Source organism: Streptomyces sp. NPDC029152 (genome assembly GCF_055564355.1).
This window is the reverse complement of the sequence record NZ_JBVHWR010000023.1, coordinates 1-57671: the sequence shown is the minus strand read 5'-3', so window position 1 is coordinate 57671 and position 57671 is coordinate 1. Positions and strand designations below refer to the sequence as shown.

33 protein-coding genes (1 of these 33 running past the window's edge) are annotated in these 57671 nt (G+C 69.9%); 21 read left to right on the top strand and 12 right to left on the bottom strand.

Features of this window, described 5'->3' with window-relative positions:
• A protein-coding gene (locus ACZ4V6_RS31965; protein ID WP_467834133.1) for an IS630 family transposase crosses the window boundary here: on the top strand, positions 1-606 show its 3' portion. 528 nt of this gene lie to the left of the window's left edge; 606 of the gene's 1134 nt are visible here — the last part of the coding sequence; the start codon falls outside the window, past its left edge; its stop codon occupies positions 604-606.
• 19 nt (positions 607-625) lie between these two features.
• Here the strand turns inward: ACZ4V6_RS31965 and ACZ4V6_RS31960 are convergent, their stop codons facing one another.
• Complete coding sequence (locus ACZ4V6_RS31960) at positions 626-1009, bottom strand: hypothetical protein (RefSeq protein WP_467834131.1); 384 nt, start codon at positions 1007-1009, stop codon at positions 626-628.
• A 394-nt stretch (positions 1010-1403) separates the two neighbouring features.
• Here ACZ4V6_RS31960 and ACZ4V6_RS31955 point away from each other — a divergent pair, with 394 nt between their 5' ends.
• On the top strand, positions 1404-1565 hold the full coding sequence (locus ACZ4V6_RS31955; protein ID WP_467834129.1) for a hypothetical protein: 162 nt from the start codon (positions 1404-1406) through the stop codon (positions 1563-1565).
• Between the two features lie 66 nt (positions 1566-1631).
• A protein-coding gene (locus ACZ4V6_RS31950; RefSeq protein WP_467834127.1) for an IS3 family transposase occupies positions 1632-2812 on the top strand; the annotation gives its coding sequence in 2 pieces (ribosomal slippage) (positions 1632-1916 and positions 1919-2812; 1179 coding nt in all).
• Positions 2813-2847: 35 nt separating this feature from the next.
• On the opposite strand, the gene ACZ4V6_RS31945 is transcribed toward ACZ4V6_RS31950, so the two are convergent.
• From ACZ4V6_RS31945 to ACZ4V6_RS31895, 11 genes are all read right to left on the bottom strand, one after another.
• Positions 2848-3516: a 4'-phosphopantetheinyl transferase family protein gene (locus ACZ4V6_RS31945; protein WP_467834126.1), complete on the bottom strand. Its 669-nt coding sequence runs from the start codon at positions 3514-3516 to the stop codon at positions 2848-2850.
• Between the two features lie 83 nt (positions 3517-3599).
• On the bottom strand, positions 3600-4145 hold the full coding sequence (locus ACZ4V6_RS31940) for a cysteine dioxygenase family protein (protein WP_467834125.1): 546 nt from the start codon (positions 4143-4145) through the stop codon (positions 3600-3602).
• A 390-nt stretch (positions 4146-4535) separates the two neighbouring features.
• The gene (locus ACZ4V6_RS31935) at positions 4536-5576 is read right to left on the bottom strand and encodes a thioesterase domain-containing protein (protein WP_467834123.1); all 1041 of its coding nucleotides are present in this window, start codon (positions 5574-5576) and stop codon (positions 4536-4538) included.
• 5 nt (positions 5577-5581) lie between these two features.
• Positions 5582-6337 (bottom strand): hypothetical protein, encoded by a 756-nt coding sequence (locus ACZ4V6_RS31930; RefSeq protein WP_467834121.1) that lies wholly within the window; start codon positions 6335-6337, stop codon positions 5582-5584.
• Positions 6338-6342: 5 nt separating this feature from the next.
• Complete coding sequence (locus ACZ4V6_RS31925) at positions 6343-8079, bottom strand: non-ribosomal peptide synthetase (protein ID WP_467834119.1); 1737 nt, start codon at positions 8077-8079, stop codon at positions 6343-6345.
• 31 nt (positions 8080-8110) lie between these two features.
• Positions 8111-11239: an amino acid adenylation domain-containing protein gene (locus tag ACZ4V6_RS31920; RefSeq protein WP_467834117.1), complete on the bottom strand. Its 3129-nt coding sequence runs from the start codon at positions 11237-11239 to the stop codon at positions 8111-8113.
• Positions 11236-12339: a cytochrome P450 gene (locus ACZ4V6_RS31915; RefSeq protein WP_467834115.1), complete on the bottom strand. Its 1104-nt coding sequence runs from the start codon at positions 12337-12339 to the stop codon at positions 11236-11238. Before ACZ4V6_RS31915 ends, ACZ4V6_RS31920 begins: the two co-directional genes overlap by 4 nt.
• 112 nt (positions 12340-12451) lie before the next feature.
• On the bottom strand, positions 12452-13789 hold the full coding sequence (locus ACZ4V6_RS31910; protein WP_467834113.1) for a condensation domain-containing protein: 1338 nt from the start codon (positions 13787-13789) through the stop codon (positions 12452-12454).
• A 31-nt stretch (positions 13790-13820) separates the two neighbouring features.
• Positions 13821-15254, bottom strand: coding sequence for an amino acid adenylation domain-containing protein (locus tag ACZ4V6_RS31905; RefSeq protein ID WP_467834111.1), 1434 nt, complete (start codon positions 15252-15254; stop codon positions 13821-13823).
• Positions 15255-15399: 145 nt separating this feature from the next.
• A complete protein-coding gene (locus ACZ4V6_RS31900) occupies positions 15400-16386 on the bottom strand; it encodes an alpha/beta fold hydrolase (protein WP_467834109.1) in 987 nt (328 codons plus the stop codon).
• A 54-nt stretch (positions 16387-16440) separates the two neighbouring features.
• Positions 16441-17166, bottom strand: coding sequence for a thioesterase II family protein (locus ACZ4V6_RS31895; protein ID WP_467834194.1), 726 nt, complete (start codon positions 17164-17166; stop codon positions 16441-16443).
• Between the two features lie 467 nt (positions 17167-17633).
• On the opposite strand from ACZ4V6_RS31895, the gene ACZ4V6_RS31890 reads away from it, so the two are divergent.
• From ACZ4V6_RS31890 to ACZ4V6_RS31805, 18 genes are all read left to right on the top strand, one after another.
• Positions 17634-20789 carry a non-ribosomal peptide synthetase gene (locus tag ACZ4V6_RS31890; protein ID WP_467834107.1) on the top strand — a complete coding sequence of 1052 codons (3156 nt, stop codon included), beginning with the start codon at positions 17634-17636 and terminating at the stop codon, positions 20787-20789.
• Positions 20782-25368: a type I polyketide synthase gene (locus ACZ4V6_RS31885; protein ID WP_467834105.1), complete on the top strand. Its 4587-nt coding sequence runs from the start codon at positions 20782-20784 to the stop codon at positions 25366-25368. Before ACZ4V6_RS31890 ends, ACZ4V6_RS31885 begins: the two co-directional genes overlap by 8 nt.
• 35 nt (positions 25369-25403) lie before the next feature.
• Entirely contained in the window at positions 25404-30836 is a 5433-nt protein-coding gene (locus ACZ4V6_RS31880) for an SDR family NAD(P)-dependent oxidoreductase (RefSeq protein ID WP_467834104.1), read from the top strand.
• A gap of 57 nt (positions 30837-30893) precedes the next feature.
• A complete protein-coding gene (locus tag ACZ4V6_RS31875; protein WP_467834102.1) occupies positions 30894-31745 on the top strand; it encodes a 3-hydroxyacyl-CoA dehydrogenase family protein in 852 nt (283 codons plus the stop codon).
• 34 nt (positions 31746-31779) lie between these two features.
• Positions 31780-32031 carry an acyl carrier protein gene (locus tag ACZ4V6_RS31870; RefSeq protein ID WP_467834100.1) on the top strand — a complete coding sequence of 84 codons (252 nt, stop codon included), beginning with the start codon at positions 31780-31782 and terminating at the stop codon, positions 32029-32031.
• Positions 32032-32107: 76 nt separating this feature from the next.
• The gene (locus tag ACZ4V6_RS31865; RefSeq protein ID WP_467834099.1) at positions 32108-34012 is read left to right on the top strand and encodes a CocE/NonD family hydrolase; all 1905 of its coding nucleotides are present in this window, start codon (positions 32108-32110) and stop codon (positions 34010-34012) included.
• 5 nt (positions 34013-34017) lie between these two features.
• Entirely contained in the window at positions 34018-35268 is a 1251-nt protein-coding gene (locus ACZ4V6_RS31860; protein ID WP_467834097.1) for a class-II aminoacyl-tRNA synthetase family protein, read from the top strand.
• 1 nt (position 35269) lies between these two features.
• Positions 35270-38410, top strand: a complete 3141-nt coding sequence (locus tag ACZ4V6_RS31855) for a condensation domain-containing protein (protein ID WP_467834095.1) — start codon at positions 35270-35272, stop codon at positions 38408-38410.
• Positions 38411-38415: 5 nt separating this feature from the next.
• Positions 38416-42942, top strand: coding sequence for an amino acid adenylation domain-containing protein (locus tag ACZ4V6_RS31850; RefSeq protein ID WP_467834093.1), 4527 nt, complete (start codon positions 38416-38418; stop codon positions 42940-42942).
• A 64-nt stretch (positions 42943-43006) separates the two neighbouring features.
• On the top strand, positions 43007-43720 hold the full coding sequence (locus ACZ4V6_RS31845) for a thioesterase II family protein (protein WP_467834091.1): 714 nt from the start codon (positions 43007-43009) through the stop codon (positions 43718-43720).
• Positions 43717-46188, top strand: coding sequence for an amino acid adenylation domain-containing protein (locus ACZ4V6_RS31840; protein WP_467834089.1), 2472 nt, complete (start codon positions 43717-43719; stop codon positions 46186-46188). Before ACZ4V6_RS31845 ends, ACZ4V6_RS31840 begins: the two co-directional genes overlap by 4 nt.
• Positions 46185-47339: an acyl-CoA dehydrogenase family protein gene (locus ACZ4V6_RS31835; protein ID WP_467834088.1), complete on the top strand. Its 1155-nt coding sequence runs from the start codon at positions 46185-46187 to the stop codon at positions 47337-47339. Before ACZ4V6_RS31840 ends, ACZ4V6_RS31835 begins: the two co-directional genes overlap by 4 nt.
• A gap of 228 nt (positions 47340-47567) precedes the next feature.
• Positions 47568-49181, top strand: coding sequence for an ABC transporter transmembrane domain-containing protein (locus ACZ4V6_RS31830; protein ID WP_467834192.1), 1614 nt, complete (start codon positions 47568-47570; stop codon positions 49179-49181).
• Positions 49178-50965 (top strand): ABC transporter ATP-binding protein, encoded by a 1788-nt coding sequence (locus ACZ4V6_RS31825; RefSeq protein ID WP_467834086.1) that lies wholly within the window; start codon positions 49178-49180, stop codon positions 50963-50965. Before ACZ4V6_RS31830 ends, ACZ4V6_RS31825 begins: the two co-directional genes overlap by 4 nt.
• Positions 50966-51208: 243 nt before the next feature.
• Positions 51209-52213 (top strand): threonine synthase, encoded by a 1005-nt coding sequence (locus ACZ4V6_RS31820; RefSeq protein WP_467834084.1) that lies wholly within the window; start codon positions 51209-51211, stop codon positions 52211-52213.
• Complete coding sequence (locus ACZ4V6_RS31815; protein WP_467834083.1) at positions 52213-56853, top strand: type I polyketide synthase; 4641 nt, start codon at positions 52213-52215, stop codon at positions 56851-56853. Before ACZ4V6_RS31820 ends, ACZ4V6_RS31815 begins: the two co-directional genes overlap by 1 nt.
• Positions 56854-56903: 50 nt before the next feature.
• On the top strand, positions 56904-57320 hold the full coding sequence (panD, locus tag ACZ4V6_RS31810; protein ID WP_467834081.1) for an aspartate 1-decarboxylase: 417 nt from the start codon (positions 56904-56906) through the stop codon (positions 57318-57320).
• Positions 57321-57416: 96 nt separating this feature from the next.
• Positions 57417-57566, top strand: coding sequence for a hypothetical protein (locus tag ACZ4V6_RS31805; protein ID WP_467834079.1), 150 nt, complete (start codon positions 57417-57419; stop codon positions 57564-57566).
• Positions 57567-57671: the final 105 nt, after the last annotated feature.

Here is a 57671-nt window from a genome sequence, read left to right as displayed (position 1 = left end):
GACGGCGAGGTCATACCCGAAGACGGCGAGCCCGAAATCATCTTCTGCATGGACGAGTTCGGCCCCCTCAACCTCCAGCCCCACCCCGGACGGCAGTGGGCCGAACGCAGCGGCCGACACAAGGACCCCGACCGAGATCCCAGGCCGCGCCGCCGTGCGACCTACACCCGCCCGCACGGCGTCCGACACCTGTTCGCCGCCTACGACCTGGCCAAGGACCAGCTCTACGGGCACATCAAGAAGACGAAGAACCGATCGAAGTTCCTGGAGTTCTGCCGCTACCTGCGCTCGCTGCACCCGACGGACTTACGCATCGCGATCATCTGCGACAACTATTCACCCCACCTGACCACCAAGCGGTGCCAGCGGGTCGGGACCTGGGCTGCGGCAAACAACGTCGAGATCGCCTACACGCCGACCAACAGCTCCTGGCTCAACCGGATCGAGGCCCAGTTCACCGCCCTGCGCTACTTCGCCCTCGACGGCACCGACCACGCCAGCCACCAGGCCCAGGGCAGCATGATCCGCCGCTACATCATCTGGCGGAACAAGAACGCCACCGACAAGCGACTCAAAGCCCTCGTGAGCAGGGCCAACGCCGCCTGACCCGGTGCGGCAGGCTGCGTCACCACAGGTGCAGGAAGCTCCGGGCATCGTCATAACCGTCGAGGGCCCGCCCATCCACGTCTTTCGGGTCGGCCTCGGCCCGCGCCGCCAGCGACTTCGCCAGTGCGAGGGACTCGTCGCTGAGTCGCCCGAAGCGCCGAGCGGTGTGTCCCAAGCACAGGCCGGCCAGCCCGAGCAGTGGACTACCCGGCACAGCCCGCGTCCCGACCTGCACGCACCAGTGCTCGACGAACTCCGCGTCGTCGTCGTTCAACGCAGTCCCGACCAGGACGCCCGCCGCCTCGCCCTCCGTCGAGCGGTCACGCAGAGCCCGCTCCATCGTCTCGGCCACTACCTCGTGAGGCAGAGCCGGAGGGTTCTCGAAGCTCAGATGAGAATGCATCCCACGAGACTACGCGGACCACATCCGACATCTGCCTGCTGCCATCCCGCCCAGCAGGACGAGGCGAACGTTGCCTGATGCGGCACTAGCTCGGGCAAGGTCTTTCGCTGTAGCCGCGACCGCACGTAGATCCGCTTGCTATGAAATGGGTCCTCATCAGGCTTCTGAGGTTCTAGCCCCAGGTACTCGCAGACGGCCGCGAGCTCGTAAGCCTTCACCACATGGATCACGGAGAGCAGCCGGAGTGACCGCGGGCGTAGATGACATCGCATCATGATGACCCCATATGCCCCGTCGGCACAGAGGGCAACTGCCCCTTTTGCATGCGGTACCAGGTTGATCCGATCAACTCGCTGCACCTGTCCGACGCGGCTGACAGACTACGGAGATGGTCATGGATGCCGACGAAGAGGCCGATCTGGTACTGGCTCAGACAGCCATCCTGTTGGATCGCCAGGGGGACCGTGAGGCCGCGCAGCTGCTCGCGGACGTCACGTACCTCGACTTCGAAAACACGGATGACTCATATCGCACCTCAAACGGCACCCACGTGTAGGGACTGCTGCAGAGCTCGGTGACACCTGACCTGGCTTGCTGAGAGGCGGCCTGGAAGGATGTTGCAGTGCCCAAGCCGTATCCGAAGGAGTTCCGCGAGGACGTCGTGCGGGTCGCGCGCAACCGCGAGCCCGGTGTCACGCTGGAACAGATCGCCGCCGACTTCGGCGTTCACCCGATCACGCTGTCGAAGTGGCTGCGCCGCGCCGACACCGACGAGGGCGCCAGGCCCGCAGCAGCGCCGGGTGAGTCGGCCGAGCTGCGCGAGGCCCGGAAGCGGATCCGGCTGCTGGAGCAGGAGAACGAGGTGCTGCGGAGGGCTGCGGCGTATCTGTCGCAGGCGAACCTGCCAGCAAAATGATGTACCCGCTCGTCCGCGAGCTGGCCGCCGCCGATGCCCCTCACGGGGTGCCGGTGGCGGTGACGTGCCGGGTGCTCGGGCTGGCCCGTCAGCCCTACTACCGGTGGCTGGCCTCTCCGGTCACCGACGCGGAGCTGATCGAGGCCTACCGGGCCAACGCCCTGTTCGACGCGCACCGCGACGACCCGGAGTTCGGTCACCGCTTCCTCCTCGACGAAGCCCGCGCGGCCGGTCAGGCGATGGCCGAGCGGACCGCCTGGCGGATCTGCCGGGACAACCGCTGGTGGTGCGCCTTCGGCAAGCGAAGGGGCCGCGGCAAGAACGCCAAGGCCGGACCGCCGGTCCATGACGACCGGGTGCGCCGCAACTTCGCCGCCGATGCCCCGAACCGGCTGTGGCTCACGGATATCACCGAGCACACGACCGGCGAGGGCAAGCTGTATCTGTGCGCGGTCAAGGACGTGTACTCCGGCCGCATCGTGGGCTATTCCATCGACGCGCGGATGAAGTCCCGCCTCGCGGTGGCCGCGCTGGAGTCCGCCGTCGCCCGCCGCGGCCCCGCTGCGGGGTGCATTGTGCACTCCGACCGAGGATCGCAATTCCGGTCCCGGAAAGTTGCTTCCGTACTGACCCGGCACGGCCTGGTCGGCTCGATGGGCCGGGTCGGGGCCGTCGGCGACAACGCTGCGATGGAGAGCTTCTTCGCGCTGCTGCAGAAGAACGTCCTCGACCGCCGTGCCTGGGCCACCCGCCAGGAGTTGCGGATCGCGATCGTCACCTGGATCGAGCGCACCTACCATCGGCGCCGACGGCAACGGCGCCTGGGCCGATTGACCCCCGTCGAGTACGAGACCATCATGACCCCACCCGCAGCTCCGGCTGCATAACCCCGCTGTCACCCGATCATGCAGCAGTCCCGTGGTCAGATCTGGTACGTCACCGCGGTCAGAACGAGGTCCCGCAGGACCTGCCAGCGTCCGTTAAAGGTCTGGAGTGGCTGGCCTTCCTGGTCATATGCCTTGCGAAGGATATGGACCTGGAATGTTTTCCCGCATGGGTCGATCTCCAGTTCGGCCTCATGAAAGCCGAGCCACTGGCCGGTGATCGGAAACCAGGTCTTGTACACGGATTCCTTGGCGCTGAACAACAGTCGATCCCAGTGCAAATTAGGATCCCGCCGGGCCAGTTCGGCGACTTGCTGCGCCTCGCGCGGCAGCGCTATCAGATCCAGGATTCCGTCCGGCAGCGCGGCGTGCGGCTCGGCGTCTATACCAAGGGAGGTGACGTCGCTCCTGCGAGCTACAGCGGCGGCGCAATAACCGTCGCAGTGGGTCATTGATCCGACGACGCCCTGAGGCCAGATCGGGGCGCCTTGCTGGCCGGGAACCAGCGGCACGTCGGGCTGTCCCAGGGCGGTCAACGCCCGGCGTGCGCAGTGCCGAGTGGTGGCGAACTCCCGGCGCCGCTTGTCCACCGCTTTGGCAATTGCCACCTGTTCCTCAGGGAAAAGGAACGCCTCCGAGGGGTCCCCGAATTCTTCGAAGACCTGAGTGTTCCGCGGCAGCAACGGAGCCAGCAGGGTCGCGCTCACGGAGATTCCCTCCGGAGGTCGATGCGGCGCATACTCAGTCGAAACCAAGCTGGTCTGGGAGGTAAGGATGGCGGTTGTGTCCTTCAGGTCTGAGCCGTTAGCACCTGGCAGGTCGTAGCCCGCACCGGAAGCTCGTAGCGGCGGCGGATGCTGGTTCCGAGCCTTGCAATATCTGCCCCGTAGACGTGCAGGGAGACCGTTACTTCTTCCCCCACGCCGCGGACCTCATGGATGTCCCCGGGCGGGTTAAGATACGCGACCTCACCAGCCCGGTTCACTACGGTGTCGACAGGTTTGAGGTACGCAGGGCCATGGTCGTCAATCAGGCGGTAGCGGATCTCCTCCTCGGCACCTTGGTAGGTGCCCACCACGCACCAGGAGATGTGGTCGTGGATGGGAGTCCTCTGACCCGGCAACCACACCAACGAGACGACTGAGAAGGAGCTGTCGGGCTCAACGTGCAGCACGTGCTGGCGGTAGTCGGACGGATCGGAGGCCAGTTGGTCGGCGGTCAGCAGATCGTCATGGTGAAGGCAGTCGCCCACCAGGTCAGCAACCCGGCGTGTGATCGCTTCAGTGCCAGACGGGGTGCGCAGCGCGCCGCGGATCTCCGTGACGAGGCGGCTCATCCGGGGCCGCAGGGTGGACGTGGGGATGGGGGGCTCCTTTCATCAGGCATGATCGCCACGCAGATCTTTACGTGGCTGGTACTGCTCTCCCGCTCCTCCGCCTCGCACGGAGGCCGAAATACTGTTTTGCGGCGCGAAGTCACGGTCCTGCGCCAATGGGTCAGAGCGCCCGAGCATTAACTGGCCCGACCGGCCGCTGTTCGCCGCCTTGGTCCGGCTCCTCCCATCGGCGCTGCCTGGTGCGCGGAGCGTCTCGCCGCGCCCGTCCTTGCGTGGCATCGACGTCCGAGCAGGATTGACGGACACCGCCGTGCCGGCCGATCGTCCGGCACGGCCGCGGCGCACACACTGTCGAGCCGCTCCGAAGTGGTACGGGCGCCGACGGGCGCGTCAGCGGTCGTCGAGCTCCGTCAGGGCTTCCTCCACGGCCCGCAGTGTCGGCTCGTGGGCGATCATCTCGAAGTGATCGACGGGTACGTGGTGCTGCCGGAAGTCAGGCAGCCCGAGGTCCGGCCAGTCGGTCACCTCGTGCGGGGTCCGCTCCACGTCGGCCGGATCGTCCCGGTCGTCCGTCGAGAAGAGCCGCACCGGAAAAACCACCTGACGGGGCACGTAGCCGGAGATCGCCGCGCCGACCGACCCGAACACCTTCAGACGTGCCTCGAACTGAGCGAAGTCGGACTCCAGCGTGTCGGCATCGCCCGACGTCAGCAGACGGAACACCGAAACGGCGTCTAGCTCCTCACCCTCGGGTACGGTCAGCCCCGCCTCGTCCACGACGGAGCGCAGCTTCTCCCGGGCACCGTCGGCCACCTCCAGCGGAGGGCAGTACAGCGAAGTGTTCAGCAGCACGACCGAGCGCACGTCCCATCCTCGGCGGTCGAGCTCGCAGGCCAGCTCGTAAGCGAGGATCCCTCCCACGCAGTAGCCGGCAAGATGCAGGCTCCGCGGCGCCTCCGCCTTCTCCAGAACCGTCGCGAAGTCGTCCACGATGTCGCCGAGCGTGGCGCAGGGCTCACCGTTGGCCGGATCCAGGCCGCGGGCCTGCAGGCCCAGAACCGGGCGGTCGATGGGGGCGCCGCCGAGACGGTGCAGGCCCACGACTCCGCCGCTTGCAGCCGGCACCAGCAACAGCGGCGTCCCCCGGCCGGATGCGTTGAGGGTGAGGACGCGGGTGTGCGGCGAGGAACCGCCCTCTCTGATCCGGGTGCTGAGTCCGCGGAAGGTGGGAGCCTCGAAGACCGCCTTCAACGGAAGCTGTGTCCCGAGCGAGCCGCGCAGGGCGGAGACCAGCTTCGCGGCCAGGAGGGAGGTTCCGCCGGCGGCGAAGAAGTCGGTGTCGAGAGAGGCAGGTGGGCGGCCCAGCACACGCGACCACTGAGCCGCGACCACGGCCTCCGTGGCATCTCGTTCCACATAATGCTGCTGCACAGTACTTACCTTTCTTGGGCGATCTCGGTGGCGACGGGGGACATCAGCAGCCGTTCGACCAGCGGTGTCACAGCACTGGTGCCGAACAGCTCGGCCGAGGACAGCCCGGTGTGGTGCAGGGAGCCCGCTTCCACCTCCGCACCGGCCGACCCCGCGCTGAGCAGGACGTGTCCGAATCTCGGCGGGCGTGGGCGGGGAGCAGCGGCGGAGAGCGTGAAGGAGAGCCAGGCACGCTGTCCCAACGTGAGCTCCTCGACGATGTCGGCGTCCAGGCCGGGCGCCGTCCGGGCGACGATCGAGTGCAGCAGTGAACCGGCCGCCGCCAAGGCCTCACCCGCGGGTAGGCCGACGATGTCCGGGACCTCGTCCGGGTCGAGAGCGGCGTCCATGCCTGTTGCCAGGTCCAACAGGAGTTCCCCTGGGGTCCCGGGGGCCGGGAGAACGGGGTCGAAGACGAGAACGGAGGTCTGCGGCACCCCGAGCCTCGCCGCCAGGAGCACTGCCAGTTCGGCACCGGAGCAGTAGGCGAGGACCGCGCGTGGCCGGGCAGCGATCGACTCGGCCCAGTGTGCGGCCTGCTCCGCGAGGGTGCGCACCGAGTCGGCCAGCCCCGGGAAGCCGAGCGGGTCGATCACCGTGCGGTGCGCGTGCGACTCCGGGGGCAGAATCCGGTCGAAGGTCCGGGCGGGGATCTCGTTGCCGAACTCCAGGAGGACGACCGGTCGTTCGGTGTCGTCGCCGCTGCGCAGGGGGGCGGGCATCCGGCTCATCCCCCGGTCCGCGACAGCTCGTCGACCCTGGCAGCCAGCTCGGCGAGGACGGGAAAGTCGAACACCGCCTGCAGACCGATCCGGACACCGAGCCGCTTTCGCACCTCACCGATCATCCGGGCGGCCAGCAGCGAGTGACCGCCGAGCTCGAAGAAGTTGTCACCGGCCCGGGGCTTTGTCCCGGCCAGGAGCTCCGCCCAGATCTCAGCGATGACCTGCTCGGCGGAACCTGGTGGGAATTCCTTCCGCGCCGGTTCGGCCGACTCCTCCGGAGCGGAGAGCAGAAGGAGGGCCGCGCGGTCGATCTTGCCGTTGGGGGTGAGGGGCAGAGCGTCCAGAACCCGGATCCGCGACGGGACCATGTAGGGGGGAAGCCGATCCGCCAGCGCCTCGTGCACGGTCCGCTCATCCACCCCGCCCGTGCAGAACGCGACGAGAGTGCCGCCGGTGTCGTCATCCCGCAGGACGACGGCGCACTGCTGCACTTCGGGCACCGCGAGGACGGCATGCTCGATCTCGGCGGGTTCGACGCGGTTCCCACGCACACTCAGCTGCCGGTCCCGGCGCTCGACGAACTCCAGTTCGCCGTTCTCGGTCCAGCGGCAGACGTCACCGGAGACGTACCAGCGGGCAGCGTCGTCCGTACCGAGGAACCTCTTCGAGGTGAGCGCTGGATCGTTCCGGTAGCCGGTGGCCAGCACCATCCCGCCAATGAGCAGCTCACCAGCGACGCCGGGCTCGTTCACTTCGTCGCCTGCGGGGTCAACCAGCCTCACCAGCGCGCCCGGGATCGGCACACCGATGACCGGCGGCCGGTCGGGCAGGTGATCGCCCCGTAGGTCATGACTGGCCGTCGTGACCACTGTGGCCTCGGTCGGACCGTAGTGGTTGTGGACTGTGGCCGGGAACGAGGATGAAGGCCGCACTCGCAACCGGTCGCCACCGGTGAGAAGGACGCGCAGAGTATCGGGCGGCGACTCAAGGCGCAGCAGCTCCTCCGCGAGCGGCGTGCTCAGGAAGCACTGTTCCACCGCACCCGCCCGCAGGAAATCAGCGACAGCCTCGATGTCGGCACCTGGCGACTGCTCCGGCAGGACCAGGGTCGCGCCAGCGGCAAGCGCGGCCCAGGTCTCCCAGACCGAGGCGTCGAAGCCGAGGCCGGCGAGGGCTCCCACTCGCGTGCCGGGACCTGTCGCGTAGGTCTTCCTGTGCCACTGCAGCAGGTTCACCAGGCTCGCGTGCCCGACCTCGACGCCCTTCGGTGTCCCAGTGGAGCCCGAGGTGTAGATGACATAGGCGAGCGCGGCGGACGACGGTGCCGGTTCACGCACCGGATCACCGGCGGCGCTGTCGATCGTGGCGACCGAGGAGGGCAGTCGGTCGAACAGGTCCGCGGACGCCAGGACCGCCGTCGGCGCCGCGTCTGCCAAGACCGATGCGATGCGTCCGTCGGGCAGGTCCGGGTCGAGGGGGAGGTAAGCCGCTCCGGCGCGCCACGCGGCGAGTTGGGCGACCACGCACCGTATGCCGCGCCGATGCAACACGCCGATGAGGCAGTCCGGCTCAAATCCCTCGGCCTGCTGGATCCGCACCGCCAGGTCGCCGGCCTGCTGCCACAGACCACGGTACGTCAGGGCCTGCTCACCACACTCGATCGCCGTGGCATCAGGATGGAGGTCGACGCGCAGCCGAACCAGTCGATCGGCGGTCAGCGTCTCGGGACTTGTTTGCATGGGAAGGTGGAGCCCTTCGACTGATAGTCGGTCAGAAAACCTGTGGGTCGGGCAGCTTGCCGGAGACGAGAAGCTCCTCGTAGACCCCGGCGAGCCGGTGCACGAGACCTTCCGCGACCCGATCCGCCCGGAAGCTGAGATCCACCCGCATCCCGCCGTCGGCCAGCGGCCAGACCTCGCAGACGATCTCGTGCATGGCGGCCGGCGGTGCCATGGACAGCGGTTCGACCGAGCAGCCGGCGAGCGTCGGCTGCCGGACGGGTACGTTTTGACAGGCGAACATGGTCTGGTACAGGGGGCTACGGCCGGTGCGGGGCGGGCTCACCGCAGCCACCACCTGATCGAACGGCACGTCCTGGTGGGCGAAGGCCCCTTCGACGACCGGCAGCGCCGTCTGGGCCAGCTCCCTCAGATCCACCGCGCCGAGGCGATCAGGCAGTCGCAGGCACACCACGTCGACCAGGCAGGAGACGGCCGCCATGGCACGTGGGCCGGGGCGCCGCACCAGCGGGACTCCGACACCGAAGTCCTCCTGTCCGGTGACGGCGGCGAGCGATGCGGCGTAACCGGCCAGCAGGGGAAGGAAGACGGTGGAGGCGAGTTCACCCGCCTCCACCCGCAGCCGGGCGGACACGGCCGCGTCGACGGAGAACCCGACCTGGCCGTGACGTCGGTCCGGCTCCGACGACGGTGCTGGCAGTCGGAGGTCCGGCAGGCCCACGAGTAGGTCTGTCCAGTACCGCAGTTGCGCCCCGGTCTCCTGCGACTCTCCGAGTTGTACGGCCTCGTCGGCAATGTCACGGAGCGTCGGAGGACTGTCGTCGAGCTGCGGCGCCTCGCCCCGGCTGCGGGCCCTGTAGGCCCACTCCATGTCCGCCATGAGCAGGTCCTGGGACCAGCTGTCGACAGCTATGTGATGAATGGTCAGGCCGAGGTACGCCGTCCGGTCGTTCACCGGGGCGTACACGCACCGCCACACCTGCGCGTCCTCGATGTGCAGCGGCCGATTCAGTTCCCGTGCCATCGCGTCGACCGCGCGCTCCGACGTGGCGCTGGGGGCGAGGACTTCGACACGCATGCGTCTGACGGTTTTGGGCGGCTCCGCCACCGGCACGGGGTCGAGAAAGTAACGCGAGCGCAGCGCTTGGTGGCGCTGCTGGACGTCGTTGAGGGCATCCTCCAGCGCCGACAGGTCCAGCGGGCCGGTGACCTTCCACACAAGGTGGCACAAAGCCGTTGAGTCGCTTGGGTCCAGTTCATGCAGCAAGCCGAAGTGCGCTTGCATTCCGCTCAGTTGAATGCGGTATGGGTCGACTCCGTCGTGGCTGTCCGGCTGGCAGGGATCCGGCTCGCGGCCGGAGCCGGAGCGCTCTTCCAGCAATGCGGCAAGGCCCTCGACGGTGGGTCGGCGCAAGAACGCGGAAACCGGAACGGTCACTCCTGTGCGGGCCGTCAGCCGGGCACAGAGCCGAATGGCGTCGATGGACGTACCGCCCATGAGTGCCAGCGGCGCATCGGTCGCCACGCCCGGCCCCAGAAGCCGGCGGAACTCGTCGAGCACCACGGCCCCCCAGCGCCCCCGGGGCACTTCCACGGGTTCCGCCGACGTGTTCTTGGTGGCCACTGTGGACTCGGCGGCGGCCGACGTGAGCAGTCTCGCGGTGTCGGTCTTCCCGTTGGGCGTGAGCGGGACCGTGTCGAGCCTCCGCACCTGGTCGGGCACACAGTAGTCAGGCAGCTCGGCCGCGAGGCGCGCGCGGACCACAGCAGGATCGGGGACTGTGCCGGTCTCGCCGGACTCCGCCACGTAGAACAGGACCATCCCGGTGTACGAGCCCTCCGGTCCGGGGACCGGCACGGCGACTGCCTGCCGCACCCCGGGCAGGTCGTGGCAGACGTTCTCGATCTCCTGCGGCTCGATTCGCCGACCCCGAATCTTGACCTGGCGGTCGCTGCGGCCGACGAAGTGAAGAAGTCCGTCGGCCGACAGATGGCCCAGGTCGCCGGACCGGTAGAGCCGAACAGCCCTGCCGTCGACCTCTGCCGAGAAGAACCGGTCCGCCGTCTCCTCCGGAAGGCCCAGGTACTCGGTGGCAAGGCCGTCGCCGCCGATGCAGATCTCCCCCGTCTCCCCCGGTGCGCAGAGCTGGGCGTCCCGCATCACGTGGACCGTGGTGCGGGGCACCGTCCGGCCGAGCGGGATGCCGTCCGGGCGCTCGGTGTCCTCCTCCCGCACGTCGTGGGTGGTGGCGAAGACACAGGACTCGACCGGGCCATAGCCACTGGTCAGCTGCACCGACGGATGGGCTCGCAGGAACTGCCGCACGTGGTGTGGCGACAGCCGCTCGCCGCCCGTCATGACGTGCCCGAGGCCTCGGAAGCACGCCGGGTCCTCAGCCACGAACGCATTGAACAGGGAGGTGGTGAGGAAGATCGTGTCGACGCCTTGCTTGCGTACGAGCGCGGCGAGGCCGGACGGGAGCAGGTACTCGTCCTCCATCAGAGCCACGGTGCCGCCGCTGACCAGGGGCCCCCACACCTCCATGCTGGCCGCGTCCCAGGGCAGCGCGGCCAACGCCGCCGTTACGTGGCCCGGACCGAAGTCGGCGAAGCTGTCGGGCTGGAAGAGCCGGGTCGTCGCCCGGTGCGGGGTGACTACGCCTTTCGGGACACCGGTGCTGCCTGATGTGAAGAAGATGGTGGCCTCGCTGCCGCCGTCGCACACCGCCTCCGGAGCCGGGCGCCCACTGCGCAGGGCCGCATTGAGCGGAAGTTCGTCCGCCCGCCAGACCGGCACGCCCAGATCACCGAGAGCTCGGTCCAGGACGGCAACCGGCGGCCGGAGGCGGTTTGCGACAGACCGCAGCCGTTCCTCGGGCCAGTGCGGGTCCAGCGCCGCGTACGCCGCCCCGCACTTGAGGACCGCCAGAACGAGGGCCACGTACTGGGGGGTGCGCCCGGTCAAGACCGGCACGCGGTGCCCCTCGGCCACCCCTCGGCTGCGCAGTTCGGCGGCGTAATCGTCGCTCGCCGCATCCAGCTCCCGGTACGTCAGGCACACCCGGCCCTGCACGACCGCCAGCCGTTCGGGAAAATCGCGCGCCTGCCGGGTCACCGCCTCGTGGATGAGTTCTCCGCACGCGTACGGGTCGGGAGTCATATCCGCTCGCCTTCGGTTCTCCGGCTCACCACGAGATGCTCAAGAACCGTGATGCCGTGGTGGGAACGAGTGGTGGGAGCGCCCGACAGCTCCATCGTGCTCCAGCGGGCGGCGAGTCGTTCGAGGGCGACCTCGGCCTCCAGCCGGGCGAGTGCCGCTCCCAGGCAGTAGTGGACGCCGTATCCGAAGGTCAGGTGCCGCCCGATGCGACGGTCCATGTCGAGCAGATCCGGGTCCTCGAAGACGGCCGGGTCACGGTTGGCCACGCCGAGCATGACCAGTACCAGGTCTCCGGGCGCGATGTGCTTACCAGCCACCACGACCGGGCGGGTCGCGAACCGGGCAACCTGCTGGACCGAGGTGTCGAAGCGCAGCAACTCGTCCACCGACACGCGCGGTTCCGCCTCGCGGACGGCGTCCCAGGCCCCGGCGTGGAGGGCGGCTCGCACGGCCTTGCCGATGAAGGTCGACGTCGTCTCGAAGCCGGCATAGATCAGCAGGCTCGCCGTGGCCCACACGTCCTCCGGGGCTATCTCCCCGCCCCGCTGCGCCTCGCGGAGCAGCCACAGGCCCGAGTCTTCGGGCACCTCCCCGGCGAATGCCTGGTCAACGGCCGTGGTGACCTCCCGCAGCGCACTGTGCCCCCGGGTGACTACCTCGGGGAGGTAGTCGGCAACCAGCAGGGCGGCAATGTCGGGCGCCCAGACGGCCAGACGAGGCGCGATCTCCTGCGGCAGACCGATGACGCGGCAGATGACCCGGCTCGACAGCGGCACCGCGAGATCGGCGACGACATCGAGGGCCTCGCGCTGCGGCGCTAGCAACTCGTCGACGGTCTGCTCGACGAACGGGCGCAGCCGCGCCAGGCTCTGGGCCGTGAAGAGGGGCGCGACGGCACGCCTGGCCTCGGCGTGCGCCGGGTTGTCGGTGAACATGAACCACCTGCGCACCAGTTCCGAGGTGCGGTTGGTGTCGGAGGCGTGCAACGGGGTCCTGCCGCGCTCGGGCCAGGCGGACGACAGACCCGGGTGGCGTAGCAGCTCCGTGGCCTCCTGAAACCCGGTGACCAACCACACCCCCAGGTCCTCGTCCCACCGCACCGGCTCATCCGACCGCAAGTGCAGGTAGTCGATACACGGGTCCGGCTGTGTACGGCCGGTCGTCTGGTAAGGGCATCGCCCCGGCGCGATGCCCGGTGCCGTCCGTTCCCGATCACTCATGGCGGAAGGTCCGCAGTCCCGGTTCCGTGGGCAGGCTGACCTGCCGCAGCGGTGCCAGGCTCACGTCGGCCAGCGTGTCAGGTGCGCCGTCCGCGAGGCTGACCAAGGCGGCCTCTGTCGCGGCGAGGAAACGGCCGACCGTCTCCGTGCCCAGGTAAGCGTCGCTGGCGGTCAGCGAGAGGTAGAGCCCCGTGCCCATGGAGACCCTGAGGTTGAAGCTCGGGCCCCCCTGCCAGGCGTCGTCGAACCACTCTACGTCGTCCAGCGCTGGCGAGCCTGCAGCCGGCGGCTCGGCGATATCGCCGAGGAAGTTGAAGTAGCAATCGAACTGCAGCGGATCGGGGTTGACGTGATCAGACTCGGTGAGGCGACGGCGGAGCTCGTCGATGCTGTAGGCGCCGTACAGCAGACGCTCCAGGCTGCGCAGATAAAGGGTGCGCAGGAACGCGTCCGGGCTCGACTCGCGGGGTGCCTCCACCGTTATAGGGGCGAGCTGGTTCATGCTGCTCAGCAGGGACTGCCAGCGCTTCTCGGCGCGGTTGCCCGCGAGCAGTCCGAAGGTGGCCCGCTCGCGGCCCTTCAGGTGGCACAGCACCAGTGCTGACGCACCGAAGATCACGGACTGCACGGACACCGAGAGACGCTCGGCCACACGGCGCGCGGCCGTCAGGGCACGTTCCGAGTAGAGCGCCGCCCGGACCCGCCGACTGGTGTCGCCGCCCTGCCGGTCGTCGTCGACGAAGCCCTGCCATTCCTCGAGCCAGTACTCGAGCGTCTGCTCGCGCTGGTCTGCGTCGCCGTGCTGTTCCAGGGCGAGCTCCAACGGCTGCGGCGGGTCGGGCTGCAGCGTGCCCCCGGCCACAAGCGTGGTGAACTCCCGCTCCAGCAACGCGCAGGCGGCGCTGTCGGCGGCCAGGTGGTGCACCACGCACACCAGATACGTGGCGGCGCCTTCGTGCATGCCGACCGCAGCTCGCCAGGAGGGTTCGCGGTCGATGTGGATCTCCTGCTTGGCCCAGTCGGCGGCCGCGCTCAGCGCGGCGTCCTCAGTGGCGTCGGCCAGCTCCACGGTACCGAGCTCGAAGGGCTCGAAGGGCCGCACGGTTTGAGTCGGCTGCGCCGCTCTGCGGTCGTAGACGGTACGCAAGGCCTCATGTCGTTCGACCAGCCGGGCCCAGGCCGCGACCGCCGTCTCCTTCGCCGTTCCGGGCGGCAGCGGGAGGACGAGCGGCAGGTTGCCGTCGGTCTGCTCGTCGGGACCGGAGAGGTCGAGGTCTCTGATGACCGACAGTTGCCCGAAGGTCATCGGAGCGGTCTTCTCCTGGTTCACTCGTTTCCTCCATGAGGTCGGGATGTCTGTGTCATTCGCTCGCCAGGAGCACGCGGTCGACCTTTCCGGCCGGGGTGCGCGGCAGGACGTCCCGTACGGCGATCCGGCTGGGCAGGTGGCTGGCCGGCAGGCGTTGCGCCAGCCACTCCCTGACGGCCCGTTCAGCGGGGGCGTCCCCGCGGGAGGTCACGAAGACCGCGATCGACGCGTGGTCCGGGCGGTCCGCGTCCTTGAGCACCGCCGCTGCCGAGGTCACGGCGGGGTGCTCCTCCAGCACGGCCTCGATCTCGCCGAGTTCGATGCGGTGTCCGCGCAGCTTGATCTGGTCGTCCATCCGGCCGAGGTACTCCAAGGAGCCGTCGGGCCGGTAGCGGGCGCGATCGCCAGTGCGGTAGACGCGCCGGGTAGTGCCGTCCGGCGCCGCCACCACCGGGAAGCGCTCCGCAGTCAGGTCCGCGCGGTCGAGGTAACCCCGGGCGAGGCCGGACCCGTACAGGACAATCTCGCCGACCTGCGCAGCTGCCGGCTGCGAGTCCGTTGCCGCGCCGTCCAAAGCGGCCGCCAGGTAGAGGCCGACACCGGCCAGCGGATCGCCGAGGGAGATGGCGTCCGGTGACTCAACTCGTGCCGCCGTGGCCCATATGGTCGCCTCAGTCGGGCCGTAGAGGTTCCAGAGCTCGGCGCAGCGCGGCAGCAGCCGACGGGCAAGTTCGGGCGTCAACGCCTCCCCGCCGCACCAGACCACGGTGTCTGGGGCGCCGGGCCAGTCCGCAGCGATCATCATGCGCCAGAAGCTGGGCGTGGCCTGAACGACCTGTGGGCGGTGTGCTGCCACGAAGTCCTCGAAGGACCCGGGGTCGTAGCGTACGTCGTCGGACATCGTCGCGAAGGACGCACCGACTGTCAGCGGCAGCAAGAGCTCCGCCATGCATATGTCGAAGGACATGGCGGTCAGTGCGGCGATCGTGTCGCCCTCCTGCAGCCCCGGGGTCACCGCGAGCCCGGCCAGCCGGTCCAGCAGCGCCGTGTGAGAGACCATCACCCCCTTGGGCAGGCCTGTCGAACCCGACGTGTACATCACGTAGGCGATGTCGCCCATGACGGGCTCACGGCCGTCGGGCAGCGGCTCCAGGTCGAAGGCGCACTCGGCGGTCTCCGTCAGGAGCAGGGCCGGTCGCGCATCTGCGAGGATTCGCGCGCGATGGGCGGGCGGGCTCTCCCGGTTCAGCGGGAGCACGGCACATCCGCTGGCGGCTGCGGCGAGGATGCCGACCACCCCGCTGGCCTGGCCCTCGGCGTCGAGCGCGATCAGGGAGCCGGCCGGTGTCCGGTCAAGGATCGATTCGCTGAGAGCGGCCACCAGGGCCGAGAGCTCTCCGTAAGTATACGAGCAGGCCGCCCGGACGGCCACCGCCTCGGGCGTGCGGGCCGCTTGGGCCTCAAAGACATCACGGATCGTGGTCATCAGGTCAGCTCTTCAAATAGGACGGAATACCGCGTGAATGGAAAATCGCACAGCACAGACACACCGATCTGCCGACCAAGACGCGACCTTCGGCCCATCTCACCGTTCATGTATGCAATGTTCTGGAAATCCCAAATAGGAAAGATCATCTATCGACACAGTCTGCCAGATATCGAGTGATCCCTGCCAGCAATTCCGACTGGGAATCCCGCAGGAAAAAGTGGTCACCGGCGATCTCCTCGACCGAAAAGTCGCCACCGCTGTACGAATCCCACGCCTTGACTGCGGCCCGATCGACATCCTCATCGTCCCTCCCGTAAAAGGCAGTGATGGCACACCTCAGGGATTCTGCGCAGGACGGCTTGTAATGATCGAGGATGGCGTAATCGGCTCGAATAACCGGAATATAGAGCTCCATGAGCTCGTCGTTTTCCAGCAGCTCCTCGGGGGTGCCCCGCAGCTGTCGCAGGCGTCGAACGAACTCCTCCGCTGGCAGGTCATGGCTGGGCTCGTCGGGGACGGCCAGGTGGGGCGCCGGGCATCCGGACACCAATAGCCGCCGGGGCGCCGGGAAGCCCAGCGTGCGAAGGTGTCTGGCGAGTTCGAAGGCGAGGACTCCACCGAAGCTGTGCCCGAAGATCGCATACGGCGCATGGTGCGCCTGCTCCACACGTCTGGCCAGGTCGTCGAGCAGCTCACCCAGATCGGACTTCGCCGACTCGGACCAACGGGCTCCCCGTCCCGGCAGTTCCAAGGGCACTAGCGTCACCCATGAGGGCAGCTCGTCCTGCCATGGCGCGTAGATTCGGGCCGAGCTGCCTGCGTACGGCAGGCAGTACAGGTTCAGAGCGGGCGGCTGGCTGACGTCGGCGGCGGCCTCCTGCCGCTCGCGCGGCGCCCGCAGTCCGAGCAGCCCACGCACGGTCGGGTTCTCGTGGATCTCTTTGAGCGAAATCCGGCGGCCCAGCGCCCCGGCGAGCCGACGCTGGAGCTGCACCGCCAGGATCGAATTGCCCCCCGCCTCGAAGAAGTTCTGCTCGTCGGACTCAGGGGCGCGATCGAGGGTGTCGCGCCAAGCCCGCAGGACGGCCTCTCGGCATGCTCTGGCTTCTTGGTGCGGTTCGGTGGTCATGGCGACGCCTTCGCAATGTGGGGGTGGACTGATCAAGGCCTGCAGCCGATCGACTCAGGCGGAGAGCTCCGCCGAGGACAGCCGGCTGCCGATCTCGGACAACAACCGGACCCGCGAGGAGTGCAAGAAGAAGTGGTCGCCCGGCAAGACCAAGGTCTGCGCTCCGTCCGGCAGATCGTCCACCCACCGCTCGAGCTGCTCCCTGCTCACCGCCGGGTCCTCCGCGCCGCCGAACACGGTGACGTCGCATGCCGGAGCGGTGCCGCGGACGAAGCGGTAGCGCGACAGCATCGCGTAGTCGGCCCGGACCGCGGGCAGAAGCAGGCGCATGAACTCGTCATTCTGGAGGATCTCCTCGGGCGTGCCGTTCATCTCCCGCAGCGCGGCGACCAATTCCCGGTCCGAGAGCGCGTAGAGGTCCCGCCGCCCGTCATGCAACGTCGGCAGCGCCCGGCACCCGGAGAGGAACAGGTGCTCCGGCTCGACACCATGGTCGTCTCGTAGCGTGCGGGCGACCTCCCAGCAGACCACCGCCCCCAGACTGTGCCCAAACAGCGAAAACGGCTCGTCGGAGAACTCCAGAATTTCCGGAACAACTTCACGCAGGACCACACTCAGATCGTCGACCGGAGTTTCGAAGAGCCGGTCCTCACGGCCGGGAGGCTGGACCGCGTAGACATCGACATCCACCGGAAGGCGCTCGGCCCAGCCTCGAAAAGTCGACGCGCCACCGCCGGCATACGGGAAGCAAAAGAGTCGATTCTGCCTCCTTGGACCCATTCCGGACATCCGCCGGAGCCAGGAAGCTGATTTCCCCCCGACACTCATTCACCCCTCCGTACCGTCTCGGGTTGCAGCGCACACGGTCGAAGTGGCACGGAATCCGAGCGAGCCCCGCCCTGTCAAATCCATAGAGAGATAGCAGAAGGAGCCACCATAGGGGCATGACGCACGTCACATCCTAGGCGGTTGTCGACAGGTCATGATCAAGATAAGCTCCTTCGAGTTCGTTCTTGACCAGCAGGAATTCAAGGTTTCACGGGCCACACGAGGCGCATTTCAAGAAGCCGTCGCCCATCGGGTCCGTATTCGTTGTTATCTTCACGTCTGCCGGTCGCCCCAATGGGCTGGGGCGCGAAATTTTCCACAGAAATCCACTGGATGAGGCGCGTGCGACCGACGGGCCGTTCAGTTCTCAGTAGCCGTGGTCGGACGGCCCGGCTGGTCACGGGGAGTACCAGCACTAAATGACGTTGTCCTCTCGGGCGGTTCGCCGTGCACAACAGCAGGGGTGGTTCCTCGCCAATGCGGGCATCGACACCTCGATCGCTCACGCTCCTGCGATGGTCCGGCTGAACGGCCCGCTGGAGAGCGGGTTCGAAGACACGCTGCGCGCGGTGTTGTCCGCCGACCCACGCCTGGTACGCCGACTCACCGTTGTCGACGGCCGCTTGGTGGATGGCGGCGCCGGGTCGACCTCGGTGCCCATTGACCGCCACGACCTGGCCAGCCTCCCGGCATCCAAGCGCTCGGCACGCCTGGCGGAGCTGGTCGAGGAAGCCATCCGCACGCCGTTCGTGCCGACCACCGGCCCGCTGGCCCGGGCCCGTCTCATCACCACGGACGACGAGGAGCACGTCGCCCTCCTGGTCCTGCACCGGATAGCCGGCGATGTGCGGTTGGCCGAGGCCCTGCTCGCGGACGCCGTACGCACTTACGGGCGGATGACCGCCGGTGAGGCAGCCACTCTGGACACTGCCGGGCACACTGGGGACCCGTTCCCGGCGCACCTGGATCCTGACGCTGAGGAACCAGCTACCGAACCGGACACCTTGCCGCCGACGCCAGCCCTGCCGTTCAGCCGCCCTGCGCCGGCTCAGCGGACCTTCGCGGCACAATCGGTGCCCCTAGAGCTGCCTCCAGAGGTAGTCGCGGCACTCCGCCGACTCGGCTCCGGGCACGGTGTCGGCCCCGCCCCGGTCATCCTGGCGCTCTTTCTGCTGCTGCTGCATCGCTACAGCGGCGAGGCACGCCTGGCCGTGGCCGTGCCCGCTGGCTTGACCCCAGAAGGGCCGAGAAGTCCGGACGCCAGCGGGGTGACCGCCGCACTGCTGTGCGAGGTCGACGGCGACCTCACCTTCCATGAACTGCTGGACCGGGTGCGCAACGCGCTGCTCCGGCCCGTGGGCACGGCCCCGGTCGGCATCGTCACCCGGCCCGCCTTCACCGTCGGGCATGTCCCGCCGATCACAACGCCTGACGGGCTCAGGGCGCGGTTCCTGCCGGTGGAGACCGGCACGACCCCGGGCGACCTCTCCCTGCACCTTGTGCGGGACGGCGACCACCTGTCCGGCAGGCTGGAATTCGCGACCGAGATCCTCGACCGGTCCACGGTGGAGCGGGCCGTCGGCCACCTGTCCGTCCTCATGGCCGGCGCGATCGCCGACCCGGCCGCGCCCGTGTCCGCCCTCTCACTCCTCACCCCCGCGGAGAAGGAGATCGTCGGCGCGCTGAACGGGGTCGCCGCCGAGGAACCGAAGCTGACGTTCCACCAACTCTTCGAAGCGCAGGCGGAGAAGACCCCGGACGCGGTCGCCGTCCGTTCCCACCGTGCCTCCCTCACCTACCGCGAGCTCAACGAGCGCGCCAACCGCCTGGCCTGGATTCTGCGCGGCCATGGGATCGGCCCCGAACAAACGGTCGCGATCTGCATGGACCGCAGCGTCCGGCTGATCGTGGCGGTCCTGGCGGTCCTGAAGGCCGGCGGGGCGTACGTCCCGGTGGATCCTCGCGATCCAGCCCGGCGGCGGGAGATGATCCTGCGGGACGCCGGGGTGCGTGTCGTAGTGGTCGACGGCCTCCCCGCCGACGGCGGGGCCTTCGGCGACATTCCGGTCGTCGCGCTCGACGACGCGTGGAGTGCCCTGGCGGAGGCGGCCCCGGACAACCTCCCCGTGTCTCCCTCGGCTCTCGCCGACGCCGCGTACTTGCTCTACACCTCGGGATCCACCGGCACTCCCAAGGGGGTAGTGGTCGAGAACCGGCAGCTGATCAGCTACGCCTCCGGCGCCATCCGGCGCCTGGGCATGGACACCCCGCTCAAGCACCTGATGGTGCAGCCGCTCACCGTGGACTCCACCATCACCGCGCTGGTACCGCCGCTGATCACCGGCGGTGAACTGCACGTGGTGTCACGCGAATGCGCCCTCGACCCCGAACTGTTCGCGGACTGGGTGCAGGAGCATGGTGTCGACTGTCTGAAAATCGCCCCCTCCCATCTGCGCGCCCTGCAGGGGTCGGCTCGCTTCGAAGAGCTGCTGCCGCGCCGCCTGCTGGTCATCGGCGGCGAGGCGTCGGAATGGCGCTGGATGCGCGATCTGCAGCGTCGCATTCCGCATTGCCGAGTGTTCAACCACTATGGCCCGACCGAGACCACGGTGGGTGTACTGACTCTGTCCGTGGCCGACCACCTGGACGCCGACTGGGAGGCGGCGCCGATCGGCGTTCCCCTGGCCGGCACCCAGGTGTACGTGGTCGACCGGTCCGACCAGGTGGTCCCGGCCGGTGTTCCGGGCGAGCTGCTGATCTCGGGCGCCTACGTCGCGCGCGGCTACCACAACCGGGCGGAGCTCACCGCCAGGGCGTTCACGACGGACTGCTACGGCGGGCGCCTGTACCGTACCGGCGACATCGTCCGGCGCTTGCCCGACGGGACCATCGAGTTCCTGGGACGCCGGGACGACCAGATAAAGATCCGCGGCTACCGGGTCAGCCTGGGCGAGATCGACTCCGCGCTGGCCGCCCATCCCTCGGTCGACCGAGCACTGACCATCGTGCGCCAAGACTCACCGGGTGAACGCCGGATCGTCGCGTACGTCCAGCCGCGTGACCGGGCAGCCTTCGAGCTCGCCACGCTGGAGCTGCATGTGCGGAAGCGGCTCTCCCCCCACATGGTGCCGCAGGCTTACGTGGTCTTGGACCGCCTGCCTCTGTCAGCGCACGGAAAGGTGGACCGCTCGGCCTTGCCCGCGCCGGTCGCGTCGGCTCCGGCCGCAGGGTCCGGCGGTGCGCCGCGCAACGAGACAGAGCGCGCGGTCGCGGCTGTGTGGCAGGAGCTTCTCGGCCTCGAGAGCGTTGGCGCCGAGCAGAGCTTCTTCGATCTCGGTGGCCACTCCCTGCTCCTCGTGGAGCTCCAGCACCGGCTCAGGCTCGCCGTGGGCCGGGACATCTCCCTGCTCGACCTCCTCCAGTACCCGACCGTGCGGTCCCAGGCCGCCTATCTCTCTCGGCCGGCGGACCCGGACCAGCCCGTGGCATCCGACCGCGCAGCCAATGTCCGGCGCAACGCGCTGATGAAACGACGGGAACAGCAGATGCGAGCGAAGCGAGGCCGCGGTGAGTGAACAGCAGCTCCCGGAATTCGAGCCCGAGCCCGAGGACGACAGTCTCGACATCGCGATCATCGGCATGGCCGGCCGCTTCCCCAAGGCCGGTACGGTCGAGCAGTTCTGGCAGAACCTGCGGGCGGGCGTGTGCTCGGCCACGGAGTTCGGCGAACAGGAGTTGCTGGACCGGGGCGTTTCCGCGTCCACGCTGGCCGACCCGAACTTCGTGCCGGTCGGCTATCTGCTCGAGGACAGCGACAAGTTCGACGCCGCGTTCTTCGGCTACTCGCCGCGCGAGGCCGAGCTGATGGACCCCCAACACCGCGTCCTGCTCGAATGCGCCTGGGCCGCGCTGGAGGGCTCCGGACACGACCCCCAGCGCTACGACGGGCTGATCGGCGTCTACGCCGGTGCCGGGAACAACACATACCTGCTCCTCAACATCGCCTCGCGTCCCGACGCGGTCGAGGCCATGGGCGGCAACCAACTGGTGATCGGCAACCGCTCCGACTTCCTCACCACCCGGGTGTCGTACAAACTCGGCCTCAAAGGTCCGAGCTTCAACATCCAGTCGGCCTGTTCGACCTCGCTGGTGGCCGTCGCCCAGGCGAGCCAGGCACTGCTGAGCTACCAGTGCGACATGGCGCTCGCCGGCGGTGTCGCCGTGGACGTGATGCGCCGCGACGGGTACACGTACCGGCCGGACGGAATCTTCTCCTCCGACGGACGATGTCGCACCTTCGACGCGAAGGCGAACGGCACCGTAGGCGGCGAGGGCGTCGGCATAGTCGTCCTCAAGCGGCTGCAGGACGCCCTCGCCGACCGCGACCACATCCACGCAGTGATCAAGGGCTCGGCCATCAACAACGATGGTGCCGAGCGTGCGGGGTTCAGTGCGCCGAGCGCGGCCTCGCAGGCCTCTGTCATCGCATCGGCACTGGCCAACGCCGACGTGGAGCCGGACAGCGTCCGCCTCGTCGAGACGCATGGCACGGCCACCGCACTCGGCGATCCCATCGAAGTGAAGGCACTCGCCTCGGTCTACACCGGACTGCCGACGGGCCACTGCGCACTCGGCTCGGTCAAGACCAATATCGGGCATCTCGACTCCGCCGCCGGGATCGCCGGACTGATCAAGACGGTGCTCGCCGTGGAGCACGGGGAGATCCCACCAACCCTCCACTTCGAGCAGCCGAACCCCCGGCTGGACCTCGCGGACAGCCCGTTCTACGTCAACACCGGGCTTGTGCCCTGGCCGGTCGGCGAAGGACCGCGGCGGGCCGCGGTCAGCTCGTTCGGCCTCGGCGGGACCAACGCCCACGTCATCGTCGAACAGGCGCCCACCGCCGCGCCGAGCCTGCCGCAGGCCGACCGCGAGCAGCTGCTGGTGCTGTCAGCCAAAAGCCCCGAGGCCCTCGAGGCCGTCACCGACCGGCTGCGCAACCACCTCCGGGCCCACCCCGAACTCCGCCTCGCCGACGTCGCCTTCACTCTCCAGCAGGGACGCCGGGCTCTGCCCTACCGGCGGACTGCGGTATGTGAGGACATCGACGACGCGCTGAGTGTCCTGGACGCCCCGGACGGCGGCCGACTGTTGACCGGCCTGGCACCGGACCTGGCACACCGTCCGGTCGCCTTCATGTTCACCGGATTCGGCGCGCAGTACCCGGGCATGGCCCGCGCGCTCCGCGACAGTGAGCCGGTCTTTGAGGAGGCCCTCGCCCGGTGCGCGAGGCTCCTCGAGCCCCTGCTGGGGCAGGACATCCTGGATGTCATGCACTCGGCCTCCGAGGAACCGGCGCCCGCCGGGACGACGCCCGGGACGTCGGACGCCTTCCGTCGGATGCTGCTCCAGCCGACGCGCAGCGAGCACCCGCTCGACCAGCCGCAGCTCGGGTACGCCGCCATGTTCGCCCTGGAGTACGCGCTGGCCGAACTCTGGGAGTCGTGGGGCGTACAGCCCGACGCGATGATCGGGCACAGCCTTGGCGAATACGTCGCCGCCTGCCGGGCCGGCGTCTTCTCCCTGGAGGACGCGCTCCATCTGGTGGTCGAACGGGCCCGGCTCATCGAGGAACAGGGCGAGGGTTCGATGGTGGCCGTCCCGCTCTCCGAGGAGGAGGCGCTGCGTTACACGAACGACGCCGTGGCCCTCGCCGCGGTGAACGGACCACAGACGTGTGTGCTGTCCGGAACTCTGTCGGGAATCGCCCAGGTCGAGGCCGACCTGGTCGCCGCGGATGTGCCGTTCCGGCGGTTGAACACCCGGTACGCGTTCCACTCGCCGCTGATGGACCCGGTGGTCGAGCCGTACGCCGCGCTGGTCCGGAAAGTCAGGCTCAACCCACCGACGACACCGTTCGTGTCCAACGTGTCCGGGACCTGGATCACCGACGAGGAGGCCACCAGCCCCGCCTACTGGGCCTCCCACGTGCGCCGCACCGTGCGGTTCGCAGCCGGCGTCGCCACCCTGTGGGGCCGACCGGACCTCGCCATGGTGGAGGTCGGCCCCGGCCAGACGCTCACCATCGGCGCCCTCCAGCATCCGGAAGGTCCGACCGGTGCCTCCCGTACCGTCGTACCGTCGCTGCCGGGCATGTTCGACGGCCAGTCCGACCGGGCCACCATGCTCGCCGCCGCCGCAAAGCTGTGGATGGCCGGACGCGAGCACCCCTTCCCCGACTCTCCCACGGCCAGGCGTGTGCCGCTGCCCACATACCCCTTCGAGCGCCGCGCCTACTGGCTGGAGTCGGCGGCGGCTGCCGCGGAGCGGACCGTCGCCAAGCGGCGCGCACGGTCGTCCGACTGGTTCTACGCCCCGTCCTGGACGAGGCTGGGCCCCAGCCCGGCCCCGGCGTCCGCGCTCCCTCAGGCGGGCATGCCCTGCCGCCTCGTCTTCGCCGACGGCACCGGCCTGGGCCGGGCGGTGGCCGACCGCCTGCGCGAGGCGGGCGAGCGGGTGTGCGTTGTGACGGCGGGCGAGGAGTGGGCCGAGGCGCCGGGCGACCAGTACACCCTGGACCCGGCCCGCCCCGACCACTACGCCCGGCTCGCCGCCGCGCTGAAGGCGGCGAACACGGTCCCCGACCGGGTGCTGCACTGCTGGAGCGTCGGGGGCGATACCGACCGCGCCGGCGCGGAGCAAGGCGCCGAGACCCTGCTGGACCTAGGCTTCCGCAGTCTGCTGCACTGGGCACAGGCCACCGAGTCGGACCTGATGAGCCGGCCCCAGCGCTGGGACGTCCTGTCCAGTGAGGTGTTCTCGGTGACCGGCGACGAGCCGCTGTGCCCTCCGAAGGCTGCGGTCCAGGGCATCTGCAAGGTGCTCCCCCAGGAGTACCCGCCGCTGACGTGCGTCCACCTGGACCTAGCCCTGACCGGCTCCTCCGGTACCGGTCCGCTGGTCGACCAGGTGCTGGCCGAGCTCGCCGCCCCCGTGGCCGAGCGCACGCTGGCGCTGCGCGGCGCCCACCGCTGGGCCCCCTCGTACGTGCCGCACGCACTACGGCCGAACGATAGCGAACCCACCGAAAGGGGCGTCTATCTGATCACCGGCGGGCTGGGGAAGATCGGTCTGCTCGCGGCCAGGGCCCTGGCCGAACGCACCCACGGGCACCTGGTGCTGCTCGGCCGGACTGCCCTGCCGCCGCGCGCCACCTGGGCCGACCCCGGGCACTCCGACGAGGTCAGGTCGCTCGTCCGTGCTATCGCGGAGCTGGAGGAACTCGGCGCCACGGTGACGGTCGTGGCCGCAGACGTCAGTGATCCCGTACGGCTGCGTGAGATCAGGGACGAGATCCTCGCCGTTCATGGCCGGATCAACGGTGTGGTGCACTGCGCCGGAACCACGGGGGCCCCGGCACACCGGGTGATCGCCGATCTCGGCGCCGAGGAGGCCTCTTGGCACTTTGCACCCAAATTGGCCGGAGCCTACGTCCTCCGTGACGTGCTGGCGGACCAAGAGCTGGACTTCGCCATTCTCTGCTCGTCGATCGCTTCGCTGCTGGGCGGCCTCGGCTTCGCGGCCTACAGTGCCGCCAACGCGGTGCTGGACGCCTTCGCGCAGGCCCACCACCGTCCCGGCCAGCCGTGGACGAGCGTGAACTGGGAGGCCTGGAACTTCGCTGGGAAAGCAGCGCCCGGACCGGGCATCGGCGATTCCGTCCAGGAGTTTGCCCTGACTCCGGCCGAGGGCCGTCAGGTGATCGACGCCCTGCTGTCCGCCGCGCCCGAGGCGCAGCTGGTGGTGTCCACCGGTGATGTGGCGAAGCGTTACGACGAGTGGGCGGACCCGGCCGTGGCCACCACCCCCGCCACCCGCCGCCACGAGCGCCCCAATCTGCGCAACCCGTTCGTTGCGCCGGAAGGGGAGATGGAGCAGCGCGTCGCCGGGGTCTGGCAGGAGCTGCTCGGCGTGGAGAGCGTCGGAGCGAACGACAACTTCTTCGAGCTCGGCGGGAGTTCGCTGCTCGGACTCCAGGTTGTCCACCGGCTGAGGCAGGAGCTGGCGCTCGCGGTACCGCTGACCGTGGTCTACGAGGGCCCGACGGTCCGCACCCTGGGCCGGCTCATCGAAGAGCTGAGGGCAGAGCAGTGACTGGTGCAACGCTTCCGAACGACAAGAGGGCAGCTGTGACCGACGGGCACGATACCCACACCCAGGTCGAAGACGGAGAGGCCGGCCCCGAGAGCATCGCCGTCATCGGCATGTCGGGACGCTTCCCGGGAGCGGCGGACCTCGCCGAGTTCTGGGCCAACCTGCGGGACGGCGTGGAGTCGATCACCCCGCTCACCGACGCGGAGCTGGAGGCCGCCGACGTCCCACGTGAGCTGATCGACGATCCCCACTATGTCAAGGCGTCGGCGAAGTTCGAGGGCATGGACCGCTTCGACGCGGAGTTCTTCGGCTACACCGTCCGCGAGGCGAAGATCATGGACCCGCAGCACCGGCTGTTCCTGGAGACGGCATGGCAGGCCCTGGAGCACGCGGGCTACGACCCGGCCGGCCACGACGGGAGCGTCGGCGTCTTCGGTGGGGCGAGCAGCAGCGCCTACCTCGCCAATGTCCTCGGCAACATGGACGACGGGGAGGAGGTGCGCGGGGAGAACGTCGGACTGGGCAACGAGCTTGCCTTCCTGACCACCCGGGTCTCCTACAAGCTGGACCTGAAGGGCCCGAGCTTCCCCGTTCAGACGGCATGCTCCAGCTCGCTGGTCGCCCTGCACAACGCCTGCCAGAGCCTGCTCAACTACGAGTGCGACCTGGCGCTGTCCGGCGGCGTGTCCTACAAGGTCCCGGCCGACACCGGCTACTCCTACGTCGACGGCGGATTCCTCTCCCCGGACGGGCGGGTGCGCCCGTTCGACGCCGGGGCCCAGGGCACCGTGTTCGGCAACGGCGTGGGGATCGTGGTGCTCAAGCGCCTGGCCGACGCCCTCGCCGACGGCGACACCGTGCACGCAGTGATCCGGGGTTCCGCCGTCAACAACGACGGCTCGCTGAAAGCGAGTTTCACTGCGCCGAGCATTGGCGGACAGGCCGCTGTGATCAGCGAGGCGCTGGCCGCGGCCGACGTCGAGCCGGAGAGCATCGACTACGTCGAGGCGCACGGCAGCGGCACCCTGATCGGGGACTCCATCGAGGTTCAGGCACTGTCCCGGGCCTTCACCGGGGCGGTCGAGTGCGGTCTGGGGTCGGTCAAGGCGAACGTGGGCCACCTCGACGCGGCCGCCGGCATGGCCGGACTGCTCAAGACCGTGCTGGCACTGGGCCACGGCCAGCTGCCGCCGTCGCTGAACTACCGGACCCCCAATCCCGACATCGACTTCTCGGCCGGGCCGTTCCGGGTGTGCACGGAACTCGTCGACTGGCCCCGCTCGGAGCGGTTGCGACGCGCCGGGGTGAGCGCTTTTGGCTTCGGCGGAACCAACGCCCATGTCGTCCTCGAGGAGGCGCCGCTGCCAGCGGCCGGTTCGGACAGCCCCCGTGACTGTGAGCTGCTCACCCTTTCGGCCCGTTCCGAGCAGGCGCTGGAGCAGGCAACGCGGCGTCTGGCCGATTCCCTGCGCCGCGAGCGCCCGGCTCTGGCCGACGCCGCGTTCACCCTCGCCCGCGGACGCCGGTCCTTCCCCTTCCGCCGGACTGTGTGCGCGGCCGACATCGACTCGGCGGTGGCGGCGCTCGAGTCCGCGGATCCGGCCCGGGTCGCGACCGGGCATGCCCCCTCGACCCCGCCGGAGATCGCCTTTCTGTTCAGCGGCCAGGGGTCGCAGTACCCGGACATGGGCCGGGGCCTCTACGACACCGAGCCGGTCTTCCACTCCGTGGTGGACGAGTGCGCACGGCTGCTGGAGCCGGTGACCGGCAGGGACATCCGCGACGTGCTTTTCCCGAACGCCCCGGCCGACCGGGCCCTGCTGCGGCGCACCCGCTGGGCGCAGCCGGCGCTCTTCGTCGTCGAGTACGCGCTGGCCCGGCTGTGGCGGGCGTGGGGTGTGGAGCCCGCCCGGCTGCTCGGTCACAGCCTCGGCGAGTGGGTGGCCGCCACCGTGTCGGGGGTGTTCGGCCTGGAGGACGCTCTGCGGCTGGTGGCGCTGCGCGGCGAGCTGATGGAGCGCTGCAGCCCCGGGTCGATGCTCAGCGTCGTGGCGGATCGCGTCGAGGTCGAGCAGGCCCTGCTACCGGGTCTAAGCCTCGCGGCCCACAACGGCCCCCGCGAGTGCGTCGTCTCCGGCGCCACCGACCTGGTGGAGAAGTTCGCCGCGCTCGCCGACGAACGGGGGTGGCCGATTCGGCCGCTGGAGATCGAGCACGGGTTCCACTCCGAACTCATGGCGCCCGTGGTCGACGAGTTCGCGGCGGCTGTGGCCCGGAGCGCGCGATCGGAGCCGACGGTTCCTTTCGTCTCCAATGTCACCGGCGACTGGATCACGTCTGAACAGGCGCAGGACCCCGCCTACTGGGGCCGGCAGATCCGGGCCGCCGTGGAGTTCGCGGCCGGGGTGCAGCGGGTCGCCCAAACACCCGGGACTGTCCTGCTGGAGGTGGGCCCCGGGCAGGTTCTGGCGGGGCTGGCCCGCCGGACCCTGATGGACACGGACAACCCCCGTACGGTCACCGCGTCGCTTCCGCACCGCCGCGACCCGCGCGGCGACAGCGAAACGATCCGCCGCACCCTGGGCCAGCTCTGGCTGTGCGGTGTCCAGCCCGACTGGGCCGGGTACTACGCCGCCGAGCGACGGCGCAGGGTGCCACTGCCCACCTATCCCTTCCAGCGGGAGAGCTACTGGCTCGCTTCCGCGCCTGTCCGCCGCGTGCGCACCGAACCAGGTTCGCATCCGTTGCTCGACCGGATCGTGCTGCGCTCGCATGGCCAGACAGTGTTCGCCACCGAGTTCTCGCTCGACCGGCACTGGGTGCTAGCCGAGCACCGGATGCTCGGCGAGGCTATCGTCCCCGGAACCACCTACCTGGAGATGGCGCGGGCAGCGGCCGCAACCCACTTGGGCCAGGCGGTCACCGAACTCTCCGACGTTGACTTCCTCGTGCCGCTGCTAGTGACCCAGTCAGGTCCACGCACTGTGCATACGACCGTCCGCGATCTCGGTGACGGCCGGTCCGAGTTCGCCGTCGCGAGCCACGATCCGGGCCGGGATGTCTGGACCTTGCACGCCCAGGGCAGGGCCTCCGCGACCGCTGCCGAGCGGCCGCCGGTCCAGGACCTCGCAGAACTGCGTGCCGAGTGCGCGCTGCAGAAGGTCGACCTTGGTGTGGCGCAGGCCGAGCACCGGGTCATGGAGTTCGGCCGACGCTGGCGGGACAGCCTGCGGACGGTACGGGTGGGCGTCCGCAAGGCCGTCGGCGAGCTGACGCTCCCCAACGAGTACCGGGCCGAGTGCCAGGACCTCGTCCTGCATCCGGCCCTCCTAGACCTGGCCACCGGGTTCGGCGGATTCGCCGTCCTCGAATCGGAAGAGATGGTCCGCGCCCACCAGGACGACGGTGCGTTCTTCCTCCCGGTCGGCTACGACAGCCTGCGCATCCACGCCGCCCTGCCGCCGACCGGCCTCAGCCTCATCCGCCCGCATGCGGGGGAGCGACCGAGCGCGGAGGTCCGCAAGGTCGACGTCACGGTGTTCAACGACCGCGGCGAGACCGCAGTCGAGATCACCGGATTCACCGTCAAACGCGTTTCCGACCCGCAGCGGACGGTGGCGCATCTGCGCCCACACGCCCGCCACCAAGGACTGCGGTGGATTCCGGCGCCCCCCGCCACCGGTAAGCGCATGGGGTCCGACGGCCCCGTCTTGGTCATCGGTGAGCCGGGGAGCCTCGCCCCGGAGCTGTGCACACAGCTGCACTCCGCGGGCATGCCGGTGGTCGCCGCCGAACTCGCCGAGGAGTGGGGCGAATCGGCGGACGGCTCCTGGCGCGTCCCCCCCACGGCCCGTGGGTTCGATCGACTGCTCAGCTCCCTGGCTGACGGCCTCCCCACCCGGGTGGTCGTCGTCGCGGCTCCCGCCGACGGGGTCCAGGGCAGTGTGGCGGCGCTGGAGCACCGGCTCCGCCACGGCGCCGAGGGATTGCTGCACCTCTTCCAGGCCCTGGCCTCGCAGGACGCCGTGCCGGAGCACCTGTGCGTGGTGGCCCCGGAGGTGGCGCGGGTCACCGGGACCGAGCCGGCGACCGCTCCGGTGCATGCGACTCTGTTCGGCGTGGCCAAGGTGATCGGCCAGGAGAACGACGGCACCGCCGTGCTCTGCCTCGACGTCGACCGGAACGCCGACCCCGGCGTGGTGGCTGGCGAACTGCTCAGGCCACGGAGCACATCTCACATTGCGCTGCGGGGCGGGCAGCCGTTCGTCGCGGAGCTGGCGTCGGTCCATCTTCAGGAGCAGTCGCTGCGGACCGGGGAGCAGCCCGACGGCGTGTACCTGGTGACCGGCGGATTCGGCGGGCTCGGCCTGGCAGTCGCCCGGCATCTCAGCCGGACTGTTCCGGGCATCCGGCTGGCCCTGGTCGGCCGCCGCGGGCCTGGCCCACGAGAGCAGTGGGACGAGATCGCCGCGACGGACGGCCGACGCCGCGAACAGATCGCCGCAGTACGGGAACTGGAGGCCAACGGCGCCTTGGTGCGCTGCTACCAGGCCGACACCACCGACCTCACCGCGATGGAGCGCGTCGTGCGCGCCGTGCGCGCCGAGCTCGGCCCGATCGGATGCGTCCTGCACGCCGCCGGAATTGCTGGCGACGGCTTTCTGGTGCGCAAGGACCCGGAGACGTTCCGGCGTACCATGGCCCCCAAGGTGCTGGGGGCGACAGTCCTGGACTTGGCGACCGCGGACGAACCGCCGCGGCTGATGGTGAACTTCGGGTCGACCACTGCCGTCTTCGGGGTCGCCGGCCAAAGTGACTACACTGCGGCCAACAGCTTTCTCGACCATTTCGCCGAGGAGCGCAGTGCCAGGGGCCTGGCAACGGTCACCGTGGCGTGGACCGACTGGCTCGGCACGGGCATGGCGTTCGACCACGGTGTCCACCGCGACAAGGGCTTCTTCCGGTCGATCGAGATCGACGACGCAATCAGCAGCCTCGACGAGATCCTTGCTGCACCCTGTCCGCGTGTGATCGTCGGTGAGATCAACTACGGACTGCTCGCGGGCATGGCACCCGAAGTGACGGACCATCTGCTGAGCCGGGCCCCGCTGGTGCTCTCGGAAGCCGTGCGACGTCAGCTGGCCACCGAGCAGGCGGCGGCTGGCCGCCGTGCCCCGGCGGAGCTGGCTCCGGCGGTCGGCGAGGTCCGGTTGTTCGGGCACGACGACGGTGCGTACACCGAGACAGAGCGCCGCTTGGCGGCTATCTGGGCCAGGGAGCTCGGCCTCACCGAGCTGAACGTCAACGAAAGCTCGACCTCGCTCGGCGGCGACTCCCTGGTGGCGCTCCGGATCGCGCAGAGCATCCAGAAGACCATGCGGGTCAGGGTCTCGATGGTCGATCTCTTCAGGTACGTCACGGTCGCCGAGCTGGCGGCCCACATCGACCGGAAGACGGCCCGCGGCTGACCCAGTCGCGTTCGCTCCCTGTCCCCGTTCCCTCCGACTCGCAGAGACAAGAGACTCATGGACACTCGCACTGTAGGTGTCATCGGCGCCGGCACGATCGGCCGCGGCGTGGCACAGTCCTTCGCACAGTCCGGCTTCGACGTCGTGCTCGTTGACATCTCGCAGCGGCAGCTCGACTCCGCTGTGGCCCAGGTGAAGGACGACCTCCGGCTCCAGGAGCTGTTCCGCCCCGGGCACCTGAAGGAGGAGCCGGAGGCCGTCCTTGACCGGATCATCACGGCGACCGACTTGGCCGAGCTCGCCCGAGCGGACTTCGTGGTCGAGAACGTCACCGAGAACTGGGACGTCAAGCGCGGCGTCTACGAGAGCATCGACCGGATCTGCGCGCCCGGGGTGGTCTTCGGTGTCAACACCTCGGCGGTCCCGGTCACCCGGGTCGGCTCGGTCACCGGGCGTCCGCAGGACGTCCTGGGGCTGCACTTCATGAACCCGGTGCCGCTGATGGACACGGTCGAGGTCGTCCAGGGGTACCACACCAGTCAGCAGACCTTGGACTCCTCGCTGGCCCTGCTCAAGTCGCTCGGCAAGGAAGGGATCGTCGTCCAGGACGCGCCGGGCTTCGTGACCAACCGCGTTCTGATGCTGACGATCAACGAGGCGGTCTTCTGCGTCCAGGACCAGGTCGCCACGGCCGACCAGGTCGACCGTATGTTCAAGGGCTGCTTCGGGCACCGGATGGGGCCGCTGGAGACTGGTGACCTCATCGGCCTCGACACGATCCTGAACTCGCTCACCGTCATGTACGAGAGCTTCAAGGACAGCAAGTATCGGCCCGCCCCGCTGCTCCAGAAGATGGTCGACGCCGGGCAGCTCGGCCGTAAGAGCGGGCACGGCTTCTACGCGTACTAGAACACCCCTTCCGACTCCCACCCAAGGAGAAGCAATGACCCAGGACGATGTCCGCACCCGGATCCGCGAGTTCCTGGCCCCGCACCTCAACGGTCACCCGCTGGACGACGCAGATGACATCTTCGCGCTGGGATACGTGAACTCCCTGTTCGCGATGCAGTTGGTGCTCTTCCTCGAGAAGAGCTTCGGGATCGCCCTCAAGCCCGAACAGATGGACTTCGACAACTTCCGCACGGTGGACGGGCTCGTCCGCCTCGTGATGTCGAGCGTCGCGCTGTCCGCATGAACGGGGCCGGGGTCGTGGGCCGCAGGGGGACACGGCCCCGGTCAGCAGTGGTGGGTGAGAGAGAAAGGCTCGTGACATGACGGCACGGACGCGTGATGACAACCGGTCGGCCGGCTTGCCGGAACCCGGTGTCGTCGAGCTCCTGCTGGAGCTCAGGAAGGCCGACGTGAGGGTGTGGACGTCCAGTGGGCGGCTCCACTGCCAAGCGGCCTCGGGAGAGGTGGACGCCGCTCTGCGCGAGCGCCTCGACCGGGACGCGGACCTGGTTGTGGCCTACCTGGAGGACATGGACGCGGTCGAATCCTCCACTCACTACCTGACCATGCGGGACGGGGTCCGCATCGCGATCGACGTCTTCCGTCCTAAGCGCGACGGGGAGGTGGTCGGGACCCCGCTGCCGGCCCTGTGGTGCCACGACCGCTATCACCGGTCAGACATCGTCGACGGGATCCCGCGCACCAAGCTGGACACCCGGCCGTGGCTGCGCGAGGTCTTGAAGCAGGGTTACGTGATCGCCGCAGCCGACTCGCGCGGCAGCGGAGCATCCACCGGCTCGCGGGGCCAGGAGTTCAGCCCTGAGGAGACTCGGGACGCCTACGAGATCACGGAGTGGCTGGCGGCGCAGGACTGGTGCAGCGGCAGTGTCGGCATGTTCGGCGAGTCCTACCTCGGAATCACCCAGTTCCTCGCCGCCGGGGTGGCCCCGCCCAGCCTGAAGGCCGTCTTCCCCCAGGTTGCGCTATTCGACCTGTACTCCTTCCTCTACCCGGGCGGAGTGCTGCGGCACGACTTCATCCGCAGCTGGGGCACCAAAGTGCGGGTTCTCGACACCCAGTTGGAGGCCGCTCCGGTCGAGGACGACGACGCGGTGCGCGAGGCGGTTGCCGGTCACCAGGACAACGCCGACGTGTTTGCCAGGGCGCTCTCCCTGCCGTTCCGCGACAGCCGCGGACCGGGGGACGACGGATTGCCCTACGAACGGCAGAGCCCCTCTTCCTCGGTCGAGGGCGTACGCAACTCTCCGGTCGCCATCTACCAGTTGGCCGGCTGGCACGACATCTGGGTCCGCGACGCGTTCCTGTGGCACGCCAACCTGGGCGGGCCGCGCAAGCTGATCGTCGGCGACTGGTCACATGACGGCCGCGAGGGCGCCGACCTGGCCGGGGAGCACCTGCGCTGGTTCGACTACTGGCTCAAGGGGATCGACACCGGTGTCATGGACGAGCCGCCGATCCGCTACTACCGGCGGTCCGCTCCCCCAGGCGAGCAGTGGCGCACCACTGATCAGTGGCCGCCGCCTGAGGTGCGGACCGAGCGCATGTACTTCGGCGCCGGCGACGCCGAGCCGCAAGCCTCCGTCAACGACGGTTCGCTCACCGCCGACACTCCCTCCCGGCTGGGCGGAGTGGACGAGTTCGTGGTCGACTACACAGCCTCCTCGGGAGACGCGACCCGTTGGACGAACGGCTACGGCGGCCCCTTCGGCTACGGTCCGCTGACCGCGAACGACGCCAACGCCCTGACCTACACGACCCCGCCGCTGAAGCAGGCCCTGGAGGTGACCGGGCATCCGATCGCCCGGCTCTGGGTCACCTCCACGTACCCGGACGGCGATTTCTTCATCTACCTCCAGGACGTCGATCCGGACGGGGAGTCGCACTACGTGACCGAAGGGGTACTCCGGGCCTCCCACCGCGCACTGGGCACCGCGCCGTACGAGAATCTCGGCCTGCCCTACTTCCCGAGCACCGAGGACGGCTGCCGCGAGCTGCCGGAGGAGCCCGTGGCCCTCACCGTGGACCTGCACCCGATCTGCCACGTCTTCAACCCGGGACATCGTCTGCGCGTCACCGTGACCGGCTGCGATCGCGACAACGCCCAGACCCCGGTGCACTACCCGCCTCCCGTCGTACAGATCCACCGGCGCGGCCCGCACGCGTCCTATGTGGACCTCCCCGTCTTTCCCACCGGCCAGGAGTGAGCAAGATGACATCCGTGTACCAGCAGGACGGCCAGCTCCCGGCCGCCGTTCCCGGGCCTGTCCGCACCCGGGTGGACCTGCACACGACCTTGCCCGGTGAACTCGCCGAGGAGGTCGGGCGCCGCCTGCTGTTCGTCTCCGCCGAGATCAGCGGATTCCAGCTGATCGTCGAGAACGGCGCGGTGGTCGGCGCGGTCCTGGAGTCCGACGCCCCGCTGGACCGGGCCTCGCTGGCGGAGAAGATCAACCGCGTGGTGGACGGCGACGTCCGAGACCAGCTGACGACCCTGCCGAAGGTGGTGTGGACCTCCCCGCACGAGCACACCGCCGAGGAGGGGACCTTCGAGCTGCTGCACCGTTCCGGGATAGTCGGGGCCGCCCAGGACGGACTGGTCACACTCGGCGAACCCCTGCTTTCCCTGCTGGACCACCTTGACAACGCCATCAAGGGCCTGCTCCGCCAGGACTTCGCTCCCGTCGAGTACCGCTACCCCACGCTGATCAGCACCCGGGCCATGGAGACGACCGGCTACCCCGCCTCGTTCCCGCACCACTTGATGTTCGTCACCCGCCTGCACAACGACATCGACGTATACCAGGAGTTCCAGCGGTCCCACGGGGAGCGGGGCCTGGACTCCACGGTGCTGGACTCGTGCCGCAACGTCGACTACTGCCTGCCGCCGACCATGTGCTACCACACCTTCGACCAGTACCGGGACCGCACGCTGCCCGCCGAGGGTCTGCACGTCGTCACGGCCAAGGGCAAGGCGTTCCGCTTCGAGGCCGGGTACGCCACAAGCCTCGAACGGCTGTGGGACTTCACCATCCGCGAGATCGTCTTCATGGGCGAGCGCGAGGAGGTGCTGGCCGCCCGCCGACTCTTCATGCAGCGCACCTTCGCCTTCATCGAGGACCTCGGACTCGTCGGCTTCTGCGAGGTGGGCAACGACCCGTTCTTCGGCGGGCCGGACACCTCCGCCCGGATCTGGTCGCAGAAGCTCATGGAGCTCAAGTACGAGCTGCGGCTTCCGGTCGCTCCGGAGCGGACCGTCGCGGCCGCCTCCTTCAACTTCCACGACGACCTGTTCGGCGAGAAGTTCGGCATCGGCTACGGCCCGGACGCCACCGTGCGCAGCGCCTGCGTGGGGTTCGGCCTGGAACGGCTGGCCTACGCCTTCCTGTGCCGACACGGGCTCGACGTCGACGCGTGGCCCGCCTCCGTACGGGCCGGCGTCCAGGCGCTGAGCGGGTTCTGAAATGTCCGGCACCCAGCACGCACACCTTCCGCTGTCGAAGGCACAGCTCGGCATGTGGCTCGCCGAACAAGCCGACCCGAGCGGGAGCCGTCATCAGATAGCCGAGTACTTCGACATCGCCGGCGCGCTGGACACCGCGGCCTTCGTCCGCGCGGTGTCGCAGGCCCTGTTCGAAGCGGAGACCCTGCGCATCCGGGTGGCCGACTCGCCCGACGGGCCCTGCCAGTTCCTCGTCCCGGTCCCGGACGCGCCGGTCGCCCTCCTCGACCTGAGCGCAAAGGACGACCCGGAGGCCGCCGCGCTCAGCTGGATGCACGAGGAGGTGAACCGCCCGATCGACGTCACCGCCGAGCCGGTGTTCACCATCGCGCTGCTGACCCTGTCCGTGCGGCGCACGCTGTGGTTCCAGCGCGCCCACCACCTGGCCGTCGACGGCTACGGCGCGGCGCTGTTCACAGAGCGGGTTGCCGCCCTGTACTCGGAGGCCGTCGGCGGGACGGCAGCCTCGCGCTCCCCCTTCGCACCGCTGGCCGCACTACTCGCAGAGGAGGCGGAGTATCCGGGCTCGCCGGACTTCGTCCGGGACCGGGACCACTGGCTGAGGACGATGGCGGACCGTCCGGTGCCCGCCTCGCTGTCGAACCGTCCATGGCGCAGGTGCACCGCGGCGACCCGCCGCTCCGTGCGGCTCTCGACCGACCAAGCCGCACTGCTGCGTGCGGCGTTCGGCCGCTCGGTCGCCCCCGCAGCGGTCGCCGTCACCGCTGCACTGCTCCACCGCGCCACCGGCGTGGAGGACATGGTGCTGTCCCTGCCGGTCGCCGCACGCCGCGGCCGGACGGCCCGGGTCACCCCGAGCATGTCCTCGAACGTCGTACCGCTGCGGCTGGGCATTCAGGGCTCGACCACCTTCGCCGGCCTCACCAACCGGGCGACCGCGGCGATCAAGCAGGCGCTGGCCCACCAGCGGTACCGTGCCGAGGACCTGCACCGCGACCTCGGCTACCGCAGGAGCGAGCGGGGACTCGCCGCGACCTCTGTCAACGTGATGACGTTTCCGCACGAGTTCGCCATCGGCGGGCTGCCCGTCACAGCGCACAACCTGTCGAACGGCCCGGTGCCCGACCTGGCCGTCGGGCTCTGCCGTCGGCCAGGTGCGGGCCTGACCGTCGACTTGGACGCTGGCGTCGAACTGCACCGCCCCGAGGAGGCAGACCGGTACCTCGACACCCTGGTCGGGCTACTGACGGACGCGGCCCGGGATCCGCACCGCCGCATCACGGATGCCAAGGGGCTGGGGGCCGTGCCACCGCCGACTGGCGCGGCGGCGCCTTCGGCGCAGGCCGTGGCCCGGCCGGCGGTGCGGCCCGCCGGGGCGACCGAGGCCGCCGAGGCCCGGGGGGACACCGAAGCCGCCGAGCGCTTCCTGGTCGGGCTCTTCGGGGACGTCCTCGGCTTGGACGACTGCGACAGCGGCGAAAGCTTCTTCGAGCTCGGCGGCGACAGCGTGATAGCGATCCAGCTCGTCGCCCGGGCGCGCGAGGCCGGCTGGGCACTGACCCTGAAGCAGGTGTTCGCGAACGAGACCGCGCAGGCTCTGGCCAGGGTGGTCGAACGGGTGCCGGGGCACGGCGGGACCGCTCTTCCCGAACATCACGACCGCTTCACCGGCACCGTGCCCGCCACCCCGATGACGGCCTGGCTCGGCGAGCTCTCCGGTCAGGTGGACGCCTATCACCAGTCGGTGGTGCTGCGTTCGCCCAGGGAGTTGACCGAGGACGGGCTGCGGGCCGTCCTGCAGGCCCTGCTCGATCACCACGACCTGCTGCGCGCCCGGCTGGTGGACCCGGGCTGCTCGCTCGTGGTCGACCCGCCGAGCCCCGGTGCGGCGGCCGCACTCGTCGAGCGGGTGGACGCGGCCGGGTACGGCGAGGACGAGCTCGCCGCGGCGGCCGCCGCCCGCGTACCGGCGGCCGCCGCCCGGCTGCAGCCCCGGGAGGGCGTGATGCTCCAGGTCTGCTGGTTCGACCGCGGGCCGGGCGCGGCGGGAGCGCTGCTGCTGGTCGTCCACCACCTCGCGGTGGATGCCGTGTCCTGGCGGGTGCTGCTGCGCGACCTCGCGGCAGGCTGGTCCGCCTACCGGGAGCACCGGCCAGTGGTCCTCGCTCCGGTCCCCACCTCCTTCGGTGCCTGGGCGGCACGGCTGCACGCCGACGCTCGGACACCCGGGCGGATCGCCGAACTGCCCTACTGGCAAGACGTCCTGAGCGGTGACGGCCCGCTGCTCGGGAACCGCCCGCTGGACCCCGCGATCGACACCGTCGGCTCCAGCGTCCGCCTGACCGTCCGCCTCGATCCGGTCGTCACCGCGCCGCTGGTCACCGACGCGCCGGCCGCGTTCCACGGCTCGGTCCCCGACGTTGTGCTCGGCGCGCTGGCCGTTGCCGTCGCCCGCCGCCGAGCGGAGCGCGGGCGGCCGTCAGGCGCCGGCATCCTGGTCGACGTCGAGGGCCATGGCCGGGGGGCCCGACTGCCCGGCGCCGACCCCAGCCGCACTGTCGGCTGGTTCACCACCATTCACCCCGTCCGTCTGGAGCCCGGTGCCGTGGACCAGGCGGACGCCCACGCGCGGCGGAGGGCTGCGGGTGCGGCCGTGGCCCGGGTCAAGGAGCAGCTGCGCTCGGCACCCGAGGACGGCTTCGGCTTCGGCCTGCTGCGGTACCTGAACAGCGGCACCGCCGAACAGCTCCGGCGGCTGCCCAGGGCGCAGATCCTGTTCAACTACCTGGGTCGGGTGACCGAGTCCGGTTCCGCCGACTGGGCGCCGCTGCCGGGCGTGGAGGTGCTACGCGACGGCCGTGGCGCTGCCATGCCGGCCAGTCACGCGCTGACTCTGGACGTCCTGGTCGTCGAGGAGGACGGCAAGCCGCAGTTGCACGCCCTGTGGAGCGCGCCCGCCGGGTGCGTGGACCGGGGCGAGCTGCAGGAACTGTCCCACCGGTGGTGCGAGGCCCTGACCGACATCGCCGACCACGTCGCCACCATGCGGACAAGCGTCCACACACCCTCCGACTTCTTCCTCAGAGGACTGAGTCAGGCGGAGATCGAAGAACTGGAGTCCGAGCTGGAGGGGTGGCGGTAGTCGTCATGCGTTCGTCCACACTGGAGCAGGTCTACCCGCTCACTCCGCTGCAGTCGGGGCTCTACTTTCACGCCCGGGTGGCCGGCAAGGCCGCGGACGTCTACACCGCGCAGCTCACGCTGGACCTGTCCGGCCCATTGGACGCCGTCCTGCTCAGGCGGGCCTGCGAGGTTGTCGTGCAGCGGCATCAGGCGCTGCGGGCCGGATTCCGCGGCCGAGCCGACGGCGATCCGATCCAGTTCGTCGTGCGCGGTGCCACTGCACCGTGGGCAGAGGAGAACCTCTGCGGTCTCGGGGCGGACGACCGCACCGCTCGCCGGAAGCAGTTGCTCGCCGCCGAGCGGACGAGGCCGTTCGACCTCGACCGCCCGCCCCTGCTGCGCTTCCTGCTAATCCGCACCGGTGCGACAGCCCACACGCTCGTCCTGACCAACCACCACCTCGTGCTCGACGGCTGGTCGTACCCCCTGCTCGTGCAGGAAGTTTTCCAAGCCTATGCCCGAGGGGCGGCCCCCGAAGCGCTGCCGTCGGCCGCCTCCTACCTGGCGTACCACCAGTGGCTGGCTGCCCAGGACACCGGGGCCGCGCAGGCGGCCTGGCAGACGGCGCTCCACGGCGTTGAACCGTGCTTGGTGGCACCCGCGCTGGCGGGCACCGCGGCGCCGGAGCGACCCGAGGTCGTCACCGTGCGGATTCCGCCCGGCCCGACAGCCGCGCTGAACGAGCTCGCACGAAGCTGTCAGGTCACGCTGAACGTGGTGCTGCAGGGCATCTGGGCGCTGCTCCTGGCCCGCTTCACCGGCAGCCAGGACGTCGTCCTGGGGACCGTTGTCTCCGGACGCCCGCCCGAGCTTCCCGGGACGGAGTCTCTGGTGGGCCTGCTGACCAACACGGTCCCGCTCCCGGTGCGGCTCCGGCCGGACGAGCCGCTGCGGGACTACTTCACGCGCCTGCACCAGGACCAGGCCGAGCTGCTGCCCCACCATCACGTCGATCTGGCGGGCCTGCAGCGGGCGCTGGCGCTGCCAGCCCTGTTCGACACCGTGCTCGCCTTCGAGAACTACCCGGTGAACGCAGCCGTGGGCGACGAACTGGCCCCAGGCGTACAGCTGGTGGGTGCGGACATCCAGGACGCGACGCACTACCCGCTGAGCCTCACTGCGGTGCCCGGCCCGAGCTTGGAGCTGCGGCTCGCCCACCGGCCGGGCTTCCTGTCCGGGAGCGAGGCGGACGCCTGGGCCGGACGGCTGGTCCGGCTGGCGACCGCGGTCGCCGAGGGCACCGCCCGCACCGTGGCCGAGGCCGACGGACTATCGGCCGCGGAGCGCGCCCAACTCGTCCACGGCTGGAACGGAGAAGTCCACCCAGTGCCGCCGGGCACCCTGGCCGAAGCCTTCGAGCGGCAGGCAGCACGGACTCCGGACGCGGTGGCGCTGTCCTTCGGAACTCAGCAGGTCACCTACGGCGAGCTCAACGCCCGGGCCAACCGGCTCGCCCGTCGGCTGGTCGAGGCGGGCGCCGATGCGGGCCGCCGCGTCGCGCTGCTGCTGACCCGGTCGGTCGACATGGTCGTCGCCCTGCTCGCGGTCCTGAAGAGCGGGGCCGCCTACGTCCCGATGGACCCGGGCCTGCCGCCCGAGCGCATCCGCTTCATGATGAAGGACGCCGCGCCGACCGTGGTCATCGCTACCGAGGGTACCGACCGGGACTCGTGGGGCGGCGCGGAAGCCATCCTGGCCGTCCCGGGTGTCCCGGACGGCTTCGCGGCAGCGGTCGCCGACCACTCCGGGGACGATCTCACCGACGGTGACCGCCGCACCCGTCCGGACACGGGTGACCCCGCGTCGGTCATCTACACCTCCGGGTCGACAGGCCGACCGAAAGGCGTGGTGGCGAGTCACCGTGCCGTTCTCAACCGGATTGCCTGGTACACCGCCGAGTTCCCCTTCCAGCCGGACGAGACGATGGTGGCGAAGACGACGCTGAGCTTCGTCGACGGCTCCATGGAGCTGCTGAGCGCCCTGATCGGCGGCGCGCACCTGGCCCTCGCCGACGACGCGACGGCACGCAGCGCGAGCGCCCTGGTCGACCTGATCGGACGGCTTGGTGAGAGCCGGATCACTGTGGTACCCAGTCTGCTGAGGGCCATCCTGGACGACGCCGGGTCCCGGAACGCGGACCTGACGTCCTGCCGGCTGTGGGTGTCTAGCGGCGAGGCTCTGCCGGCAGACCTGGTGCGCCGCTTCACGGCACTGCTCCCCGGTTCCCGGCTGGCCAACTTCTACGGTGCCTCAGAGGCCTGCGCGGACAGCTTGTTCGCCGTCTGCGACGAGCAGGCCGACGTCGTGCTGGGCCGCCCGATCTGGAACACCCGGGCCTACATCCTGGACTCCTGGCTGCGCCCGGTGCCCACGGGCGTGCTGGGCGAGTTGTTCCTGGCCGGGGCCGGCCTGGCCGAGGGCTACCTGAATCAGCCCCAGCTGACGGCCGACCGCTTCCTGCAATGCCCCTTCGGCCCTGCGGGCGAGCGCATGTACCGGACCGGTGACATGGTCCGCCGCCGCGCGGACGGCTGCCTGGAGTACCACGGGCGCGCTGATCGGCAGGTGAAGATCCGCGGGGTGCGGGTCGAGCCAGCTGAGGTCGAGGCGGTGCTCACCGCGCATCCGTCGGTCGACCGGGCCGTGGTGGTCGACCAGCCCGATCGGCACGGCGAACGGCGGCTCGTCGCGTTCGTCACACCCACCGGCTCCGGAGGGGCGCCGATCCCGGCAAAGCTGCGTGACGCGGTGCGCCGGCGGCTGCCTGAGCACATGGTTCCCGCTCTTGTGCTCTCCGTGGACACGATCCCGATGAACTCCAGCGGCAAGATCGACCTCCTTGCCCTGCCGACTGCGGACTTCGGCGCACTCTCACGCGGTCGTGCTCCGCGCGGCCGCACCGAGGAGGTGCTGTGTCGCGCGTTCGCCCACGTGTTGGGCCTGGAGCAGGTCACGGCGGAGGACTCGTTCTTCGACCTGGGCGGACACTCGCTGCTCGCGACGCGGCTCGTCAGTCGGATCCGCGCCGACCTCGGGGCGGAGGTAGAGCTGCGGACGGTGTTCGAGGCTCCGACCGTCGCCCAGCTCGCCCGGCGGCTGGAGTCCGCCTCCGCTCTTGTCCGGCCCGAGTTGCGTCCCGACCCCCGCCCGGACGTGATTCCGCTCAGCCCCGTCCAGCAGCGGCTGTGGTTCCTCAACAGGCTCCATGGTCCTCGCGGCGGCGATGCCCTTTCGGCCGCGATCCGGCTGGACGGCGACCTGGACGTCGGCGCGCTGGAGCTGGCCCTGAACGATGTGACAGCCAGGCACGAGAGCCTGCGCACGGTGTACCCGGATTGGGACGGCACCCCGCAGCAGATCGTCCTCGACCCCGAGGAGTGCGCGGTCGACCTCCCAGTGACCGCCGTCACCGGACCGGAGCTGTCCGACCAGCTGGCGTCGGCCGCACGCCGACCGTTCGACCTCACCCTCGACACGCCACTGTTCGCCCGGCTGTTCCGGCTCGCCGAGCAGCGGCACGTGCTGCTGCTCACGGTCCACCACATCGCATGCGACGGATGGTCGTGGGAGCCGCTGGCCCGCGATATGGCGGCTGCCTACGCCGCGCGCCGCGCGGGAGGCGAGCCGACCGAGCCCGCCCCGGCGGTGCAGTACGCCGACTACACGCTCTGGCACAGACGGCTGCTCGGCGACCCGGCTGACCCGGACAGCGAGATCAGCCGTCAGACCCGGTTCTGGCAGCGCGAGCTGGCCGACCTGCCAGAGCAGTGGCCGCCCGGAGGGCTTGGCCCGGCAGGCCGAGCCGAGTCTTCCGGCGCCACCGTACGGCTCCGGCTCAGCGCCGCCGTCCAGCACGCCCTGCACGACCTGGCGCGGAAGACCGGCGTCAGCCTGTTCATGGTGTTCCATGCCGCCCTGCTGGCGGTCCTCACCGACCGCCGGGACGGTACCGACCTGGCCATCGGCACGCCTGTGGCGGGCCGGACCGACCAGGCACTGGACGGCCTGGTCGGATTCTTCGTCAACACGCTGGTCCTACGGACCGACACCGCGGGCGACCCCACCTTCGGCGAGCTCCTCACTAGGGTTTATGCGACCGACACGGCGGCGTACGCCCACCAGGACGTGCCGTTCGACCACCTGGTCCAGGCGCTCAACCCGCCGCGTTCCGCAGGGCGGGTCCCTTTCTTCCAGGTAATGCTCGCCTTCCAGAACAACCACGCCCCGGCGCTCGGTCTGCCCGGACTCACGGTCGGCCTCGAAAGCGTCCCGGACGACACCGCGCGCTTCCCCCTCCGCTTCGAGGTCGTGGACCGGACTCGGGACGCGCATGGTCCGGACAGGGTGGACATCAATCTGACCTACGCGGCCGACCTCTTCACCGCCGATGCCGCACGGGAACTCCTCGACGGGTACAGGAGAACGCTCGAAGCGGCCGCGATGAATCCAGAACTGAGACTGAGTGAGGTGACCGAGGGTGCAGCCATCTAGCTCCGCAGGGCCTGCTCCGTCCGGCACCGCCGTTCCAGGGGAGAACAAGAAAACCGTGGGATCCATGATGTCGCTCGTCTGCTGTCCCTTCGCCGGGGCCGGCACCGCGTTCTTCCGCCCGTGGCGACGCCACGCCCCTCCCAGCGTCGAGATCGTGCCGGTACTCCTGCCCGGGCGTGAACGGCTCATCGAGACGGCCCCGTTGCACGACGTGGAGGAGGCCGTCCGGACGGTGCTGACCGAGACCGCGGAACGGGTAGCGGGCACCCGGGTGGTGGTCTTCGGCCACAGCAGCGGCGGTGTGCTGGCATACGCCCTGGCCCGCGCACTCATTGCCGAGACCCGGATCGAGGTGGTCCGGCTGTTCGTCAGCGGCGCCCGGGGGCCAGCCGTCCCACCGCCGCATCGGGCTACCGAACTGCCCGACGAGGATTTCCTCGCGCGAATCGAGGACTTCGCGGGATACCGGCACCCTGCCCTCGCCGACCCGGAAATGCGCGAGCTAATCCTGCCCACCCTGCGCGCAGACGTGGAGATGTACGAGAACTATCGCCATGACCCGGCCGACCGGATCCCCGTCCCGATCACCGCGGTCCGCGGCAGCGAGGACGAGCTGATCAGCGCGGCGGATGTCCACGGATGGTCGTCCGCCACCAGCGCGGGCTTCGAGTCCGTCGAACTCCCCGGCGGCCACATGTACCTAACGGAGCGGGCGTCCGAGCTGCTGCAGCTCGTCCTCGAGTCAAGCGCACCGGCCAACGCCCGGGAGAGCCGGTGAGCTCCCGTCTCGAAACCGGCCGTCACGTCCCCGCGGTCGGCTCCCCGTTCGCCTGGGGCCTGGGCGACCCGGACTCGCTCGACCCCACCGTCGTCCACGACCTGCGCCTGCAGCTGGGTACCTCCATCGAACCCGCGCCCTGGTTCGCCGCCCTCGCCGCCGTCCTCCACCGGTACGACCCCCACGGCCAGCCCGTGGTGGACCTGCTCCCCGGCCCCCACGGGGAAGCGGCCGCGCCTGTCCGCTGCTCGCACGGCGAGGTCGGTGGCGCCGACACGCTCGGCGCCCTCGCCCAGCGCTATACCAAAGCAGAGCGCCCCGTGCGCGACCTCGTGCGGCGGCACGGAGCCGAATTCACGCTCCCCGCCCCGGACGGAGGCACTCCCGCCCTCACGCTGCGCCCGCACACCGACACCGACGGAGAGCCGCGGCTGCAGGTCCGGTACGACCCGCGCCTGCTGCACCCGAGCATGGTGCACCAGTGGACGGGGCATCTCGTTCGGGCACACCGGGAGGCCGTCACGACACCGGACACCATGGTCGATGACGTGCGGCTGCTGGACCCCGCCGAGGAGGCCGCCGTCCACGAGCTCGGGCGGGGAGAGCCGCTGCCGGACCGCACCGAGGCCTCGCTCACGGCCGCCTTCGACGCGGTCGCCGCCGCCCGGCCCGGGGCAATCGCGGTCGGCGACGGTGTGACCGCCCTGACCTACGGAGAGCTGAGGTCCGCAGCAGACCGCCTGGCACAGGGCCTCCGCGCGGCGGGCGTCCGCCGGGGCAGCCGGATCGGGCTGTGCTTGGAGCGCGGATCCGATCTGGTGGTCGGTGTGCTGGCCGTCCTTAAGGCCGGCGGCGCCTACGTCCCGATGGACCCGAACTACCCCGAGCAGCGCTTGCGCTACACGGCAAACGACGCGGGCCTGGCGCTGGTGGTCACCGACCACGACGACTTCCCGGCCCCGACCGGAGTGCCGTGCGCCCATCCGCGGTCCCTGGCCGACGCCCGAGCCGACCGAACACCTAGCACGGAGCCAGGCGCGGCGCCGGAACCCGAAGACGCGGCGTACGTCATCTACACCTCTGGATCCACCGGGCGGCCCAAGGGCGTCGTCGTTCGCCACCGCAGCGTGCTCGCCCTGATCGCGGCGACCAGGGACACGTACGGCTTCGGCCCGGACGACGTCTGGACGCTCTTCCACTCCATCGCGTTCGACTTCTCGGTCTGGGAGATGTGGGGCTGCCTACTCACCGGCGGCCGGCTGGTCGTCGTCCCCCACGTGGTCTCGCGCGACCCGGAGGCGTTCCGCGACCTGCTCGCCGAGGAGCGGGTCACCGTGCTCAACCAGACCCCGTCCGCCTTCGCCCAGCTGGCCGAGGCGGACCGCAGGAGCCCCGCGGACCTCGCCCTGCGGCTGGTCGTCTTCGGCGGTGAGCCGCTGGACGCCCGGACACTCCTGCCCTGGTTCGAGCGCCACCCCTCGCAAACGTGCCGGATGGTCAACATGTACGGCATCACCGAGACGACGGTGCACGTCACCGCGCAGACGCTCACCCCCGGCCTCGCCGCAGCGTCCACCAGGTCCGTCGGCCGGCCCCTGCCCGGTTGGTGGATCCGTGTGGCCGACGCCCGCGGCCGGACCCTTCCATTGGGCGTCGCGGGCGAGATCCTCGTCGGTGGCGCGGGCCTGGCCGAGGGCTATCTCGGCCGCCCCGAGCTGACCGCCGAGCGCTTCCCCGCCGACGAGCGTTTCTCCGGCGGTCGGCTCTACCGCAGCGGGGATCTCGGCCGGCTGCGTCCTGACGGCACACTCGATCATCTGGGTCGGATCGACTCGCAGGTCAAGCTGCGCGGATTCCGGATCGAGCTGGACGAGATCCGGGCCGTCCTGTTGGAACAGCCGCACGTCACCGCCGCTGCCGTGGTCGTGCGGGCAGCAGGCGAGGGTGGTGCCCACGGCCAGCGTCTCGACGCCTACGTCGTGCTCGACGGCGGCGACGCCGAAACCGTACGGCGGGGCGCAGCGCGCCTGCTCCCGGCGTACATGGTTCCCGCGACGTGCATCGCCCTCCCCTGCCTGCCGGTGACCGTCAACGGCAAGCTCGACGTGCACGCACTGCCCCTTCCCCGGTCCGGCGGACAGGCCGCAGACCGGCTGCCCAGGGCAACGGACCCGGACGATGACCTGACCGGCCGGATCAGACGCGTCTGGGCGGACACCCTCGGTCTGCCGGTCGGGCCGGACGACGACTTCTACGACGCGGGAGGCGACTCCGTGGCGGCTGTGACCATCGTGCGCGCGCTCCGCGACCAAGGCCTAGCCGGTGCCTCGCTGCGACTCATGATGCGCCACGGCACACCGAGAGCGCTCGCCAAGGCTCTGCACGAGACCGAGGACGCTCCCCCGGTCCGGCGTTGCCCCCCCATCGATCCACGCACTCCCTTCCCTCCTCAAGGTGGAACCCCATGATGCTCAGTCAGCTCACCTCCGAACAGCAGGAGGCGCGGCACCGGTTCAAAACGTTCGCCGAAAAGCAGATCGCGCCGCACGCCGCCGGCTTCGACGCGAGCGAGGCCGTCCCCGCGGACGTGGTCGCCTCCTTGGCCGAGGAGGGTCTGCTGGCGTCCGTGATTGCACCCGCCGCTGGCCCCGCGGCGGACTGGGTGACGTACGGGCTGATGAGCGAGGAGCTCGGCCACGCCTGCCAGAACATCCGCAACTTTGTCGCAGTGACCGACATGGTCGCCTCGGCGGTCGACCGCTGGGGCAGTGACCGTCAGCGCCACCGCTGGATAGAGCCGATCCGGCGGGGCGAGGTGCTGGCTGCCTTCGCGCTCACCGAACCGGAGGTCGGCAGCGACGCGGCGTCCATCGAGACGGTCGCCGAGCAGACCGGAGACGGCGAGTCCGGGGGATACGTGCTGAACGGGCGCAAGAAGTGGATCAGCTTCGGCCAGGTCGCCGACCTTTTCCTGGTGTTCGCCCAACTGGACGGCAGGCACACGGCGTTCCTTATCCCGCGCGAGACTCCCGGGCTGACCGTGCAGCCGATCACCGGCCTACTGGGACTGCGCGGCTCCATGCTCGGCGAGCTGGTCTTCGACAACTGCCGCCTCGGTCCCGACGCCCTGCTCGGCCGCCCCGGCATGGGCCTCACCTTCATCGCCTCGACCTCGCTCGACCTGGGCCGTTACAGCACGGCTTGGGGCTCGGTCGGTCTGGCCCGGGCTTGTCTGGAAGCCTCGGTCCGGCGATCGGACGCGCGCACGCAGTACGGCGGTCCGATCAGCGGCCATCAGCTGGTGGGCCGCATGCTCGCCGACATGGTCACCGACGTCACGGCCACCCGGCTGCTGTGCCTGCAGGCCGGCATCGCCAAGGACCACGGCGAGCCCGACGCGGTCAACCTAACGCTGATGGCCAAGTACCGGGCCTCGCTGCTGGCCAATCAGGCCGCGGCCGACGCGGTGCAGATTCACGGAGCACAGGGCATCGGCACTCCGGGCCACGTCGAACGGCATTTCCGCGACGCCAAGGTCATGGAGATCATCGAAGGCACCACCCAGATCCAGCAGACCATGCTCGGCCAGTTCGCCCGACAGTTGGTCACGAGCGGCTGACTTCTGCCTGACGCAACCTGAGGAATCGCATTGATACCGACCGCGGAGCGCACTCGACAGTCCGCCGACGAACCCGAGCAGTACACCTACGACCACCGGGTCCCCTACACCGACCCGGGTGATCCGGACTGCCGCAGTCCCTGGCACTACCTGTGGTGGCTCGTCAGGATGCAGCGCGGGCGTGTCCTGCTCGGCTCGCTGTGGAGCACCCTGTGGATGTGCGCGCTGATGCTGCCGCCATACTTCCTGGAGCGGGCCGTCGATGAAGGGCTGCAGAAGCGGGACACCGGCGCGCTGCTGCAGTGGACCGCGGCGATCCTGGTCATAGGCGCGGCCATCGCCTGGCTCGGCATCTTGCGTCACCGGGCGATGACCCTGGTGCGTGTGGACGCGTCCAACCGTACGATCCAGGTCCTCGTGCGCCAGGTGGCCCGGCTCGGTGCCGTCCTGCCGCAGCGGGTGTCCACCGGCGAACTGGCCCAGCTGCAGACCGGCGACACGGTCCGGATCGCCGTGACGCTAACGATCGCCGGGCCGGGGGTCGGCTCGGTCCTCGCCTACGCGATCACCGCTGTCCTGCTGTCCACCATTTCGGGCGTCCTGGCCGCCGTGGTGCTGCTCGGCGTGCCGCTGCTGGCGGTTGCGGTGGGGCCGCTGCTCGGCAAGTTGCACGGCGCGGAGGGCGAATACCGGGACCGCCAGGCACAGCTGACCGCCCGCATCGGTGACATCGTCTCCGGACTCGGCGTGCTGAGCGGCCTCGGGGGCAAGGCGGTTTTCAACAAGCGGTTCCGCGACCAGTCTCAGGAGTTGGTGACGGACGCCTACCGAGTGGCCGGCTTCACGAGCTGGATACAAGGCATCGGGGCCTGCCTCCCTGTGGTCTTCCTGGCCGCGGTCACCTGGATCAGCGCCCGTATGGCGGCCGACGGCTCCATCACGATCGGAGGCCTGGTGGCGGTATACGGCTACGTCGCCGCGCTCCTGATCCCCGTTTCGTTCTTCATCGAGGGGGCGGACGACCTGCCCCGAGGCCTGGTGGCCGCGCGACGAGTGATCGGCATCCTCTCGCTCGCCCCGGCAGCCACGCACGGCGGGGGTCGGCCCGCCCCGGACGGCCCGGCTGTGCTGCGCGACCCCCACTCCGGACTGGAGCTAGCCCCGGGAGAGATGTCGGCGCTGGTGTCCGCGCGCCTGAACGAGGCCCGCGCCGTGGTGGACCGAATCGCCCGATTCACCGAATCCGACGCGACCTGGGGCGACGAGCGCCTGTCCGCGATCGACCTGGCCGAGGTTCGCCGACGGATCGTCCTGGCGGACAACGACGCCCATCTCTTCTCCGGCACGATCCGCAGCGCGGTGCAGGCTCGCCCCGGTCAGCGGCCCGAGGAGGTCGCCGCAGCGGTCCACACGGCCGCGGCCGACGACATCCTCGACCTCGCACCCGGCGGCCTGGAGGCCCGGCTCGACGACCAGGCCCGCAACTATTCCGGCGGGCAGGCCCAGCGCCTGCGCCTGACCCGCGCGCTCCTGGCCGACCCTGAGGTGCTTCTGCTCGTCGAGCCGACCTCGGCCCTCGACGCGCACACCGAGGCGGTGGTCGCCGAGCGCCTGTGCGCGGCGCGCCAGGGTGCGACGACCCTGGTCGTCAGCACCTCCCCGCTGATGCTCAACCGGGCGGCACAGGTCTCCTACCTGGTGGACGGCAAGGTGGTTGCCGCAGGCCGGCACACCGAGTTGCTGGCGTCCCATCCGGGCTACCGCGCCCTCACCATGCGAGGCGCCGAGGACGGCGAAACCCCCTCCCCGGACGAACTACTGGAGACTGGAGTCGACCGATGAGCCTCCCCGAGGACTCTGCGCAGTTGCCGGTCGCGGACGCCGCGACCGTCCGCCGTGCCTGTATCGACTTGGTGCGGTCGGACTTGTGGGCGGTCACACGGGCCGTCCTGCTGGTCTGCCTGGCCGCCGCGTCGGCACTGGCCGGGCCCTGGCTACTGGGTCGCATCGTCACCGAGGTGCAGACCGGGCACGCCTCCGTGTCCCGGATCAACATGCTGGCCTCCTGCGCACTGGTCGCCGCACTGGCCCAGCTGCTCCTCACTCGGTTCGCCCTCAACCAGGCACATCGCTTCGGCGAGCGAGCGCTCGCCCGGCTGCGCGAGGAGGTCGTCGACCGGTCGCTCGCGCTTCCCGCGCGGATTGTCCAACGGGCTAGCAAGGGAGACCTGCTGACCCGCGCCTCGCTGGACGTAACGACCGTGGCAACGACGCTGCGGGACGCACTTCCAGGCATGGCGGTAGCGACCATCCACGCGCTGTTCATTTATGGCGCCGTGTTCGTCCTCCATCCGCTGCTCGGCCTGTGCGCCCTGGTGGGCTTGCCACTCATCACCTGGGTCGCCCGCTGGTACCTGGTCAGGGCCAAGACCGCTTACCTGGCTGCCGGAGAGGCCGCCTCCGCAGTGACCGAGGTCGTCTCCAGCACCGCTCAGGGCGGCCGCACCGTGGAGGTCTTCGGGCTGGGCGCGCAGCGAGTCGAGACCGCGGACCGGTCGATCGACACTGCCTACCGCGCCGCGCGGCGCACGCTGTTCCTGCGCTCCGTGCTCTTCCCCGTCACCGAATTCGCCCACTTCCTGCCGATGGCTCTCACCCTGCTCGTCGGCGGAACCGCCTACCTGAACGGGGACGTCGAGCTGGGCGTCGTAGTGACCTGCACGCTCTACATGTGGCGACTGGTCGACCCGCTCGACCAGATCCTCGCACTGGTGGAGCAGTTCCAGGGCAGTGGTGCGGCACTCGCCCGGATCAAGGGAATCGCGGCTGCCGCCGAGGCCGGGACGGTCAACGTGCCGGAGCCGGCAAACGACGGGATCGAGCTGAAGAACCTTTGCTACGCGTACGTTGACGGGCACGACGTGCTGACAGACGTCAACCTGTCGGTCCGTCCCGGCGAGCGGCTCGCCCTGGTGGGGCCGTCCGGGGCCGGGAAGACCACGCTGGGACGGCTCATCGCCGGCATGGACGCCCCCCGCACCGGCACTGCCGCGGTCGGCGGGGTACCGGTGGCGGCCCTGGCTGCGTCCGACGACCTGTGCGGCCGGATCGTCCTGGTCACCCAGGAGCACCACGTGTTCATGGGCACGCTCCGGGACAACCTGTCCATGGCGGCTCCGGAGGCGCAGGACGACCGACTGCTGGCCGCACTCGCGCTGGTCGGGGCGGACTGGGTCGACGAGTTGCCGGACGGACTGGACACCCGGTTCGGGCCAGGCGCGCTCGACCTGGATGCGGCACGTGCCCAGCAGCTCTCCCTCGCCCGGGTCGAGCTGGCGAATCCGCATACGCTCATCCTGGATGAGGCCACCGCCCTGCTGGACCCGGGCACCGCGCGGCGCGCGGAGCAGGCGATGGCGGCCGTGCGGGCGGACCGCACCGTGATCTCGATCGCCCACCGCTTGCAGAGCGCACACGACGCGGACCGGATCGCTGTGGTCGACGCGGGACGGATCGTCGAACTCGGCAGCCATGACGTGCTGCTAGCCGCGAACGGCGCCTACGCGGCGCTGTGGCGCTCGTGGCACGGCCGACCGGCGGCATCCGACGAGGGCCGGTCGGGCTGAGGCCGGTCCGATCCCGCGCACGTTCGAACCACCATTCAACGACTGAGAAAAGAAACAGGTGCCATGCCGGAAGTAGGGATCCACGGGGCCGGTGCAGGCAGGAAGTACGTACTTGCGTGCACGGGCTGTGACGGCGAGATCGAGCCCGGGCTGGTCTTCCGATGTCCGGACTGCGCCGGGGCGTTGGAGCCCCGGTACCGCCTGGACCGGTTCGAGCGCCGGGTCCACGAGGCCCCGGAGCAGGTGTACTTCGACCTCATGCCCCTGAGCTCGCCCAACTTCCTGGACGACGGAATCACCGTCCGCACACCCTGCCGTCCGGCCCCGGCGCTGGGTGCCGCCATTGGGATACCCGGCCTGTGGCTCAAGGACGAGTCGCAGCAGCCGACCGGCACCACCAAGGACCGCCTCGCGGCAACTGTGCTGGCCGTGTACCGGCAGTTCGGCGTCAAAGAGTTCGTCGCGTCGAGTACCGGGAACAGCTCCACCGCGTTGGCCCGCGCAGTCATGCGGGACCCGGCGATGCGGGCCCACTTTTTCTGCGGGACCCGGTTCGTGCCCAACCACGACGTGCCCCGCCACGAACGAACCGTGTTGACCGCTGTGGAGGGCAGTTACGTCAAGGCCTCGCAGCAGGCCCGGCGGTTTGCCGAGGACCAGGGGCTCCATCTGGACCCGGGCTTCTTCAACTGGGCTCGCCGCGAAGGCCTCAAGCTGGCCTACCTGGAAGCCGTCGACCAGATGGACCGGACGCCCGACGTCGTCGTGCAGGCGATCAGCAGTGGCATGGGCATCCTGGCCGCGCACAAGGGCCTGCGCGAGTACCGGAAGCTCGGGCTGGTGGAGCGGATGCCGGAGTTCCTCATGGTCCAGGAAGAGTCATGCGCCCCGGCCGCGAACGCCTGGCGGGAGGGCCGGCGCGGCCTGGGCCCGGCCGACCGGATCGAGCAACCCGAAGGTCTGGCCACGGCCATCCTGCTCGGTGACGGCGCACCTTACTTCCCCTATCTGCACGACATCGCCAGCGACACCGGCGGCGCGATCGTGGCCGTCCCGAGCGAATCGCTCGTCCAGGCCCGGCGGATGCTGAGGGATCTGGAGGGCCTGGACGTGTGCTACGCGGCAGCGGCAACGATCGCGGCGCTCCGAGACCGGGCCGCCGCCGGACTGCTCCGGGGCGACGAGACCGTTCTGGTCAACCTCACAGGGCGTAGCCGGATGCCCGCACTGCAGGACGGAGTCCGTTGATGGATCAGGGACGCGACATCGCGATCATCGGCATGGCCGGGCGCTTCCCCGGTGCGCCCGGCCTGGACGAGTTCTGGGCCAATCTGCGCGACGGCGTCGAGAGCGTCACATTCTTCAGTCCGGAGGAGGTTCTGGCCGCAGGTGCGGATCCAGAGGACGTGGCCCGGGCGAACCACGTGCGCGCAGGGGCGTGCATGGCCGACCTCGACGCTTTCGACGCGGAGTTCTTCGGGTACACCGCACGCGAGGCCGAGACGATGGACCCGCAGCACCGGGTGTTCCTGGAGACGGCCTGGGAGGCCCTCGAGCACTCGGGGTACGACCCGGCGCGGATCGCCGGAAGCGTTGGTGTATTCGCTGGCGCCGGCACCAACAACTACATCGCAAACGTTCACTCCAACCCCCACGTGGTGGAAACCGTCGGCCGAACCCAGGTCCTGCTCGGGAACGAGTTGGGCTTCCTGGCGACCCGCGTCTCATACAAGCTGGACCTGCGCGGGCCGAGCGTCTCGCTGCGCACGGCCTGCTCTACCTCGCTGGTCACCGTGCACTTGGCCTGCCGGGCGCTGCGGGATCGGGAATGCGACCTGGCGCTGTCCGGAGGGGTGTTCTTGAACCTGGAGCAGGAGCAGGGCTACCTGCACCAGGAGGGGTCGTTCCTGTCACCGGACGGACACTGCCGACCGTTCGACCGGGCCGCGGCGGGTACACTGTTCGGCAGCGGAGCCGGGGTGGTCGTCCTCAAGCGCCTCGATGACGCGCTGGCAGACGGCGACAGCGTGTACGCAGTGGTCAAGGGATCCGCAGTCAACAACGACGGAGCCGTGAAGGTCGGTTTCACCGCGCCCGCGGTCGCCGGGCAGGCCCGGGTGGTGGGCGACGCGCTGCGGGACGCTGGCGTGGATGCGGCCGAGGTCGACTACATCGAGGCCCACGGAACCGGCACCGCACTCGGCGACCCCGTCGAGATCCGCGCGTTGACCAAGGCATACTGCGGGGTGCGCCGCGGGAGTGTGGCGCTGGGATCGCTCAAGTCGAACATCGGCCACCTGGACGCCGCGGCCGGGGTCGCCGGGTTGATCAAGACGGTCCTCGCGCTGCGGAATGAGACCCTTCCGCAGACATTGAACATCGAGACCGCCAGTCCCGACCTCGGGCTGGACGAGGGGCCGTTTCGGCTCCAGACGGAGACGGCCCCGTGGCGGCGGGGCTCCCGACCCCGGACGGCCGGCGTCAGCGCCTTCGGCTTCGGCGGTACCAACGCGCATGTGGTCGTGCAGGAGGCGCCTGCCGGGGCGGACAGCGACGACGGGCCGGAGCGCCAGGACGGCAGCCCCCAACTCCTGGTCCTGAGTGCCCGCAGCCGACAGGCACTTGAGCAGCTGACCGACGCGTTCGCCGGCCGACTGCGCCGTGGTGGAGCCTCGTTGGCCGACATTGTCCACACCGCTGCGGTGGGCAGGCACCGGTTCCCGGTCCGACGTGCCGTCACCGGAACCGACAGCGCCTCGATCGCCGCCGCCCTGGAGGCTAGAAACCCGGCCCAGGTGACCACCCGGGAGTGCGGCACGCCCGCGACAGGTGTCGTGTTCCTTCTCGGCGGGCAGGGCAGCCAGCATCCGGGCATGGCACGCGAGCTCTACGACGGCGAACCGGTGTTCCGGAAGGCCGTGGACGCCTGCCGTACCGAACTGGACCGCGCTGGCCTGGACAGCGGCTTCCTCGACCTCATGCTCGGATCGGACACCTCCGCGGAGGCGGTGGCCGCGCTCGACCGCACCGCCGCCGCGCAGCCGGCGCTCTTCGTGCTCGAATACGCGCTGAGCCGGCTGTGGGAAGCATGGGGGATCCGGCCTGCGGCCCTGCTCGGCCACAGCCTCGGGGAGCTGGTGGCGGCCTGCCTCGCCGGCACCTTCACTCTTCCGGACGCCCTGCGCCTGGTGTGCCTGCGGGGCGAGTTGATGCAGCAGCAGGAGGCCGGGGCGATGCTTGGCATCGTCGCCGACCGGAAGACGCTGTCCGCCCTGCTCCCGACAGAGCTGTCCTTCGCAGCGCACAACGGTCCGCAGGACTGCGTGGTGTCCGGCCCGGTGGCTGCCATCGCAGCGTTCGCCGAAGCGCTGACCGACCGGGAGATCTCCGCACAACCGGTGGCGACCTCGCACGCCTTCCACTCCCCGCTGATGGAGCCGATGGTGGCCCGATTCGTCGCGGAGGTCGCGGCGGTGCCGAGAAAGCCGCCCGCCATCCGGTTCGTCTCCAATGTCACAGGTACCTGGATCACCGACGAGCAAGCCCAGGACCCGGAATACTGGGGTCGGCACGTACTGGCGCCGGTGGAGTTTGACGCCGGTGTACGAACCCTGACGGCGGAGCCCGGCCTGGTGTTCCTGGAGGTCGGCCCCGGCCAGACCATGGGCAGCCTGGCCCGACGCATCGTAGGCAGCGAGTCCCGTATGGTCACCTCTTCCCTGCCGCACCGCCGGGACCGGCGCTCGGCGCTCGAGGCGCTGCGCCGGGCACTCGGCCAACTGTGGTCAGCCGGCATCGAGCCCGACTGGGCAGGGCTCCACGGGCATGCGCCACGCCGCCGGGTGGCCGTGCCGAGTTACCCCTTCCAGCGGCGCAGGTACTGGCTGGACCGGAAGTCCGGCCCGGTGGGCACCCCCGGCGCACTCCGTCGGCAGGAGGTCGCCGACTGGATCCAGGCGCCGTCCTGGGAGCGGACCGTCCCGCCGTCGGCTGCGCCCGCTTTCGACGGAGAATCCTGGCTCGTGCTCGTCGACGGCACGGGTTTCGGACCGCTGCTCGCCGAACGCCTGCGGGCGCGGGGGGCCGAGGTCATCACCGTTGCGGCCGGCACCGAGTGGTCCACCGCAGCGCCTGACCATTACACCGTCGTCCCAGGCGAACGCCGGCACTGCGAACAGCTGCTGCACGACCTGCGGGAACGGGGTGTCACTCCTACCTCGATCGCCCACTGCTGGAACGTGAGCGGAGCCGAGTACGCCGGCCTGCCGAGGCAGCAGGCGACCAGGCTCGCCTTCGACAGCCTTGTCGCGCTCGCGCAGGCGCTCAACGGCGACACCGACCGGCCGGAGTGCCGGATCTGGATCGTCGCGAACGGGCTCCACCGGGTCACCGGTGCGGAGGAAGTCATGCCTCTCAAGGCCATGCTGATGGGGCCGGGCCGGGTGATCCCCCGGGAGCATCCCCATATCACCTCCCGCACGGTCGACCTCGTATTGGATGGCCCTGCGGCGGTCCGGGAGTCCGTCGAGCAGCTCCTGAAGGAGTTCTCGGTGCCGCCGGCCCACGCCGCCATTGCCTACCGGGGCCCCTACCGGTGGGCGCAGACCTACGTGGCCGCTCCGCTGCCGCCGACTCCCCCGCAATCACCGGTACTGCGTGCGGACGGCGTATACCTGATCACTGGTGGGACCGGCGGTCTCGGGCTCGCGCTCGCCGAGCACCTGGCCGCACCTGGCCGGCGCATCGCACTGCTGGCCCGCACCGCACTGCCGCCCGAGGAAGAGTGGCTCCGGGTGACGGAGCAGCAGCACGGCCGCCGGGCGGCACGGGCCGTCGAACGGCTCCGTCGCGTCCGCGGCCTCGGGGCCCAGGTAATGGTCGTGCCCGCGGACGTCACCGATCGCGACCAGGTGCGTGCCGCCGTCGACCGGATCACCGGGCGCTGGGGTGCGGTGCACGGGGTCTTCCACGCGGCCGGGCAGGCGGGCGGCGGCCTGATCCAGCTGAAGCAGGCCGAGGAAGCCGCCTGGGTGATGGACCCCAAGGTCCGTGGGACGCTCAACCTGGAGGAGACGCTTGCCCCGTACGACCCGGACTTCCTCTGCCTGTTCGGCTCCAACGCGGCCAACGTCGGCGACTTCGGTCTGGTCGACTACGTCGCGGCGAACGCCTTCCTAGACTCCTATGCGCAATCCCGCACCCCGTGGCGCCGGGTGGTGACCATCGACTGGGGACCTTGGCAGGAAGCCGGGATGGCCGTCGAGACCAGCCTTCCGGAACCGCTGGCGAAGGTCCGGGCCGAGGACGTCGCCCAGCGCGGCATGGCTCCTGCACAGGCTCTGGACGCGCTGGACCGAATCTTGGGCTCCTCCATCGAACCCCAGCTCATAGTCTCCCCCGTGGATGTGAATGTGCTGGTGGAGACGGCGTTCACGCTGCCGTCAGCCTCTGCCGGGGTGGAGGGCGACGGGCGACTGGCAGAGTACGAGCTCACCGGGGCCCGGGGGCCGCGACCCGACATAGCGACCCAGTACACCCCGCCGCGCGGGGTGACAGAACAGCGGCTCTGCGTGGCCTGGCAAGAGGTCCTCGGGGTCGACCGCGTCGGCGTACAGGACAGCTTCTTCGACCTCGGCGGCAGCTCCCTTGTCGCGATCCAGCTCGTGCCGAGGATCAACAGCACGCTCGGCGCCTCTCTCACTGTGGCTCAGTTGTACGAGGCCCTTACCGTGGCCGAGCTGGCCCGTCTGATCGACGGTGACGGCGGTCGGCAGGCCGATGCCGTCGATCAGACACTCGAGCAGGTCCGGGACCGGGCAGCAGCCCGCCGGGCGCACCAGCAGAACCGCGCGTCCAAGGCCAGGGCACGCCGCCGATCGGCCCGTTGACCTCGAATCAGCTATCCGTCTCCGCACTCCGCACACCAAGAAAGAGCGCCATGTACCGCACGATGATGAAGTCCAAGATCCATCGCGCCACCGTGACCCAGGCCGACCTCCACTATGTGGGCTCCCTCACGGTGAGCGCCGACCTGATGGAGGCCGCGGACCTGCTGCCGGGAGAGAAGGTCGACATCGTCGACGTCAACAACGGTGCCAGGCTTTCGACCTACGTTATCGAGGGCCCGCGCGACTCCGGCATCATCGGCGTCAACGGCGCGGCCGCCCGGCTGATCAGTCCGGGTGACATTGTCATCATCATTGCCTACGGGTCCATGCCCGACGCCGAGGCCCGGGAGTTCGAACCCCGCGTGGTCTTCGTTGACGCCGACAACCGTGTCGTCAACCTGGGCACCGACCCCGCTGCCGTACCTGCCGGGTTCGACCTTGAACGCGGCGACAAGGTTCGCAACTGACCGGCCAGACCCCTGGTCGTCTGGCGCGCGTACGCACCGATCTACCGACCGATAGGACACCGCCGTGTCCACCAGACCCCGAACACAAGGAGTGGGATGAACGACAACACCTCAATCCCCATTGACGACATACTCCGGAAAGTGGCCAAAAGCTTCGAACTTCCCACCGTGAAACCCGCCGACTCATTCACCGGCCTCCAGCAGAACTCGCTGGCCGTCCTGCGCATGATGGTCGCGCTGGAATAGCGGTATGGCGGGGAGTGTTCAATGATCGGCGGATCCGATGATCAAGGAGACGCCTGATGAGCGACACCACCATCGAGCAGATAGCGGACGCGGATGTCGAGCCGG

What these genes read in the sequence shown, in the direction of transcription:
- ACZ4V6_RS31960 (WP_467834131.1), bottom strand. Translation starts at nt 1,009, where the DNA reads ATGCATTCTCATCTGAGCTTCGAGAACCCTCCGGCTCTGCCTCACGAG.
- ACZ4V6_RS31955 (WP_467834129.1), top strand. Translation starts at nt 1,404, where the DNA reads ATGGATGCCGACGAAGAGGCCGATCTGGTACTGGCTCAGACAGCCATC.
- ACZ4V6_RS31940 (WP_467834125.1), bottom strand. Translation starts at nt 4,145, where the DNA reads ATGAGCCGCCTCGTCACGGAGATCCGCGGCGCGCTGCGCACCCCGTCT.
- ACZ4V6_RS31930 (WP_467834121.1), bottom strand. Translation starts at nt 6,337, where the DNA reads ATGCCCGCCCCCCTGCGCAGCGGCGACGACACCGAACGACCGGTCGTC.
- ACZ4V6_RS31925 (WP_467834119.1), bottom strand. Translation starts at nt 8,079, where the DNA reads ATGCAAACAAGTCCCGAGACGCTGACCGCCGATCGACTGGTTCGGCTG.
- ACZ4V6_RS31920 (WP_467834117.1), bottom strand. Translation starts at nt 11,239, where the DNA reads ATGACTCCCGACCCGTACGCGTGCGGAGAACTCATCCACGAGGCGGTG.
- ACZ4V6_RS31905 (WP_467834111.1), bottom strand. Translation starts at nt 15,254, where the DNA reads ATGACCACGATCCGTGATGTCTTTGAGGCCCAAGCGGCCCGCACGCCC.
- ACZ4V6_RS31900 (WP_467834109.1), bottom strand. Translation starts at nt 16,386, where the DNA reads ATGACCACCGAACCGCACCAAGAAGCCAGAGCATGCCGAGAGGCCGTC.
- ACZ4V6_RS31895 (WP_467834194.1), bottom strand. Translation starts at nt 17,166, where the DNA reads ATGGGTCCAAGGAGGCAGAATCGACTCTTTTGCTTCCCGTATGCCGGC.
- ACZ4V6_RS31890 (WP_467834107.1), top strand. Translation starts at nt 17,634, where the DNA reads ATGACGTTGTCCTCTCGGGCGGTTCGCCGTGCACAACAGCAGGGGTGG.
- ACZ4V6_RS31875 (WP_467834102.1), top strand. Translation starts at nt 30,894, where the DNA reads ATGGACACTCGCACTGTAGGTGTCATCGGCGCCGGCACGATCGGCCGC.
- ACZ4V6_RS31870 (WP_467834100.1), top strand. Translation starts at nt 31,780, where the DNA reads ATGACCCAGGACGATGTCCGCACCCGGATCCGCGAGTTCCTGGCCCCG.
- ACZ4V6_RS31865 (WP_467834099.1), top strand. Translation starts at nt 32,108, where the DNA reads ATGACGGCACGGACGCGTGATGACAACCGGTCGGCCGGCTTGCCGGAA.
- ACZ4V6_RS31860 (WP_467834097.1), top strand. Translation starts at nt 34,018, where the DNA reads ATGACATCCGTGTACCAGCAGGACGGCCAGCTCCCGGCCGCCGTTCCC.
- ACZ4V6_RS31855 (WP_467834095.1), top strand. Translation starts at nt 35,270, where the DNA reads ATGTCCGGCACCCAGCACGCACACCTTCCGCTGTCGAAGGCACAGCTC.
- ACZ4V6_RS31850 (WP_467834093.1), top strand. Translation starts at nt 38,416, where the DNA reads ATGCGTTCGTCCACACTGGAGCAGGTCTACCCGCTCACTCCGCTGCAG.
- ACZ4V6_RS31845 (WP_467834091.1), top strand. Translation starts at nt 43,007, where the DNA reads ATGATGTCGCTCGTCTGCTGTCCCTTCGCCGGGGCCGGCACCGCGTTC.
- ACZ4V6_RS31835 (WP_467834088.1), top strand. Translation starts at nt 46,185, where the DNA reads ATGATGCTCAGTCAGCTCACCTCCGAACAGCAGGAGGCGCGGCACCGG.
- ACZ4V6_RS31830 (WP_467834192.1), top strand. Translation starts at nt 47,568, where the DNA reads ATGCTGCCGCCATACTTCCTGGAGCGGGCCGTCGATGAAGGGCTGCAG.
- ACZ4V6_RS31825 (WP_467834086.1), top strand. Translation starts at nt 49,178, where the DNA reads ATGAGCCTCCCCGAGGACTCTGCGCAGTTGCCGGTCGCGGACGCCGCG.
- ACZ4V6_RS31815 (WP_467834083.1), top strand. Translation starts at nt 52,213, where the DNA reads ATGGATCAGGGACGCGACATCGCGATCATCGGCATGGCCGGGCGCTTC.
- panD (WP_467834081.1), top strand. Translation starts at nt 56,904, where the DNA reads ATGTACCGCACGATGATGAAGTCCAAGATCCATCGCGCCACCGTGACC.
- ACZ4V6_RS31805 (WP_467834079.1), top strand. Translation starts at nt 57,417, where the DNA reads ATGAACGACAACACCTCAATCCCCATTGACGACATACTCCGGAAAGTG.